Origin of the sequence: Citrobacter sp. XY323, assembly GCF_025106035.1 — a bacterium.
In the GTDB taxonomy this organism is placed as follows: domain Bacteria; phylum Pseudomonadota; class Gammaproteobacteria; order Enterobacterales; family Enterobacteriaceae; genus Citrobacter; species Citrobacter braakii.
The window spans coordinates 172805-230033 of record NZ_JANYUK010000013.1; the positions used below are offsets into that span (position 1 = coordinate 172805).

Annotated in this window: 57 protein-coding genes (2 of these 57 cut by a window edge); 32 read left to right on the top strand and 25 right to left on the bottom strand. The window is 52.3% G+C overall.

Features of this window, described 5'->3' with window-relative positions; translation table 11 throughout:
* Positions 1-1862: the 3' portion of a ribosome-associated ATPase/putative transporter RbbA gene (rbbA, locus tag N0B36_RS18230; protein WP_259688781.1), read on the top strand. 886 nt of this gene lie to the left of the window's left edge; the window shows 1862 of its 2748 coding nt (coding positions 887-2748); its start codon lies beyond the left edge, outside the window; its stop codon occupies positions 1860-1862.
* Complete coding sequence (locus N0B36_RS18235; RefSeq protein ID WP_019078107.1) at positions 1862-2986, top strand: ABC transporter permease; 1125 nt, start codon at positions 1862-1864, stop codon at positions 2984-2986. The genes rbbA and N0B36_RS18235 overlap by 1 nt, the downstream gene beginning before the upstream one ends.
* Positions 2987-3065: 79 nt before the next feature.
* Here the strand turns inward: N0B36_RS18235 and nikR are convergent, their stop codons facing one another.
* Positions 3066-3467 (bottom strand): nickel-responsive transcriptional regulator NikR, encoded by a 402-nt coding sequence (gene nikR / locus N0B36_RS18240; RefSeq protein ID WP_200046833.1) that lies wholly within the window; start codon positions 3465-3467, stop codon positions 3066-3068.
* Between the two features lie 91 nt (positions 3468-3558).
* Positions 3559-4419, bottom strand: coding sequence for a LysR family transcriptional regulator (locus N0B36_RS18250; RefSeq protein WP_101700413.1), 861 nt, complete (start codon positions 4417-4419; stop codon positions 3559-3561).
* Between the two features lie 99 nt (positions 4420-4518).
* On the opposite strand from N0B36_RS18250, the gene N0B36_RS18255 reads away from it, so the two are divergent.
* Positions 4519-5025 carry a phenolic acid decarboxylase gene (locus N0B36_RS18255; RefSeq protein WP_019078109.1) on the top strand — a complete coding sequence of 169 codons (507 nt, stop codon included), beginning with the start codon at positions 4519-4521 and terminating at the stop codon, positions 5023-5025.
* On the opposite strand, the gene acpT is transcribed toward N0B36_RS18255, so the two are convergent.
* Complete coding sequence (gene acpT / locus N0B36_RS18260; protein WP_216403864.1) at positions 5017-5607, bottom strand: 4'-phosphopantetheinyl transferase AcpT; 591 nt, start codon at positions 5605-5607, stop codon at positions 5017-5019. The genes N0B36_RS18255 and acpT overlap by 9 nt on opposite strands.
* Positions 5608-5669: 62 nt before the next feature.
* Complete coding sequence (locus tag N0B36_RS18265) at positions 5670-6719, bottom strand: AI-2E family transporter (RefSeq protein ID WP_259688782.1); 1050 nt, start codon at positions 6717-6719, stop codon at positions 5670-5672.
* Between the two features lie 133 nt (positions 6720-6852).
* Between N0B36_RS18265 and N0B36_RS18270 the strand changes: the two genes are divergently transcribed.
* On the top strand, positions 6853-8070 hold the full coding sequence (locus N0B36_RS18270; RefSeq protein WP_259688783.1) for an MFS transporter: 1218 nt from the start codon (positions 6853-6855) through the stop codon (positions 8068-8070).
* 3 nt (positions 8071-8073) lie between these two features.
* On the opposite strand, the gene N0B36_RS18275 is transcribed toward N0B36_RS18270, so the two are convergent.
* Together N0B36_RS18275 and N0B36_RS18280 are read right to left on the bottom strand one after the other, a co-directional pair.
* On the bottom strand, positions 8074-8631 hold the full coding sequence (locus N0B36_RS18275) for a DcrB family lipoprotein (RefSeq protein WP_016154847.1): 558 nt from the start codon (positions 8629-8631) through the stop codon (positions 8074-8076).
* Between the two features lie 72 nt (positions 8632-8703).
* Entirely contained in the window at positions 8704-9369 is a 666-nt protein-coding gene (locus N0B36_RS18280) for a 7-cyano-7-deazaguanine/7-aminomethyl-7-deazaguanine transporter (RefSeq protein ID WP_200046835.1), read from the bottom strand.
* Between the two features lie 168 nt (positions 9370-9537).
* On the opposite strand from N0B36_RS18280, the gene tusA reads away from it, so the two are divergent.
* The gene (gene tusA, locus N0B36_RS18285; protein ID WP_003827551.1) at positions 9538-9783 is read left to right on the top strand and encodes a sulfurtransferase TusA; all 246 of its coding nucleotides are present in this window, start codon (positions 9538-9540) and stop codon (positions 9781-9783) included.
* Between the two features lie 46 nt (positions 9784-9829).
* On the opposite strand, the gene zntA is transcribed toward tusA, so the two are convergent.
* Together zntA and N0B36_RS18295 are read right to left on the bottom strand one after the other, a co-directional pair.
* The gene (gene zntA / locus N0B36_RS18290) at positions 9830-12028 is read right to left on the bottom strand and encodes a Zn(II)/Cd(II)/Pb(II) translocating P-type ATPase ZntA (protein ID WP_259688784.1); all 2199 of its coding nucleotides are present in this window, start codon (positions 12026-12028) and stop codon (positions 9830-9832) included.
* A gap of 74 nt (positions 12029-12102) precedes the next feature.
* Entirely contained in the window at positions 12103-12729 is a 627-nt protein-coding gene (locus N0B36_RS18295; RefSeq protein ID WP_016154844.1) for a lysoplasmalogenase, read from the bottom strand.
* A 141-nt stretch (positions 12730-12870) separates the two neighbouring features.
* Here N0B36_RS18295 and N0B36_RS18300 point away from each other — a divergent pair, with 141 nt between their 5' ends.
* The gene (locus N0B36_RS18300; protein ID WP_016154843.1) at positions 12871-13245 is read left to right on the top strand and encodes a DUF2500 domain-containing protein; all 375 of its coding nucleotides are present in this window, start codon (positions 12871-12873) and stop codon (positions 13243-13245) included.
* Between the two features lie 84 nt (positions 13246-13329).
* Here N0B36_RS18300 and N0B36_RS18305 read toward each other — a convergent pair whose 3' ends face one another.
* Together N0B36_RS18305 and rsmD are read right to left on the bottom strand one after the other, a co-directional pair.
* Complete coding sequence (locus N0B36_RS18305; RefSeq protein ID WP_016154842.1) at positions 13330-13605, bottom strand: DUF1145 family protein; 276 nt, start codon at positions 13603-13605, stop codon at positions 13330-13332.
* Positions 13595-14191: a 16S rRNA (guanine(966)-N(2))-methyltransferase gene (rsmD, locus tag N0B36_RS18310; RefSeq protein WP_016157666.1), complete on the bottom strand. Its 597-nt coding sequence runs from the start codon at positions 14189-14191 to the stop codon at positions 13595-13597. The genes N0B36_RS18305 and rsmD overlap by 11 nt, the downstream gene beginning before the upstream one ends.
* Positions 14192-14467: 276 nt before the next feature.
* On the opposite strand from rsmD, the gene ftsY reads away from it, so the two are divergent.
* From ftsY to rpoH, 4 genes are all read left to right on the top strand, one after another.
* On the top strand, positions 14468-15994 hold the full coding sequence (ftsY, locus tag N0B36_RS18315) for a signal recognition particle-docking protein FtsY (RefSeq protein ID WP_019078122.1): 1527 nt from the start codon (positions 14468-14470) through the stop codon (positions 15992-15994).
* 2 nt (positions 15995-15996) lie between these two features.
* A complete protein-coding gene (gene ftsE / locus N0B36_RS18320; RefSeq protein WP_003023420.1) occupies positions 15997-16665 on the top strand; it encodes a cell division ATP-binding protein FtsE in 669 nt (222 codons plus the stop codon).
* Positions 16658-17716 carry a permease-like cell division protein FtsX gene (gene ftsX / locus N0B36_RS18325; RefSeq protein WP_016154839.1) on the top strand — a complete coding sequence of 353 codons (1059 nt, stop codon included), beginning with the start codon at positions 16658-16660 and terminating at the stop codon, positions 17714-17716. The genes ftsE and ftsX overlap by 8 nt, the downstream gene beginning before the upstream one ends.
* Positions 17717-17971: 255 nt before the next feature.
* The gene (gene rpoH, locus N0B36_RS18330) at positions 17972-18826 is read left to right on the top strand and encodes an RNA polymerase sigma factor RpoH (RefSeq protein WP_003023425.1); all 855 of its coding nucleotides are present in this window, start codon (positions 17972-17974) and stop codon (positions 18824-18826) included.
* A 235-nt stretch (positions 18827-19061) separates the two neighbouring features.
* Here the strand turns inward: rpoH and dapA are convergent, their stop codons facing one another.
* From dapA to N0B36_RS18360, 6 genes are read right to left on the bottom strand one after another with little or no spacing between them, the layout of a single operon-like run.
* Complete coding sequence (gene dapA, locus N0B36_RS18335; RefSeq protein ID WP_259688785.1) at positions 19062-19952, bottom strand: 4-hydroxy-tetrahydrodipicolinate synthase; 891 nt, start codon at positions 19950-19952, stop codon at positions 19062-19064.
* Positions 19952-20872 (bottom strand): phosphoglycerate dehydrogenase, encoded by a 921-nt coding sequence (locus tag N0B36_RS18340; RefSeq protein WP_141875787.1) that lies wholly within the window; start codon positions 20870-20872, stop codon positions 19952-19954. Before N0B36_RS18340 ends, dapA begins: the two co-directional genes overlap by 1 nt.
* A gap of 1 nt (position 20873) precedes the next feature.
* Positions 20874-21728 carry a PTS system mannose/fructose/sorbose family transporter subunit IID gene (locus tag N0B36_RS18345; protein WP_052138036.1) on the bottom strand — a complete coding sequence of 285 codons (855 nt, stop codon included), beginning with the start codon at positions 21726-21728 and terminating at the stop codon, positions 20874-20876.
* Positions 21721-22467 carry a PTS sugar transporter subunit IIC gene (locus N0B36_RS18350; RefSeq protein WP_259688786.1) on the bottom strand — a complete coding sequence of 249 codons (747 nt, stop codon included), beginning with the start codon at positions 22465-22467 and terminating at the stop codon, positions 21721-21723. Before N0B36_RS18350 ends, N0B36_RS18345 begins: the two co-directional genes overlap by 8 nt.
* 15 nt (positions 22468-22482) lie before the next feature.
* Positions 22483-22968 carry a PTS sugar transporter subunit IIB gene (locus N0B36_RS18355; RefSeq protein ID WP_049283116.1) on the bottom strand — a complete coding sequence of 162 codons (486 nt, stop codon included), beginning with the start codon at positions 22966-22968 and terminating at the stop codon, positions 22483-22485.
* Positions 22969-22971: 3 nt separating this feature from the next.
* Positions 22972-23376 (bottom strand): PTS sugar transporter subunit IIA, encoded by a 405-nt coding sequence (locus tag N0B36_RS18360; RefSeq protein ID WP_259688787.1) that lies wholly within the window; start codon positions 23374-23376, stop codon positions 22972-22974.
* Between the two features lie 528 nt (positions 23377-23904).
* On the opposite strand from N0B36_RS18360, the gene livJ reads away from it, so the two are divergent.
* Positions 23905-25008, top strand: coding sequence for a branched chain amino acid ABC transporter substrate-binding protein LivJ (livJ, locus tag N0B36_RS18365; RefSeq protein WP_101700395.1), 1104 nt, complete (start codon positions 23905-23907; stop codon positions 25006-25008).
* Positions 25009-25165: 157 nt separating this feature from the next.
* Here livJ and panM read toward each other — a convergent pair whose 3' ends face one another.
* Positions 25166-25549, bottom strand: a complete 384-nt coding sequence (panM, locus tag N0B36_RS18370; protein ID WP_016154837.1) for an aspartate 1-decarboxylase autocleavage activator PanM — start codon at positions 25547-25549, stop codon at positions 25166-25168.
* A gap of 424 nt (positions 25550-25973) precedes the next feature.
* On the opposite strand from panM, the gene livK reads away from it, so the two are divergent.
* From livK to ugpQ, 11 genes are all read left to right on the top strand, one after another.
* A complete protein-coding gene (livK, locus tag N0B36_RS18375) occupies positions 25974-27083 on the top strand; it encodes a high-affinity branched-chain amino acid ABC transporter substrate-binding protein LivK (protein WP_169329701.1) in 1110 nt (369 codons plus the stop codon).
* 61 nt (positions 27084-27144) lie between these two features.
* Complete coding sequence (gene livH, locus N0B36_RS18380) at positions 27145-28071, top strand: high-affinity branched-chain amino acid ABC transporter permease LivH (RefSeq protein WP_003023435.1); 927 nt, start codon at positions 27145-27147, stop codon at positions 28069-28071.
* A complete protein-coding gene (gene livM, locus N0B36_RS18385) occupies positions 28068-29345 on the top strand; it encodes a branched chain amino acid ABC transporter permease LivM (RefSeq protein ID WP_016157662.1) in 1278 nt (425 codons plus the stop codon). Before livH ends, livM begins: the two co-directional genes overlap by 4 nt.
* Complete coding sequence (livG, locus tag N0B36_RS18390; RefSeq protein WP_003023438.1) at positions 29342-30109, top strand: high-affinity branched-chain amino acid ABC transporter ATP-binding protein LivG; 768 nt, start codon at positions 29342-29344, stop codon at positions 30107-30109. Before livM ends, livG begins: the two co-directional genes overlap by 4 nt.
* A 17-nt stretch (positions 30110-30126) precedes the next feature.
* Complete coding sequence (gene livF / locus N0B36_RS18395; RefSeq protein WP_085951092.1) at positions 30127-30840, top strand: high-affinity branched-chain amino acid ABC transporter ATP-binding protein LivF; 714 nt, start codon at positions 30127-30129, stop codon at positions 30838-30840.
* 101 nt (positions 30841-30941) lie between these two features.
* Complete coding sequence (locus tag N0B36_RS18400) at positions 30942-31223, top strand: hypothetical protein (RefSeq protein WP_046274511.1); 282 nt, start codon at positions 30942-30944, stop codon at positions 31221-31223.
* 248 nt (positions 31224-31471) lie between these two features.
* Positions 31472-32788, top strand: coding sequence for a sn-glycerol-3-phosphate ABC transporter substrate-binding protein UgpB (ugpB, locus tag N0B36_RS18405; RefSeq protein WP_103928711.1), 1317 nt, complete (start codon positions 31472-31474; stop codon positions 32786-32788).
* Between the two features lie 112 nt (positions 32789-32900).
* On the top strand, positions 32901-33788 hold the full coding sequence (gene ugpA, locus N0B36_RS18410; protein WP_016154830.1) for a sn-glycerol-3-phosphate ABC transporter permease UgpA: 888 nt from the start codon (positions 32901-32903) through the stop codon (positions 33786-33788).
* The gene (gene ugpE, locus N0B36_RS18415; protein WP_003023450.1) at positions 33785-34630 is read left to right on the top strand and encodes a sn-glycerol-3-phosphate ABC transporter permease UgpE; all 846 of its coding nucleotides are present in this window, start codon (positions 33785-33787) and stop codon (positions 34628-34630) included. Before ugpA ends, ugpE begins: the two co-directional genes overlap by 4 nt.
* Positions 34631-34632: 2 nt before the next feature.
* Positions 34633-35703, top strand: coding sequence for a sn-glycerol-3-phosphate import ATP-binding protein UgpC (locus N0B36_RS18420; RefSeq protein ID WP_141875791.1), 1071 nt, complete (start codon positions 34633-34635; stop codon positions 35701-35703).
* Positions 35700-36443: a glycerophosphodiester phosphodiesterase gene (ugpQ, locus tag N0B36_RS18425; RefSeq protein ID WP_200108440.1), complete on the top strand. Its 744-nt coding sequence runs from the start codon at positions 35700-35702 to the stop codon at positions 36441-36443. Before N0B36_RS18420 ends, ugpQ begins: the two co-directional genes overlap by 4 nt.
* On the opposite strand, the gene N0B36_RS18430 is transcribed toward ugpQ, so the two are convergent.
* Positions 36440-36880, bottom strand: a complete 441-nt coding sequence (locus tag N0B36_RS18430; protein WP_181547171.1) for a DUF2756 family protein — start codon at positions 36878-36880, stop codon at positions 36440-36442. The two genes, ugpQ and N0B36_RS18430, sit on opposite strands and share 4 nt — an antisense overlap.
* Positions 36881-36998: 118 nt before the next feature.
* Here N0B36_RS18430 and ggt point away from each other — a divergent pair, with 118 nt between their 5' ends.
* The gene (ggt, locus tag N0B36_RS18435; protein WP_259688788.1) at positions 36999-38744 is read left to right on the top strand and encodes a gamma-glutamyltransferase; all 1746 of its coding nucleotides are present in this window, start codon (positions 36999-37001) and stop codon (positions 38742-38744) included.
* A 44-nt stretch (positions 38745-38788) separates the two neighbouring features.
* Here ggt and N0B36_RS18440 read toward each other — a convergent pair whose 3' ends face one another.
* The 6 genes from N0B36_RS18440 to yhhY form a co-directional block, all read right to left on the bottom strand.
* Positions 38789-39823, bottom strand: a complete 1035-nt coding sequence (locus tag N0B36_RS18440; RefSeq protein ID WP_259688789.1) for a phosphotriesterase — start codon at positions 39821-39823, stop codon at positions 38789-38791.
* Positions 39820-40791, bottom strand: a complete 972-nt coding sequence (locus N0B36_RS18445) for a DMT family transporter (RefSeq protein ID WP_049283110.1) — start codon at positions 40789-40791, stop codon at positions 39820-39822. The genes N0B36_RS18440 and N0B36_RS18445 overlap by 4 nt, the downstream gene beginning before the upstream one ends.
* A gap of 53 nt (positions 40792-40844) precedes the next feature.
* Entirely contained in the window at positions 40845-41606 is a 762-nt protein-coding gene (locus N0B36_RS18450) for a glutamine amidotransferase (RefSeq protein ID WP_141875793.1), read from the bottom strand.
* 15 nt (positions 41607-41621) lie between these two features.
* Entirely contained in the window at positions 41622-42836 is a 1215-nt protein-coding gene (locus tag N0B36_RS18455) for a PfkB family carbohydrate kinase (protein WP_049283108.1), read from the bottom strand.
* 324 nt (positions 42837-43160) lie between these two features.
* Positions 43161-44045, bottom strand: a complete 885-nt coding sequence (locus N0B36_RS18460; RefSeq protein ID WP_259688790.1) for a hypothetical protein — start codon at positions 44043-44045, stop codon at positions 43161-43163.
* Positions 44046-44091: 46 nt separating this feature from the next.
* Positions 44092-44580 (bottom strand): N-acetyltransferase, encoded by a 489-nt coding sequence (gene yhhY / locus N0B36_RS18465; protein ID WP_019078130.1) that lies wholly within the window; start codon positions 44578-44580, stop codon positions 44092-44094.
* Between the two features lie 457 nt (positions 44581-45037).
* Between yhhY and N0B36_RS18470 the strand changes: the two genes are divergently transcribed.
* From N0B36_RS18470 to gntU, 5 genes are all read left to right on the top strand, one after another.
* Positions 45038-46075: an oxidoreductase gene (locus N0B36_RS18470; RefSeq protein WP_259688791.1), complete on the top strand. Its 1038-nt coding sequence runs from the start codon at positions 45038-45040 to the stop codon at positions 46073-46075.
* A 123-nt stretch (positions 46076-46198) separates the two neighbouring features.
* Positions 46199-46894, top strand: a complete 696-nt coding sequence (yhhW, locus tag N0B36_RS18475) for a quercetin 2,3-dioxygenase (protein ID WP_016154822.1) — start codon at positions 46199-46201, stop codon at positions 46892-46894.
* A 223-nt stretch (positions 46895-47117) separates the two neighbouring features.
* Positions 47118-48113 carry a gluconate operon transcriptional repressor GntR gene (gene gntR / locus N0B36_RS18480; protein WP_016157654.1) on the top strand — a complete coding sequence of 332 codons (996 nt, stop codon included), beginning with the start codon at positions 47118-47120 and terminating at the stop codon, positions 48111-48113.
* Between the two features lie 141 nt (positions 48114-48254).
* Positions 48255-48785, top strand: a complete 531-nt coding sequence (gene gntK / locus N0B36_RS18485) for a gluconokinase (protein WP_003023475.1) — start codon at positions 48255-48257, stop codon at positions 48783-48785.
* The gene (gntU, locus tag N0B36_RS18490) at positions 48785-50125 is read left to right on the top strand and encodes a gluconate transporter (RefSeq protein WP_016154820.1); all 1341 of its coding nucleotides are present in this window, start codon (positions 48785-48787) and stop codon (positions 50123-50125) included. The genes gntK and gntU overlap by 1 nt, the downstream gene beginning before the upstream one ends.
* Positions 50126-50363: 238 nt before the next feature.
* Here gntU and yhgN read toward each other — a convergent pair whose 3' ends face one another.
* Complete coding sequence (gene yhgN, locus N0B36_RS18495; RefSeq protein WP_003023480.1) at positions 50364-50957, bottom strand: NAAT family transporter YhgN; 594 nt, start codon at positions 50955-50957, stop codon at positions 50364-50366.
* A gap of 191 nt (positions 50958-51148) precedes the next feature.
* Here yhgN and asd point away from each other — a divergent pair, with 191 nt between their 5' ends.
* From asd to glgC, 4 genes are all read left to right on the top strand, one after another.
* Positions 51149-52255: an aspartate-semialdehyde dehydrogenase gene (gene asd, locus N0B36_RS18500; RefSeq protein WP_016154818.1), complete on the top strand. Its 1107-nt coding sequence runs from the start codon at positions 51149-51151 to the stop codon at positions 52253-52255.
* 364 nt (positions 52256-52619) lie between these two features.
* A complete protein-coding gene (gene glgB / locus N0B36_RS18505; RefSeq protein ID WP_016154817.1) occupies positions 52620-54803 on the top strand; it encodes a 1,4-alpha-glucan branching enzyme in 2184 nt (727 codons plus the stop codon).
* Positions 54803-56779: a glycogen debranching protein GlgX gene (gene glgX / locus N0B36_RS18510; protein WP_019078135.1), complete on the top strand. Its 1977-nt coding sequence runs from the start codon at positions 54803-54805 to the stop codon at positions 56777-56779. The genes glgB and glgX overlap by 1 nt, the downstream gene beginning before the upstream one ends.
* A gap of 13 nt (positions 56780-56792) precedes the next feature.
* Positions 56793-57229, top strand: the start of a protein-coding gene (gene glgC, locus N0B36_RS18515; protein WP_016154815.1) for a glucose-1-phosphate adenylyltransferase. 859 nt of this gene lie beyond the right edge of the window; the window shows 437 of its 1296 coding nt (coding positions 1-437); its start codon is at positions 56793-56795; its stop codon lies beyond the right edge, outside the window.

The following is a 57229-nucleotide window of genomic DNA, read 5'->3' on the forward strand; positions in this document are numbered from 1 at the left end:
ACTTTCGTATTCCGCGCGGGGAAATCTTCGGTTTTCTCGGCTCCAACGGCTGCGGTAAATCCACCACCATGAAAATGCTCACCGGGCTGCTACCCGCAAGTGAAGGTGAGGCGTGGCTGTTTGGGCAAGCGGTTGACCCGAAGAATATCGATACCCGTCGCCGGGTAGGCTATATGTCGCAGGCGTTTTCGCTCTACAGCGAGCTGACCGTGCGGCAAAACCTCGAGCTACACGCGCGGTTGTTCCATATCCCCGAAGCAGAAATCCCGGGGCGGGTACAAGAAATGAGTGAGCGCTTTTCGCTGACCGAAGTCGAAGACGCGTTGCCCGGCGCGCTGCCGTTGGGGATCCGTCAACGCCTGTCGCTGGCGGTGGCGGTGATCCATCGCCCGGAGATGCTCATTCTCGATGAACCAACCTCCGGGGTCGATCCGGTGGCGAGAGACATGTTCTGGCAACTGATGGTCGATCTGTCGCGTCAGGATAAAGTGACCATTTTTATCTCCACCCATTTTATGAACGAAGCGGAGCGCTGCGACCGCATGTCGCTGATGCACGCCGGAAAAGTCCTGGCCAGCGGTACGCCGCAGGATCTGGTGAAACAGCGTGGTGCCGCCAGTCTGGAAGAGGCGTTTATCTCCTGGTTACAGGAAGCGGCAGGTCCGGTGCCGGAGGCTCAGTTACCGCCAGCCAATGTCCCGGCAGTGCATGAAAACAGTCAGCCGCCGCACCAGGGATTTAGCCTGCGGCGCTTGTTCAGCTACAGCCGCCGCGAAGCGCTGGAGCTGCGACGTGACCCGGTACGTTCAACGCTGGCGCTGATGGGCACGGTGATCCTGATGCTGATCATGGGCTACGGCATCAGCATGGATGTGGAAAACCTGCGTTTTTCGGTGCTCGATCGTGATCAGACAGTCAGCAGCCAGGCGTGGACGCTGAATCTGGCGGGATCGCGCTATTTTATCGAGCAACCGCCGCTCACCAGTTATGACGAGCTGGACAAACGGATGCGCTCGGGCGAAGTCGCGGTAGCCATAGAGATCCCGCCAAATTTTGGCCGCGATATCGCGCGTGGAACGCCGGTGAAGATTGGCGTCTGGGTCGATGGCGCAATGCCGAGCCGTGCGGAAACGGTCAGAGGCTACGTGCAGGCGATGCACCAGACCTGGCTGCAGGATGTGATGGCGCGTCAGCCAAATACCAGCGGGCAAAACGGACTGATGACCATTGAAACTCGCTATCGTTACAACCCGGATGTGAAAAGCCTGCCAGCGATTGTTCCGGCGGTGATCCCGCTGCTGTTGATGATGATCCCCTCCATGCTCAGCGCTCTGAGCGTGGTGCGTGAGAAAGAGCTGGGGTCGATTATCAACCTGTACGTGACGCCCACTACCCGCAGCGAGTTTTTACTCGGCAAACAGTTGCCTTACATCGTGCTGGGCATGCTGAACTTCCTGCTGCTGTGCGCGCTGTCGGTGTTTGTATTCGGCGTCCCGCATAAGGGGAGTTTTGTGACCCTGACGCTGGCCGCGCTGCTGTACGTCACCATTGCCACCGGGCTGGGATTGTTAATTTCCACGTTTATGAAAAGTCAGATCGCCGCCATTTTTGGTACGGCGATTATTACGCTGATCCCGGCGACGCAGTTTTCCGGGATGATCGACCCGGTCGCCTCGCTGGAAGGGCCGGGACGGTGGATTGGCGAAATTTACCCGACCAGCCATTTTCTGACCATCGCGCGCGGGACGTTCTCTAAAGCGCTGGATCTGACCGATCTCTGGCCGCTGTTTATTCCACTGGCGGTAGCCATTCCAGTGGTCATTGGTCTGAGCGTATTGCTGCTGAAAAAACAGGAGGGGTGATGCGCCGATTACGGAATATTTATAACCTCGGCATCAAAGAGTTACGCAGCCTGCTGGGTGACAAAGCGATGCTGACGCTGATCGTCTTCGCCTTCACGGTCTCGGTTTACTCTTCTGCGACCGTTCTGCCAGGGTCGCTGCACCTGGCGCCGATTGCCATTGCCGATATGGACCAGTCGCAGTTGTCGAATCGCATTGTGAACAGTTTTTATCGTCCGTGGTTTTTACCGCCGGAGATGATTACCGCCGATGAGATGGATGCCGGGCTGGATGCTGGGCGCTATACCTTCGCTGTGAACATTCCACCTGATTTTCAGCGCGATGTACTGGCTGGGCGGCAGCCGGATATTCAGGTTAACGTCGATGCCACGCGGATGAGCCAGGCCTTTACTGGCAACAGCTATATCCAGAATATCATCAGTGGCGAGGTGAACAGCTTTGTGTCGCGTTACCGCGATAACAGCGAGCTGCCGGTGGCGTTGGAAATGCGTATGCGCTTTAACCCTAATCTGGAACCCGCCCGCTTTGGCGCGGTGATGGCGATTATCAACAACATCACCATGCTGGCGATTGTGCTTACCGGGTCGGCGCTGATTCGCGAGCGTGAACATGGGACCATTGAGCACCTGCTGGTGATGCCGGTGACGCCGTTTGAAATCATGATGGCAAAAATATGGTCGATGGGGCTGGTGGTGCTGGTGGTTTCCGGTCTGTCGCTGATGCTGATGGTAAAAGGTGTGCTCGGCGTACCGATTGAAGGCTCGATACCGCTGTTTATGCTGGGAGTAGCGCTGAGCCTGTTCGCCACCACATCAATCGGCATTTTTATGGGCACGCTGGCGCGCTCCATGCCACAACTGGGGCTGCTGATGATTCTGGTACTGCTGCCGTTACAGATGCTCTCCGGCGGCTCTACACCGCGTGAAAGCATGCCGCAGGCGGTGCAGGACATTATGCTGACGATGCCGACTACCCATTTTGTTAGCCTTGCGCAGGCGATTCTTTACCGCGGCGCAGGATTTAATATTGTCTGGCCGCAGTTCCTGACGCTGCTGGCGATTGGTAGTACGTTCTTCCTGATAGCGCTGCTGCGTTTCAGAAAGACGATTGGCACGATGGCGTAAATATTATTGCCGGGTGGCGGCTGCGCCTTACCCGGCCTACAAACGGGAACGAATGTAGGCCGGGCAACATAACAGGTAATTACTCTTCTTTCGGCAGGCACTGCAGATGACCGTGGCGCACGCCGCGCTGGGAAATCACGTCATCGGCAAAATGCTGCACATCGCCCATGTCACCTTTTAGCACAGCGATTTCCAGACAGTCGTCATGGTTGATGTGCACGTGCAGTGTGGCGACTGATAAATCGTGGTGGTGATGTTGGGTGGAAACAATACGGCTCGCCAGGTCACGCTTCTCATGCTCATAAACATACGAGAGCACTGCGAATCCCTGAGTGCCGTGCTCCTGGGTAGTTTCCTGCGCCAGTGTGCCGCGCAGAATATCGCGGATCGCTTCGGAACGGTTGTTATAGCCACGGCGCTGGCTCAGGCTGTCGAGCGTTTCCAGTAAATCGTCATCGAGGGTAATGGTGACTCGTTGCATCTGCAATTAACCTTTCATGTGGCGCGTGGGCGCACAGGGAGTAAGGGGAATAGCGTATTTTGTAACACACGTCCGGCATCCGGGGAAAAGGTTAATGCTCTCGCAATAAACGCAGCAGGGTTGTTACCTGTTCATCCAGCGGCGCGAGCGTGTCTTTGACGATCAGATGCAGCGGGGTGGCACGGCGAGCGCCATGGCTTAACGGCAGCGGGCGTAATAGCCCCTGCTCAAGCTGCTGCTGAATTCGCTCCTCAGGCAACCAGCCGTAACCGACTTGATACATCACCGCCTCAATCGCGGCATCAATGGTCGAGAAGGTCCAGGCATCGCGCACCGCTTGCTGCGGGTTGTCGCGATCGGCAATGCGAATCAGCGGCCACGCGCGTAACGCGTCTTCATCCAGCGGCGCATCCAACATGCAGAGCGGGTGATCGCGGTGGGCAACGGCCACGAAGTCAATATTCATCAGCCATTCGCCGCGGCCGGTGATATCCTGGCGTCGGGTCAGGACCATCACGTCCGCATCGGCATGCGCCGCCAGTCGATCGTCACCATTCTCCAGCACTTCGGTCAAACGTACCTGCGTCTGTGGCCACGCTTGCTGAAACTGCTTGAGGATCGCGAACAGGCGTTTGCGTGGGAAGATGCTATCTACCATGAAATCCAGCCGCGTTCGCGTGCCGTTTTGCAACGTTGCTGCCCGGGTTTCCACCCATAAAAAGGCCTTCAGTAACGGTTTGACCTGGCCCAACAGTAGCTCTCCCGCAGGGGTTAATACCGCCCTGCGACCTTCCGGCGTCAGCAGCGTCACGCCAAGCCGCTCCTGCAGTAGCGCCAGATTGTAGCTCACCGAAGACTGGCTACGGTTGGTCTCTTCCGCAGCTTTCGCAAAGCTGCCCAGCTCCACGACTTTCTCCAGTAAGGCCCATTGCTCCAGCGTTGTCTTGTGCATAACTCATCTAAAAATTGAATGAATATGATGTAAACATAGCGTTATTCATCCAATTTTTGAAGCGGTAAGATCCTCGCATCAAGTAAGAGGAGAACGAATATGAGCACTTTTGATAAACATGATTTGAGCGGCTTTGTCGGCAAACATCTGGTCTATACCTACGATAATGGCTGGAATTACGAGATCTACGTGAAAAACGACACCACTCTGGATTACCGTATTCACAGCGGCATTGTGGGGAATCGTTGGGTGAAAGATCAGCGGGCGTACATTGTGCGGGTTGGCGAGAGTGTTTATAAAATTTCATGGACCGAACCGACCGGGACCGACGTCAGCCTGATCGTAAATCTGGGCGACAAACTCTTTCACGGCACCATTTTTTTCCCACGCTGGGTGATTAACAATCCGCAAAAAACGGTTTGTTTCCAGAATGATCATATTCCGCTGATGATGTCATATCGCGATGCGGGTCCGGCATATCCAACTGAGGTGATTGACGAGTTTGCGACCATCACCTTCGTGCGTGACTGTGGGGCGAATAATGACAGCGTTATTGCCTGTGCGGCCAATGAATTGCCGGAAAACTTCCCGGAAAATTTACGCTAAGGCTTCCAGACGCTGCACGGCGTCGGCGGTCAGAGTAAACGGCGTGGGGGTACACACCGCCAGGCTCAGGGTATCGAGCTGGCACTGGCTGACCGAGAGTGAGGAGGTTAGCACGGTGCTGTCGACGCTGACAATTTGCCAGGCGCTGCCGCCACGCTGTTTCACGATAGCTTCTTTACGCGTCCAGATGCGCCAGAACGCCGCCAGCTGTTGCTCCGGGTGTTCGGCCTCAACTTCGGCATGTTCCCTGAGACTGAACACCGTATTTGCCAGCGTCTGCCAGTTATCGCGCGGGCGAACGACTTCAATATCACAGCCGACTTCCCCTTCGTCGCTGAGCAGCAGGGCAATATCATCACCGCTGTGGCTGAGATTGAACCACAGCGGTGTGTCGGCGGAAAAGGCCGGTTTTCCTTGCTCGCTGTAGACGATGTCCGGTAATGGCGAAAGAGTATGGGAAAGCAGCACGCGACCAGCCAGCCAGCGCGCACGACGAGCGCCTTGCGGGGCCTGCTCACGCAGTGCGGCAGGCAGTGTGCCAGCGCTTAAAACAGAAACTTTCCCAAGAACGATCCGGTACATATCAGGGCTAACCTTTAGTAATAATGGGGTTGTTTACCATTCTATACATGCTGTTTGCAAGTTTATCCAGGTAATCGGGTTTTGGGCCTGCCGGGTCCCAGCAAAATTGCCAGTTTGCTACCGCCTGTGGTGGTTTCCATCCAGATTTTACACACGCTGGTTAACGGCACGGAGAGCAGCATACCTACCGGACCAAGCAGCCATCCCCACACCAACAGAGAGAGAAAGACGATTAGCGTCGATAATCCCAGCCGGTGCCCCATCATGCGGGGCTCGAGGATGTTGCCAATTACCATATGCACCACCAGAAACAGCGCCCCAACCAGCACGCATTCGTAAACGCCGTTGAACAGCAGCGCCTGGATCATGGGTGGAACGGCGGAAATGACCGAGCCAATGTTGGGCACGTAGTTTAGCAGGAATGCCAGCACACCCCACATCAGAGCAAACTGAATCCCCATTAGCGCCAGTCCCAGCCAGACGATGGCACCGGTCCATAAGCTGAGCAACGTTTTCAGCGCCAGATAGTGAGAAACACCTTTCAGCGCCCGATGCAGCCCCGCAATATGGATTTGTGGGTTGTTCAGCGCAAAGCGCAGCTTATAGGGAACATGACGCACCTCAAACAACATAAAGACCACCGTCATCACCAGCAGAACGACGCTGGCCATGGCACCAGAAAGACTTGTCATCAGCGTGGTTGTGAAGGTCATCAGCTTGTCGGAGTCCATACGTTGCAGCATGCGCTCCGGGGACATATGCAGATTCAGAAAAGGCACCATCTCTTGCAGATACAGAACCTTGCGCGTCAGCTCCTTATTGTATTTTGGCAGCATGGCCATGAATTCAGTAATGGATGACGCCAGAACGCCGATTAACGCCGTAAGAACGATCAGCATCACCACCACGACTAACGTTATCGCGACCGGCCGACGTACACCCCGGCGAATAAACCAGATGACCAGCGGATTCAATACAATGGCAAAAAAAAGGGCCAGCAGAAGCTGTACGATGATATCCGCCGCGGCATGAATACCCGCGAGGATCACCACCAGAGCGGCCAGTTTGAGCAGAATGTGCAAACCCGTTTTATCGGGCTGGGTGGTTGTCATGTCGTCTTCCTGTTTGCGTTTTTGCATTAAGTGTAGCGGCTGGCTTGCGACTGATATTCCGAAACTGACTACTGATTTCTGCCCGGCAACATGGTAGAAATGAAACACTGTTGTGAAAACGTGGTGATCCTCCATGCCCGAACCCGTCGCTGAACCGACGCTTAGCGGTTTACGCCTTAATCTGCGTATTGTCTCTGTGGTGATGTTTAACTTCGCCAGCTACCTGACCATTGGTCTGCCGCTCGCTGTATTGCCAGGCTATGTCCATGATGTGATGGGATTTAGTGCTTTTTGGGCAGGGCTGGTCATCAGCCTGCAATATTTCGCTACGCTGCTGAGCCGTCCACATGCCGGTCGCTATGCCGACCTGCTGGGGCCAAAGAAGATTGTGGTATTCGGACTGTGTGGCTGTTTTTTAAGTGGTCTGGGCTACTTCCTGGCGGGCTTCACGAATGGCTGGCCGCTGGCCAGCCTGCTGCTGTTATGCCTGGGGCGCGTGATTCTAGGGATCGGGCAAAGCTTTGCCGGGACTGGCTCTACGCTGTGGGGGGTTGGGGTCGTTGGTTCAATGCACATCGGACGGGTGATTTCGTGGAACGGCATCGTGACCTATGGCGCGATGGCGATAGGCGCTCCGCTGGGTGTACTGTTTTATGCCTGGGGTGGCTTACAGGGACTGGCGCTGACCGTGATGGGCGTGGCGCTGCTGGCAATGCTGCTGGCGCTCCCTCGTCCGGCGGTAAAGGCCAGCAAAGGCAAACCGTTGCCGTTTCGCGCGGTGCTTGGGCGTGTCTGGTTGTACGGCATGGCGCTGGCCCTGGCCTCAGCCGGATTTGGCGTGATCGCCACTTTCATTACCCTGTTTTATGATGCCAAAGGCTGGGACGGTGCCGCTTTCGCGCTGACGCTTTTTAGCTGCACGTTTGTGGGGACCCGCCTGTTATTCCCAAATGGTATCAACCGGTTAGGTGGACTAAATGTGGCGATGATCTGCTTTAGCGTCGAGATTGTTGGGCTGCTGCTGGTGGGGATGGCTTCCATGCCGTGGATGGCGAAAAGCGGCGTCCTGCTGGCCGGTGCAGGGTTCTCGCTGGTGTTCCCGGCGCTGGGCGTGGTGGCGGTAAAAGCCGTCCCGCAGCAAAATCAGGGCGCTGCGCTGGCGACGTATACGGTGTTTATGGATTTATCACTGGGAGTTACGGGGCCGCTGGCCGGGCTGGTCATGACCTGGGCGGGCGTGCCGGTTATCTATCTGGCGACGGCAGGGCTGGTGGCGGTGGCGTTATTGCTGACCTGGCGATTAAAAAAACGGCCTCAGGTGGTGTCACCGGAGGCCGAGTCATCGTCTTAACCGTTACTGGATAACCAGCGTGTTAATGATGTTTTCTGCGGTAGTCTGCGCTTTTTGCTGATCGTCAGCAGGCAGCGTGATTTGCAGAGTCAGCAGTTGGTTATCGACTTTACCCAACACCACGGAAGAGTAAGCGGTCTGGCCTTTGGCCGAGATGATGCTGTCTAACTGCTGCAGCGTGTGGCCTTTCAGCTCAATAGATTTATTGGTGACGACCTGCAACTGCGGGTCGCGGCTACGCTGCTGATCTTCCAGGCGTTTTGCCAGCACAGCCAGGTCTTCGTTGGTATTGTCGCCAACAATCACAATCACCGCTTTCTGGCCGGTTGCGTCAGAATAAACGTGCATATTGTTCGCCTGGGTGCCCAGTTTGCCGCTCTGATCGGTCATATCCGCTGGCAGGGAAAAACTGAGTTTACCGTCCAACAGGCTGACCGGTTGTCCGGTGGCGCTACTTTCTGCGGCAGCACCCTCTGCAGGCGCTTTTGTATCGCTATTATCACAGGCCGCAAGCCCCATAACCAGCAGGCCAATACCGACATATTTAACCAGATTGCGCATTGACTTCTTCCTTTCGATAAACGGCCATAACGGCTCATTCGTCCATCTTATCACAACTCGGAAAATGAACCTTTAACTCGTCTGCAATGCAGAGATTTCGGATTTATCTGCCAGCCTTTTCAGTAACATATTCAGCAGCACGCCGTACATCGGCAGGAAGAAAATAATGCTGATCAGCACTTTGAAGCAGTAGTCAACCAGCGCGATTTCCATCCAGTGCTCGGCCATAAAGGCATCCGGGCTGCGCCAGAAAGCGATAAAGAAGAAGGCTAACGTATCGCTGATGTTGCCAAACAGCGTGGAAGCCGTTGGCGCCAGCCACCAGCGACGGTTCTGACGCAGGCGGTTAAAGACATGCACATCCAGAATTTGACCCAGCGCGTAAGCCATAAAGCTGGCGGCGGCGATACGGGCGACAAACAGATTAAAGTGCAGCAGTGCGCCGAATCCCTGCCACGATCCCATATAGAACAGTGATGAAACGACATAGGAGATCAGCAGCGCGGGGATCATTACCGCAAAGATGATACGTCGTGCCAACGGTGCGCCAAAAATACGCACGGTCAGATCGGTCGCGAGGAAAATAAACGGAAAGCTGAAAGCGCCCCATGTGGTATGGAAACCCAAAATGGAGATCGGTAGCTGCACCAGATAGTTGCTGGAGGTGATCACCAGCAGATGAAATAGCGATAGCCAAAACAACGCTTTTACGCGTTGAGATTGTGTAAACGGAGTCATATTGTGACCTTTTTGTTGGATGGGGTGAGGGAACCCAATAAAAAACCGTCGCATGATACTGCTTTAAGAGCACATTGCAATGGTTGTTTTTCACGCAATCGTTAACCTGATTGGCTTACGCCACAACAGAGCGTAAAATAACGCCGTTTTTGAATGAACGAGACTACGATGAGCGATCTGTTTACCTCTCCCGACCATACTCTTGATGCCCAGGGGCTGCGCTGCCCGGAACCCGTAATGATGGTGCGTAAAACCGTGCGCGGCATGCAAGCGGGTGAAACGCTGCTGATTGTCGCCGACGATCCGGCGACAACCCGTGACATTCCTGGCTTCTGTACCTTTATGGAGCATGAGCTGGTGGCAAAAGAGACCGACTCTCTGCCGTACCGCTATCTGGTGCGCAAAGGCCAGTAATCTTAGCCGGATGGCGCTAATGCAACAGCCGTCCGGCACAGACTCATTATCCTTTACGTAGTAACCGCAGCGCGTTAGCGGTCACCAGTACCGTCGCCCCCGTATCTGCCAGCACCGCCAGCCACAGTCCGGTTATCCCGAGCAGCGTGGTGACGAGGAAAATCCCCTTCAGGCCTAGCGCAATCGCAATGTTCTGGCGAATATTGGCGTGGGTGGCGCGGGCTAACTGAATCATTTGCACCAGACCACGCAGGCGGTTGTGGGTCAGGGCGGCATCGGCGGTTTCCAGCGCGACATCGGTCCCGCTTCCCATCGCAATGCCAATGGTGGCTGCTTTCATTGCCGGAGCGTCGTTGATGCCGTCGCCGACCATCGCCAGCGGCGACTGTTGGTTAAGATGGGTAACGGCCTGTACTTTATCTTCCGGTAATAGACCCGCTTTGAATTCGAGACCCAATTCACTGGCAATAGCTGCCGCCGCTCGCGGGTTATCACCCGTCAGGATCACCCCTTTCACGCCAATCTGATTAAGCTCGCTGATGGCGCTACGGGCGTCGTCGCGCAGCGTGTCCTGTAGGGCCAGCACGCCGAGAACGGCATCGTTACGCAGCACCAGCACCACCGTTTGACCCGCGCTTTCCAGCTCGCTTATCTGCCCGGCAAAAGCATCGGCAGGCTGCTTACCGGCGGCGCAAATCAGCACGCGTTCGCCGTTGACCAGTGCTTCAATGCCAGAGCCAACCAGCGCCCGCTGATCTTTTGCGACAGGGATAGTCAGTTCGCGCGTTTGGGCTTCCCGAACAATCGCCTGCGCCAGCGGGTGCGTCGCGCCTTGCTCTACTGCCGCCGCCAGCGCCAGCAGTTCTGCCTCGCCAATACCGCTTGCCGGGTGAATCGCCGTGACGCGCGGTTTACCGACGGTCAGGGTGCCGGTTTTATCAAACGCGACCTGCGTTACCCTACCCAACTGCTCCAGCGCGGCCCCGCCTTTGATTAACGCGCCACGACGTGCCGCGGCGGCAAGGCCAGAGGTAATGGCTGCGGGTGTGGAAATCACCAGCGCACATGGGCAGCCAATCAGCAGCAGCGTCAGCCCTTTATAAATCCACTCCTGCCAGGATGCGGCAAACAGCAGCGGTGGTACAAGGGTGACCAACAACGCAACCGCCATAATGGCTGGGGTGTAAATCCGGCTGAAACGGTCAATAAAGCGCTCAATGGGGGCGCGGCGTTCTTCCGCTTCTTCAATCAATTTCAGAATACGGTCAATGGCGCTGGCACCCGGTTCGGAGAGTACTTCCAGCGTTACCAGACGGTCCACGCTGGTGGCGCCCGCCGGGACTTTCTCGCCGGTGGCGCGCTCAACCGGTATCGATTCGCCGGTCAGGGCGCTTTCATCAAAGCTGGCAAACCCGGAGACCAGCTTGCCATCGGCAGGTAAACGCCCACCCGCGGCAACCTCGATAACATCGCCTGGCTGGAGAGTATTGATAGCAACCTCTTCGCGCTCGCCGTTACGCAGGCGCGTGGCGGTTTCCGGCTTGAGCGCCATCAGTGCGCTGACCCCTTTACGGGCGCGGCTGGCGGCCCATCCTTCCAGGCGTTCGCCAATTAAAAACAGCAGCAGCACCATGGCGGCTTCTGCCGTCGCGCCGATAAACAGTGCGCCAATGGCGGCCACGCTCATCAACGTTTCAATGGCAAAGTAGCTGCCGGTTTTCATCAGACGCAGGGCCTGACGGGCAATGGGATACAGACCTACCAGAGTGGTGGCGATAAATGCTATCTGGCCAAAGGGGTGATTGAACTGCTCCAGCCCCCAGCTAATCGCCATCATAATAATCAGCGAAATCAGCGGCAGGTTCTCTTTAAACCGCGACTCGGGGGCGGCGTCTGGCGCTTGCTCATCGCGCAGGGTATAGCCTGCCTTTTGCACTGCGCTTTCAACTTGCAGGCGGATATCGGAACCCGCGTCGACTACCAGTTTTTCGGTGGCAAACAGAACCTGGACCTGGTTGACGCCGTTGACCTGGCGGACCGCATTCTCCACTTTTCGGGCGCAGGCTGCACAGTCCATGCCTGCCACTTTCCAGGAGTAGCGGGTACCCATTACGGTACCGGATACGGGTGGTGGGGTGGAGCAACTTCCTTCGCAGCAGCAGTCGTCAGCCCTTTGTGGCGCAGGCGCTAGCTTGAAAGAAGAAAATTGTGGGGCTTTTTTGCCACTGGAATCGGGTGTCGACATGGCATCCTCCGGTTGATAATCATTTCATATTAACCGGAGGATACACTCTGGAGTCGACTCCAGAGTCAAGCGTTTTAAAGATACAACGAACGAACAATCAGGAAATGTCCGGCGAAGTAGCAGGCGGCAGCAATTGCGTTATCGGCGCGAAAGCGGCGACGGTAATGGCTACCCAGCCAGACAATGTTGCCGATGAACAGGAGTGATGCGCCCATAAAGGCCGACAGCGCCGGAGCGGTCGGGCGGAAAAACCACAGCTCACCAGCCATCCAGACCATCATCAGCGTGATACCAATAAAGGTACAGATAGCGATGCGTAGCTCTTCAAGTCGCGTCCAGATCACGGCAATCAGCAACGCCCCCAGCACCACCAGCACCAACGGCAAAGGCCAGAAGAACGACAGCGTCATTTGGCTGGCGAAGTAAATGGTATACAGCAGATGCGACAGGAAGAATGCCCCCACGGCATACAAAAGGCGTTGGCGCGGTAACAGCGTCAGCGCATCGCCCAGCAGCGAGGCAAGCAGGCCAGCCAGCACCAGATAGCTGACAGCATTAAACATTGGCGCCTGCCAGGCCAGCAGCGCCAGCAGGAGTAAGGTTAGGGGTTTAAAGACCCAGCGTTGCCAGGCGGGCCCACGATAGGAAGCATCCACGAACAACCATGCGGAAAGGCAGACAGCGATAAACGACCAAAGCATCTTAGTTCCTTGAATTCGTTATTTTTTCGTAAGCGGGGTGCTCACGGCTCTACTGTTCAGTGTAGAGGTCGACCCTGCCAGATGACAACACCATAACAGGCAATGTATGCTTATTTCCGCATTTTCTGATGGGTTAATAATATGAGCAAACCACCACTTTTTTTCATTGTTATCATTGTATTAATCGTTGTTGCTGCGTCGTTTCGCTTCGTTCAGCAGCGGCGTGAAAAAGCCGATAATGATACTGCGCCGTTAGTGCAAAAGCAGGTGGTGGTGAGTAACAAACGGGAAAAACCGCTTAACGATCGGCGATCCCGCCAGCAGGAAGTGAGCCCGGCGGGGACCAGCATGCGCTATGAAGTCAGTTTTAAGCCACAAAGTGGCGGCTTCGAGCAGACGTTTCGTCTGGATGCCCAGCAGTACCATGCGTTAACGGTCGGGGATAAGGGAACGCTGAGTTATAAAGGTTCGCGTTTTGTTGATTTTACAGTGAACGCTAAGGTTTCATCTGACTGATGCCGGATTGCGGCTTACGCTTTGTCCGGCCTGGAGATTTTGTCGCCCCGGCCTGCTAAGCGCCGCCGGGCGAAAAGATCACAGTTACTTTTTCAACTGATCTTTAATCTTCTTCTGCCAAACCAGTAACTCAAAGACGCCGAACAGAAAAATACGGATTTTCTCTCCGCGGGTCATCTGCGGGCCATCTTTAGGCATGGTGCTTTTTAACAGCGCCAGTTGCATGCCATGCATCAGCACCATAAAAATCAGTGCGACGTTAACGAAGATGTTAAGCGGGCGTGGAAAGGGTTGGAAAATATTGAGTAGTAAAAATGCCCAGACGCACAACATCAGCAGGCGTCCCAGGTTAATCAGCATCGTGTTCTCCTCGTGCTTCACGTTGGTAAAGGCGATAGGCGACCTGTCCGGCGACTTTTTCGCGGTACAGCGACCAGTTCACCGGAACCGGCGGCAAACCGTTTTCTACTTCGCTTTCAACGTAAATATACGCTTCATTTGCCAGCCAGCCATGAGTTTCCAGAAGAGTTAATGTTTCTTCCAGTAATCCTTTGCGAAACGGCGGGTCAACAAACACCACGTTATGCGGCGTACCCGTCTGGGCCAAAAATGTCAGGGTATTGGTGTTGACGACCCGGGCATGGGGAGCTTTCAGCGTGGCGAGATTGTTTTGTAGCTGCTGTGATACCGCGCGATCCATTTCCAGAAGCGTCGCATTTGCCGCATAGCGAGAGAGGGCTTCCAGCCCCAGCGCGCCGCTGCCGGCGAAGCAGTCCAGGCAGTGAGCATCGACCATTACCGGGGCCAGCCAGTTAAATAAGGTTTCGCGTACGCGGTCGGTGGTTGGGCGCAGACCGGGACTATCCGGAACCGGGAGTTTACGGCCACGCCATTGACCACCAATAATGCGGATCTGGCCGCTACCAGAGTGATTCGGTTTTTTCATTTCAATTATTGCTCAATCCGCTGCTGACGTGTCATTCCAGGCGGTGATGTGAGTTAAGTTAACCCGTCGCCTTTCAAGTTACCTCTTCGTTGGCTGCACTTTCTCACCCAAATCACTTACTAAAAGTAAGCTCATCGGGATTCGTGCGCTTGCCGCCTTGACGTAACTCGAAATTCATCGGGTATAAGTGATAGACTATTTCATCATTTTTTTAGCTGCTATGTACATAGCGTTGACGCTGTGCCATGAAGCAACAGCGGGGGAGTGTAGTCGCAAATGGCGAAAGAGAAAAAACGTGGCTTTTTTTCCTGGCTGGGCTTTGGTCAAAAAGAGCAGGCACCGGAAAACGAGACAGAATTAAAAAACGAAGAACAACAACCGGTTGCTGAAGAAACTACCGTCGTTGACGAACAGCCGCGCGCCGAGGAAACCCGTAGCGAGGCGGAAACGGAAGCTTTTGCAGCTGAAGTTGTTGAAGTGACTGAACAGGTTGCGGAAATCGAAAAACTGCAGCCGGAAGCAGAACCTGTTGCCGAACAATCGCAGCCGGAGATTGAGCTGGTTGCTGAACCTGCAGCTGAACCCGTTGTGGAAACGCCAGCAGCGACGGTTATCGAACGCGAAGAATTGCCGCTGCCGGAAGAGGTGAAAACCGAAGAGGTTTCTGCCGAAGAGTGGCAGGCCGAAGCGGAAACCGTGGAAATCGTTGAGGCGGTTGAAGAGGAAGCCGAAAACGAACCGCACCTGACTGATGAAGAGCTGGAAGCGCAGGCGCTGGCGGCTGAGGCAGCTGAAGAAGCCGTGATGGTGGTGCCGGTAGAAGAACCTGCCGTAGAAGCACCGACAGAAGAAGAGGGAGTCCAGGAGCAGGAAAAACCAACGAAAGAAGGTTTCTTTGCGCGTCTGAAACGCAGCCTCCTGAAAACAAAAGAAAACCTTGGTTCCGGATTTATCAGTCTGTTCCGTGGTAAAAAGATCGACGATGATCTGTTTGAAGAGCTGGAAGAGCAACTGCTGATCGCCGACGTGGGCGTAGAAACGACCCGCAAGATTATTGCGAATCTGACGGAAGGTGCCAGCCGTAAGCAGCTCAAAGACGCGGAAGCGCTGTACGGCCTGCTGAAAGAAGAGATGGGCGAGATTCTGGCGAAGGTGGAAGAACCGCTGAATGTTGATGGCAAGACGCCGTTTGTTATCTTAATGGTTGGCGTCAACGGCGTGGGTAAAACCACCACTATCGGAAAGCTGGCGCGTCAGTTTGAGCAGCAGGGTAAATCGGTGATGCTGGCGGCGGGCGATACCTTCCGTGCGGCGGCGGTAGAGCAGCTGCAGGTCTGGGGTCAGCGTAACAACATCCCGGTGATTGCTCAGCATACCGGCGCGGATTCCGCGTCCGTCATCTTTGATGCCATCCAGGCAGCGAAGGCGCGTAATGTAGATGTGCTGATCGCTGATACCGCAGGGCGTTTGCAGAACAAATCGCACCTGATGGAAGAATTGAAAAAAATCGTTCGCGTCATGAAGAAGCTCGACGAAGATGCGCCGCATGAAGTTATGCTGACTATCGACGCCAGCACCGGGCAGAATGCGATAAGCCAGGCCAAACTGTTCCATGAAGCGGTGGGCTTAACCGGTATCACCCTGACTAAGCTGGACGGTACGGCGAAAGGCGGGGTCATCTTCTCGGTTGCCGATCAGTTTGGCATCCCTATCCGCTATATCGGTGTGGGCGAACGTATCGAGGATTTACGTCCGTTTAAAGCGGACGATTTTATAGAGGCACTTTTTGCCCGAGAGGATTAACAATGATTCGCTTTGAACATGTCAGCAAGGCCTATCTCGGTGGGAGACAAGCGCTGCAGGGAGTTACCTTCCATATGCAGCCTGGCGAGATGGCATTTCTGACCGGCCACTCCGGCGCGGGGAAAAGTACCCTGCTGAAGCTGATTTGTGGAATTGAACGGCCCAGCGCCGGGAAAATCTACTTCAGCGGGCATGACATCAGCCGTTTGAAAAACCGTGAAGTGCCGTTTCTGCGTCGTCAGATTGGCATGATTTTTCAGGATCACCACCTGTTGATGGACAGAACCGTGTTTGACAACGTGGCAATCCCGCTGATCATCGCGGGCGCCAGCGGGGACGATATTCGTCGTCGCGTGTCAGCGGCGCTGGATAAGGTCGGACTGTTGGACAAAGCGAAAAACTTCCCTATTCAGCTCTCCGGCGGTGAACAACAGCGCGTGGGCATCGCCCGTGCGGTAGTGAATAAACCTGCGGTATTGCTGGCGGATGAACCAACAGGGAACCTGGATGACGCGTTGTCGGAAGGGATCCTTCGCCTGTTTGAAGAGTTTAACCGCGTCGGGGTCACGGTATTAATGGCCACGCACGATATTGGCCTGATCTCCCGTCGCTCCTATCGCCAAATGGTTCTGAGCGATGGACATCTGCATGGAGGCCTGGCCCATGAATAGACGTGACGCTATTAATCAAATCAAACAGTTCGGTGGCCGACTGGATCGCTTCCGTAAATCGGGCGGCGCGCCGGGAGATGGCGGTCGTAACGCACCAAAGCGGGCGAAAGCCGCGCCAAAGCCGAACTCGCGTAAAACCAATGTCTTTAACGAGCAGGTACGCTACGCGTTCCAGGGCGCGTTACAGGACCTGAAAAGCAAGCCGCTGGCGACGTTCCTGACGGTGATGGTTATTGCCATCTCCCTGACGCTGCCAAGCGTATGCTACATGGTTTATAAGAACGTCGACCATGCGGCAAGCCAGTATTATCCTTCTCCGCAGATCACCGTTTACCTGCAAAAAACGCTGGATGATGATGCAGCGGCGCGGGTGGTTGGTCAGTTGCAGGCCGAGCAGGGCGTGGAGAAAGTGAATTATCTTTCCCGCGATGACGCGCTGGGCGAATTCCGTAACTGGTCCGGCTTTGGCGGCGCGCTGGATATGCTGGAAGAGAACCCGCTACCGGCCGTGGCGGTGGTTATCCCGAAACTGGACTTCCAGGGCACGGAGTCGCTGAACACGCTGCGCGACCGTATCGCACAAATCAACGGTATTGATGAAGTGCGCATGGATGACAGCTGGTTTGCCCGTCTGGCTGCGCTGACTGGCCTTGTCGGACGCGTCTCCGCGATGATTGGCGTGCTGATGGTAGCGGCGGTCTTCCTCGTCATCGGTAACAGTGTGCGCCTGAGTATTTTTGCGCGTCGCGATACCATTAACGTGCAGAAACTGATTGGCGCGACGGATGGGTTTATCCTGCGTCCGTTCCTCTACGGCGGTGCGCTGCTCGGTTTTTCCGGCGCATTTCTTTCACTAATTTTGTCAGAAATTTTGGTGATGCGCCTGTCGTCAGCGGTTACTGAGGTGGCGCAGGTTTTTGGAACTAAGTTTGATATCAACGGCTTATCATTCGACGAATGCCTGTTATTGCTGCTGGTGTGCTCGATGATTGGCTGGGTGGCAGCCTGGCTTGCCACGGTTCAACATTTACGCCACTTTACCCCCGATTAAAAAATCTCTGGTATAATCTTTCCCTGCACTGAGTAGTTCGCTCTGCAGGGAAAGAGTCCCTGTTATCTCTTCCCGGCGTATTCATTGTGATGTCACATTTTGTGCGTAATCTATACACATTACGACATGGAACTTGTGGATAAAATCACTGTCTGATAAAAGATTGAATGATATTCTCGTTGCTCATAAGCTCTGGCATGGTTGTTGCTATTAGTTTTAGCCAACGCGTCAGATGAAAAGATTGAGAGGATTTGAATGACCAAAGAAATGCAAAATTTAGCTTTAGCCCCTGTTGGTAACCTGGAATCTTACATCCGGGCTGCGAACGCGTGGCCGATGTTGTCGGCTGACGAGGAGCGGGCACTGGCTGAAAAGCTGCATTACCAGGGCGATCTGGAAGCAGCTAAAACGCTGATCCTGTCTCACCTGCGCTTTGTTGTTCATGTTGCTCGTAATTATGCGGGCTATGGCCTGCCGCAGGCGGATCTGATTCAGGAAGGCAATATCGGCCTGATGAAAGCCGTGCGCCGTTTCAACCCAGAAGTGGGTGTGCGCCTGGTTTCTTTCGCCGTGCACTGGATCAAAGCAGAGATCCACGAATACGTTCTGCGTAACTGGCGTATCGTAAAAGTCGCGACCACCAAAGCGCAGCGTAAGCTGTTCTTTAACCTGCGTAAAACCAAGCAGCGTCTGGGCTGGTTCAATCAGGACGAAGTTGAAATGGTTGCTCGTGAGCTGGGTGTTTCCAGCAAAGACGTGCGCGAAATGGAATCCCGTATGGCGGCGCAGGACATGACGTTTGACATGTCTTCAGACGACGAGTCTGACAGCCAGCCGATGGCACCGGTTCTGTATCTGCAGGATAAATCATCTAACTTTGCCGACGGCATTGAAGAAGATAACTGGGAAGATCAGGCCGCGAATAAACTGACCCACGCAATGGAGGGTCTGGACGAGCGTAGCCAGGACATCATTCGCGCCCGTTGGCTGGACGAAGACAACAAGTCGACGTTGCAAGAACTGGCCGATCGCTACGGCGTCTCTGCTGAACGTGTTCGTCAGCTTGAAAAGAACGCCATGAAAAAACTGCGTGCGGCGATCGAAGCGTAATCACGCCGTTTAACGCATTGCCCCTATAACCCCTGGATGCCCATTCGGGGGTTTTTTATGTCTGATTGATACTCCAAACTGCTATCACGCTTTCCTCTGCCAGGTTTGCTTTTGCCTCTCTGGTGTTGTGGGGGAGCCGAAGTGATTGATGCCCCTGCGCCTGACAAGGTGACATGTTTGCCCGGTTTCTGGGCAAACATGTCACCTTAATGCAGCCGAATACTGTCGGTATAACTTATTGTGGCAGGAGATTATAGGCTGCCAGCATCTCTTTGATATCCTGAGTGATGATTTCATTCGGCATATGTATTGGTCTTCTGGTAATGCCTGCGGTGATCCCCATTAAGTTAAGAGCCTCTTTCATTACTGCAGGTGCGGTCATTTTCTTAATGTTCATACGCAGCGCATCGATCTTATTACGCTCTTCCTGTGCTTGATCCAACTGCCCCGCGATAAAGTAGTTATACAAATCTACTTCAATCTTCGGTAAAACATTTGATGTGGCTGCGACGCTGGCAACTGAACCTTCTTTAAATGCATCAAGCATCAGCGAATCTGAACCGTTCAATACTTTAAAATTTTTGTGTTTTGAAATCTCATGGTACTGTTTTTGTACTTCAAATTTTCCACTGCTATCTTTGATTGCCACGATATTATCGATATCAGCCAGGCGATTCGCTGTTTCGTATTCAATACTTAGGCCCGTTTGCCCTGGGAGATTGTATAGAATAATAGGTGCTGCTGTGCTGGCCGCAATATCATAGTAATGTTTATATAAATCTTCCTGATTAGGCACCAGATAGTAGGGGGTTACAACTGAAATGTAATCTGCGCCAGCATCAACAAGTCGTTGAGTCAGAGCAATAGTTTGCTGTGTGCTACAGCAACCGGCACCGGCGCAAATAGTTACGTCATTACCCACTTCATCAACAACTGCTTTGGTGAGTTCTACTTTTTCATCATCTGATAACAGATGAAATTCACCGTTGGTGCCACAAATAAATAATCCATGAACACCATTATTGACTAACCAGCGAGCCATCTTTCTTGCTGCCGGGATATCCATTTTTTCCGTTTCATCAAATGGTGTCACCATCGCAGTAATAATTCCCTTAAGTTCTTTCATTATCTTTTCTCCAGTTCGTTGGTAACATTTTTAATCGAGATTTGAATTGTGTTAAGATCTGCTTCCTGAGTAAACGAAGCCGCATGTGGCGTGATCGAGTAATTCATGAGTTGTTTTGTTTCTTCTTTTCGTTCTTTAAGTTCAATATCTTCACTAGCAAAAGAAATTTTATGAGTAATTAAAGCATTGTATAAACTATCTTCATCAATCAAACCGCCTCGTGCAGTATTTATTAATATTGCGGAAGGTTTCATTTTTTCGAATGCGTGCTGATCAATCATGTGCCTGGTGCTATCTAGTAAAGGCAAATGAAGCGAGATAACATCACTGAGCTGATACACCTCATCTAACTCTTTAAAGTTTATATACGGAAAAACCTGACTCTGATTGATATAAGGGTCGTATGCAATGATCTCCATACCCATAGCGTTAGCGATGTGGGCTACATGTTTGCCAATAGCACCAAGGCCAATCAGCCCTAATGTCTTTTTATGTAACTCAGTACCCACCAATCTTACATCATTACTACATTTAGCCTGTTGTTCGATTTCAACATACTTTCTGGCACTGGATAGCATCATTAGAATAGCCATTTCTGCTACCGATACAGAATTGGCGTTGAGTGCTTTATGCACCACAATATTTCTGCTGTTCGCATACTCAACGTTTATATTATCTAAACCAACACCATATTTTGAGATTACTTTTAGTTTTTTCGCACAATCTATAACGTCTTGATCTAAAGGGTCGTTGCCTGTAATAATAGCATCGGCATCTTTAATTTTTACCATCAACTCTTCTTTACTAAAACGTCCGCCGCTCGTATTACATTCGACGATATAACCTGCTGCCTGTAATTCATCCAGATATTTTTGCCCCTTACTAAGAAAGGGCCTTGGCGTTATAAGTATTTTTTTCATATTACAATAAACCGAAGAATGAAAAAATAAGGCTTAAAGAGAGGATTGCTACCAGTATTCTTAGGAAATGCGGTCCACACTTCTGGATGTATATATAAATACCGAGAACCGCAACCAGGGGGAGTAAGTTAGGCACAATTTTGTCTAACATGTCCTGCAGGACAATAGTATTCCCCCCACCAGTAGTAATATGTAGCGGTGTCTTAATCTTTACATAAGTGGCAGAAAGCGCCCCCATCATCAACAGGCCGAACATACCTGCGCCTTCAATAATTTTATGGATACTGCCAGAGTGGAGTATCTCTAAAATTGACTCTTTCCCCTTTTTATAGCCAATATTAAGTGCAAATCGGCTAGCGAAGAACATATAAACAACTTGATAGATCAATGGCAGTAATGCGGCTAATACGTACCCTTGCAATACAAAAGGAATACATACCCCAATAACAATAGGTCGCAATGTGCCAAAATCTAACGTATCCCCGATACCTGAGACTGGACCCATTAACCCCGTTTTTAAACTGGTCACTAATTGGGTTGTGGCTGTTCGCTGTTCTTCAGGTTCCTGGGATGCTTTTTCTTCTAGTGCGATAGTGATGCCGTTTACCACTGAGCCCCAGTTAGCTTGTGTGTTAAACATCGTCAAATGGCGCTGTAACGCTTTTGAAAGATCCCTCTTATTCGGGTATAGCTTAGCTAAAATCCCTGTCATTGAATTACAAAAGGCTAGAGCCTGTAACCGTTCAAAATTTAATGATGTTTCCGAGAAAGCATGCCATTTTAACCAGACAATCTGCACATCTCTATTCGTAATTGGTGAGCTTTCGGCTTCCTTTAAGTCGATATTATTAGCCATTTTGTGTTCCTTTCGCAGTTTTTGATTGCATGTATAAGAGAACAGCACATAAACCAAAAATGGATATCCCTATGGTGTTTAACCCTGAATATGTGACCAAGAAGAAACCAATGATGAATAACGGGATGTATTGTTTTTTCCCGATCACAATGATAGTGATAGCAAAACCTAATGCTGGAAGAATATTACCAGCGATAGCTAAGCCGTTGGTGGTCCAGGAGGGTAACAGTTTGATAAATGAGGAAATAGCATCTGGGCCATACAAACAGGCAACGAAAACAGGAACGAAGCGCATAGGGAAGGCCAACAGAATAGGATAGATAGTTGCTACCCGCTGAATCCCTTTGATATCTGCTTTTTCGGCATAGCGATCGGCCATATGAACAAATGTGGTATTAACCGTTTTACGAACGTTTTCGAGAACAACCCCTAATAAACCTATTGGGATTGCCAACGAAATCGCTATTTCAGGTTTTATCCCCGCAGTAAGAGCAATAGGTATAGCGATGCAGGAGGCCAATCCCTCATCTGCTGGCGGGTTCCCACCAGGAGCAATACTTCCTATATAGATCATCTGTAATGTCGCACCGACTGATAATGCAGTCGGCATATCATCAAAGATAATTCCCATAATGGGGGCAATAGATAACGGCATGCGCATGATTGAAAAGCCATACCATACCTTCGCTTGTGATATCCAATAAACTAAACCAATCAATATTGCTGTAGAAACGCCCATAAGTTCCTCTCCTTTTTAAGGTAACTTATTCTTTATTTTTTGCAGACTGGCTGGTTCTTCTTCTGGGATAGTCTGGAAATATACTTTAATATTCCTGTCTTCTATGACTTGTAGTTTTTCTGCATCTTCTTTATTTATTGATATCTGATTAAAGACGATTTTTCTACCAGGGATGTTTTCTATGCCGCCTACTTGCAACTCTTCAAGTTCTAATCCGCCCTGAATAGTCTTTAATGCTGAATCAATAGATTTGAAAAGGATTAAAAGTTTGCCAGTATAAAAATTTTTCTCATTCCAGCGGGTTGTCGTTTCCTCAATGGATGTCATGATTACTTCGATGCCGCTGGGGGCCGCCATTTTATAAACTTCGGCTAAAAAAGGATCATTATATAATTCGTCATCAATAACTATTATTTTATCGGCGTTGCTCCTTTTCAGCCATTTGGTGATAACCTGTCCATGAATTAGGCGATAATCAATGCGGGCATGTACTATACTCATACTCTATTGTCCTTTATTAAATTGATAACTTTGAACCATATCTTTACCGGCATCATGAATACATTGAACATATTCTTCGATGGTGATTTCTTTATCGGAGTCTTGTAACATATTCGCTTCAAGCAGCATGGCAAGGTTTACGCCGCTAATACAATGAATAGGGTATTCTCTGGAGAGAACCGTCGCTACATTTGATGGTGTTCCACCATATATATCGGTAAGAATAACGGTTTTAATATTGGGTCTGAGTATTTTCCTTGTTTGCTCCATTAACGTTTCTGGTGACATCCCGATGATCAGAGAAATAGCCGTTGTATTTTTCGTTTTGCCAACAATCATTTCACTACTGTTTAATAACTCTTTACCTGCGTCACCATGTGTTAATATGATGATATCATAGAGATTCAATGGTTATCTTCCTTATATATATAATCCATATGTTTGATTTATATTTTGTATGTAACAGATTCCATTCTTGAGAGTGGTTTCTGTTCTTTGAATATATATTGTTTTATGGATTTTTAAACGTTACCAAGATCACATATTGAATGTATTGACTAATATGGCTATTTCTAGCGGATGCATATAACGCATAACAAAATAATATAATATTTGGTTTTTATAATTAATACTGTCATTTATATATATTCAACAATGCATCTTAATTAAAATTATATTTTATATCGATGATATAAGGTCATATTATGGAGATGAATTGATATTTATAGTTTTGTCACCTATATGTTATGTCATCGCAAAAATTCACGTTTCAAATCCATAAAAATGGGGTATGTTTTAGCAGAGTATGCTGAAAATGCACGGTCAGCATGCCTAAATATCAATGTCTTATACTTGGTGTGACGCCAATATCAGAATAATGTGCTAAATAACAACATCACAACAAATGCAACAACCATAACAATGAGGAACCTCAGGATGAAAATGAAGGGTAAAGCGTTACTGGCAGGATGTATTGCACTCGCATTCAGCAACATGGCATTAGCAGAAGATATTAAAATTGCTGTTGTGGGGGCGATGTCTGGCCCGGTAGCGCAGTATGGCGATCAGGAATTTACCGGCGCAGAGCAGGCAATTGCGGATATCAATGCCAAGGGCGGCGTGAAAGGTGACAAACTGGTCATGGTGAAATATGACGATGCCTGTGACCCGAAACAAGCGGTAGCGGTTGCGAACAAAGTGGTCAACGACGGGATTAAATATGTAATCGGTCACCTGTGCTCTTCTTCCACTCAGCCTGCGTCAGACATCTATGAAGACGAAGGCATTCTGATGATCACTCCAGCGGCAACGGCGCCGGAGCTGACTGCGCGCGGCTATAGCCTGGTGATGCGTACCACTGGTCTGGATTCCGATCAGGGCCCAACGGCCGCCAAATATATCGTTGAAAAAGTGAAGCCGCAGCGCATCGCGATTATTCATGATAAGCAGCAGTACGGTGAAGGCCTGGCCCGCGCGGTGCAGGATGGCCTGAAAAAGGGTAACGCCAACGTGGTGTTCTTTGACGGGATCACCGCCGGGGAAAAAGATTTTTCTACGCTGGTAGCGCGTTTGAAGAAAGAGAACATCGATTTCGTTTACTACGGCGGTTACCACCCGGAAATGGGGCAAATCCTGCGCCAGGCACGCGCCGCGGGTCTGAAAACCCAGTTTATGGGGCCAGAAGGTGTAGCGAACGTGTCGCTGTCTAACATCGCCGGTGAATCAGCAGAAGGCTTACTGGTAACGAAACCGAAGAACTACGACCAGGTTCCAGCGAACAAACCCATCGTAGATGCTATCAAAGCCAAGAAACAGGATCCGAGTGGTGCATTCGTATGGACCACCTACGCCGCGCTGCAATCTTTGCAGGCCGGTCTGAACCAGTCTGACGATCCGGCTGAAATTGCCAAGTATCTGAAAGCAAACTCGGTGGAAACTGTGATGGGGCCGCTGTCATGGGATGCGAAGGGCGACCTGAAAGGCTTCGAATTCGGCGTGTTTGACTGGCATGCAAACGGGACGGCGACAGACGCCAAGTGATTTTCCCGGCGCCTTTCGTGCCGCAGGTGTGTTGGCTGCGTTATTCAACCCCGGTCACTTACTTATGTAAGCTCCGGGGATTTTATAACTTGCCGCCTGCCTGCAACACAAAATTCTTGGGAAAATACTCGTAATACAATTGGTTGGGGGCGGTTTTCTACCGTTTCTCCCAGCCATTCTCCTGGGCCGTAAACCCTAACACCTGCATAAATGCGGCCATCACGCTGCGGTCTTCAACGCCGACGTCGGCCATCCACCACGAACTCACGTCAGGGTTTTCCCGGATCACTTCTTCGATCAAATACTGCCCGACGCCGCGACGGCGGGTGATATCGCGCACGCGCAATGAATCCAGTGCGCCTTGTGTGCCGCTCAGGGTTACTCGCACGGCGCCTAACAGACGCTCGTTAAAGCGTGCGGCGTAGATCCGGTGCGTTTCATCTACGCTTAATGATGAGGCGGAATATTCCGGCCAGATTTTGCCCAGATCAATCAGGTCCTGGTCGCTAAAGTTATCTAAACGAACGATGGTCAGCTTCATTAACAGCATGTCCAAATCACAAAAGATGGAATCAGTGTACCGAAATAATTCGCCCGGATGCTTTCTCTTTTTAATGCGATTAACCAGGTTAATAGTTTTGTAACAACGACAATGACAGATTGAAACAGTAGAGATTGAAAAACAGGCAGGATAATACCCTGGAATGCAGCATTTTATTCCGCTCTTTGTGCCGTTATTTTATGCTGACAAATGCACTTTTTTTTGTTTATCTATAGTGAAAAGCAGAATATTATCTTTTCTTAATCGACTGAAAAATAGAGATTTTAGCCGTAATTTGCTTAAAAAACTGCGCTAAACCATTAACGAGACTGGTAAAAATAGTACAGTTCAAAAAAAGCACAGTCTGCTTTTTAACCACATAAATACAAAATATATACATCATCACGAATGGGGATTCAGGAAAATGAAACGGAATGCGAAAACAATCATCGCAGGGGTGATAGCACTGGCAATGTCACACGCGGTCATGGCGGAGGATATCAAGGTCGCTGTTGTCGGGGCGATGTCAGGTCCGGTCGCGCAGTGGGGTGATATGGAATTTAATGGCGCACGTCAGGCCATTAAAGATATCAATGCCAAAGGCGGGGTCAAAGGCGACAAACTGGTTGCCGTCGAATATGACGACGCCTGCGATCCGAAACAGGCCGTTGCGGTAGCGAACAAAATCGTCAATGACGGCATTCAGTACGTTATTGGTCATCTGTGCTCATCTTCCACGCAGCCCGCATCAGATATCTATGAAGACGAAGGCATTCTGATGATTTCCCCGGGCGCGACCAACCCGGAACTTACCCAGCGCGGTTACGCACACATTATGCGTACAGCGGGCCTGGACTCCTCTCAGGGGCCGACCGCCGCGAAATACATTCTGGAGAAGGTGAAGCCGCAACGCATCGCCATCATTCACGATAAACAGCAATACGGTGAAGGCCTGGCGCGTTCAGTGCAGGAGAGCCTGAAAGCGGGCAAAGCCAATATCGTCTTCTTTGACGGGATCACTGCCGGGGAAAAAGATTTTTCTGCGCTGATCGCCCGCCTGAAAAAAGAAAATATCGATTTTGTTTATTACGGCGGCTACTACCCGGAAATGGGACAAATGCTGCGCCAGGCTCGCTCCGTCGGGCTGAATACCCAGTTTATGGGACCTGAGGGCGTGGGCAATGCGTCGCTGTCTAATATTGCCGGTGATGCCGCTGAAGGCATGCTGGTGACCATGCCAAAACGCTATGACCAGGATCCTGCGAATAAAGCTATCGTCGATGCGCTCAAAGCTGACAAGAAAGATCCAACCGGGCCGTACGTGTGGATCACTTATGCCGCCGTCCAGTCATTGGCGACAGCAATGGATCGCAGCGGTAGTAAAGAGCCGTTGGGGCTGGTGAAAGATCTGAAAGCACACGGGGCTGACACCGTGATTGGGCCGCTGAAATGGGACGAAAAAGGCGATTTGAAGGGATTTGAGTTTGGTGTCTTCCAGTGGCACGCGGACGGATCATCGACCGTCGCGAAGTAATAGCTGAAGACGAGTTATCCCACCGCCCGTGCAAAACGGGCGGGTTAAGAAAGGTTACCTTATGTCCGAGCAGTTCCTCTATTTCTTGCAGCAGATGTTTAACGGCGTCACGCTGGGAAGCACCTACGCGCTGATCGCTATCGGTTACACGATGGTGTACGGCATTATCGGCATGATCAACTTCGCCCACGGCGAGGTGTATATGATCGGCAGCTATGTCTCCTTTATGATCATCGCTGCGCTAATGATGATGGGTATTGATTCCAGCTGGCTACTGGTCGCGGCGGGCTTTGTCGGCGCGATTGTGATTGCCAGCGCCTACGGCTGGAGCATTGAACGCGTAGCGTATCGGCCCGTGCGCAGCTCTAAGCGCCTGATCGCGCTGATTTCCGCTATCGGGATGTCCATCTTCCTGCAAAACTACGTCAGCCTGACGGAAGGTTCGCGCGATGTGGCGCTGCCCAGCCTGTTTAACGGCCAGTGGACCGTCGGCAGTAGCGAAAACTTCTCTGCTTCCATCACCACTATGCAGCTGGTTATCTGGATTGTAACCTTCCTGGCGATGCTGGCGCTGACGCTGTTTATCCGTTACTCCCGTATGGGCCGTGCCTGCCGTGCCTGCGCGGAAGACCTGAAAATGGCCAGCCTGCTCGGCATAAATACCGATCGTGTGATTGCGCTGACCTTTGTGATTGGCGCGGCAATGGCGGCGGTAGCGGGCGTACTGCTCGGCCAGTTCTACGGCGTAATTAACCCCTATATCGGCTTTATGGCCGGGATGAAAGCCTTTACCGCGGCGGTACTGGGCGGCATCGGCAGCATTCCTGGGGCGATGATCGGCGGTCTGATTCTGGGGGTCGCGGAAGCGCTCTCCTCTGCTTATCTGAGTACCGAATACAAAGACGTGGTTTCATTCGCGCTGCTGATTCTGGTGCTGCTGGTGATGCCGACCGGTATTCTGGGTCGCCCGGAGGTAGAGAAAGTATGAAACCGATGCATTTTGCAATGGCGCTGCTCTCTGCCGCTATGTTCTTCATCCTGGCGGGCGTCTTTATGGGCGTCCAGTTGGAGCTTGACGGCACCAAACTGGTGGTGGATAGCGCCGCGGATATCCGCTGGCAGTGGGTGTTTATCGGCACTGGCGTGGTCTTTCTCTTCCAACTGTTGCGTCCAGCTTTCCAGAAGGGCCTGAAGAGCGTCTCCGGACCGAAGTTTATTCTGCCGGCGATTGATGGCTCCACCGTTAAACAGAAGCTATTCCTGGTCGCGCTGCTGGTGATTGCCGTGGCGTGGCCGTTTATGGTGTCGCGCGGTACGGTTGATATTGCCACGCTGACGATGATTTATATCATCCTCGGCCTCGGCTTAAACGTGGTGGTAGGGCTTTCCGGTCTGCTGGTGCTGGGTTACGGCGGCTTCTATGCCATCGGTGCTTACACCTTCGCGCTGCTGAACCACTATTACGGACTCGGCTTCTGGACCTGTCTGCCGCTGGCGGGGCTGGTTTCCGCTGCTGCGGGCTTTATGCTCGGCTTCCCGGTACTGCGCCTGCGCGGTGACTATCTGGCGATTGTGACTTTAGGCTTCGGCGAAATCGTCCGTATCCTGCTGCTCAACAACACCGAAGTGACCGGTGGTCCGAACGGTATCAGCCAGATCCCGAAACCGACCTTTTTCGGTCTGGAGTTCAGCCGTACTGCCCGTGAAGGTGGCTGGGATACCTTCAGCAACTTCTTTAACGTGAAGTACGATCCCTCTGACCGCGTGATTTTCCTTTATCTGGTGGCGCTGCTGCTGGTGGTCTTCTCGCTGTTTGTCATCAACCGTCTGCTGCGTATGCCGTTGGGTCGTGCGTGGGAAGCGCTGCGCGAAGATGAAATTGCCTGTCGCTCGCTGGGCTTAAACCCTACGCGTATCAAGCTGACCGCTTTTACCATCAGCGCCGCGTTTGCCGGTTTTGCCGGTACGTTGTTTGCCGCTCGTCAGGGTTTTGTCAGCCCGGAATCCTTCACCTTTGCCGAGTCGGCCTTTGTGCTGGCGATTGTAGTACTGGGCGGAATGGGCTCACAGTTTGCAGTGATCCTCGCGGCCATCCTGCTGGTGGTGTCACGCGAGCTGATGCGTGATTTCAATGAATACAGCATGTTAATGCTGGGTGGTTTAATGGTACTGATGATGATCTGGCGTCCGCAAGGCTTGTTGCCGATGACCCGTCCGCAGTTGAAGCTGAAAAACGGGGAAGCAAAAGGAGAGCAGGCATGAGTCAGCCATTATTATCCGTCAACGGCCTGATGATGCGCTTCGGCGGTCTGCTGGCGGTAAACAACGTTGAACTGGAGCTGAGACCACAGGAGATCGTCTCGTTAATCGGGCCAAACGGCGCGGGAAAAACCACGGTCTTTAACTGCCTGACCGGTTTTTATAAGCCGACGGGTGGGACGATTAAGCTGCGCGACCAGCATCTGGAAGGGCTGCCGGGTCAGCAAATTGCGCGGATGGGTGTGGTGCGTACTTTCCAGCACGTGCGTCTGTTTCGCGAGATGACGGTGATTGAAAACCTGCTGGTGGCGCAACATCAGCAGCTGAAAACCGGCGTCTTCTCCGGCCTGTTGAAAACCCCGTCGTTCCGTCGCGCGCAGAGTGAAGCGTTGGATCGCGCCGCCACCTGGCTGGAGCGTATTGGTTTGCTGGAGCACGCCAACCGTCAGGCCAGTAACCTGGCCTACGGCGACCAGCGCCGTCTGGAGATTGCACGTTGCATGGTGACCCAGCCGGAAATCCTGATGCTCGACGAACCCGCCGCAGGCCTCAACCCGAAAGAGACCAAAGAGCTGGACGAGCTGATTGCTGAACTGCGTAACCATCACAACACCACCATTTTGTTGATTGAGCACGACATGAAGCTGGTGATGGGTATTTCCGACCGTATTTACGTGGTGAATCAGGGCACGCCGCTGGCGAACGGGACGCCGGAACAGATTCGTAACAACCCGGATGTGATCCGCGCCTATTTAGGTGAAGCATAATGGTGGTGACGCATAATATGGAAAAAGTCATGTTGTCCTTTGACAAAGTCAGCGCCCACTACGGCAAGATACAGGCGCTGCACGACGTCAGCTTGTATATCAATCAGGGTGAAATCGTGACGCTTATCGGCGCCAACGGTGCGGGAAAAACCACGCTGCTTGGTACGCTGTGCGGCGATCCGCGAGCGACAAGTGGGCGAATTGTCTTTGATGGTAAAGACATTACCGACTGGCAGACGGCGAAAATCATGCGCGAAGCGGTAGCGATTGTTCCGGAAGGGCGTCGCGTGTTTTCCCGCATGACGGTGGAAGAGAACCTGGCGATGGGCGGCTTCTTTGCCGAAAAGGACCAGTTTCAGGAACGCATCAAGTGGGTGTATGACTTGTTTCCCCGCCTGCATGAACGTCGAATTCAGCGTGCGGGCACGATGTCCGGCGGTGAACAGCAGATGCTGGCGATAGGCCGTGCGCTGATGAGTCAGCCGCGGCTGCTGCTGCTTGATGAGCCGTCGCTGGGTCTGGCGCCGATTATCATCCAGCAGATCTTCAACACCATCGAACAACTGCGCGAGCAGGGGATGACAATCTTCCTCGTCGAACAGAACGCTAACCAGGCGCTGAAGCTCGCCGATCGCGGCTACGTGCTGGAAAACGGTCATGTGGTGCTTGAAGACACCGGTGATGCGTTACTGGCTAATGAAGCAGTGCGCAGCGCGTATCTGGGCGGTTAACATTCTCTGAATGGACAAGGGGGCCTGATATGGCCCCTTTTTATTGCTCTATGTTATTATTGAGAATAGTTATCAATAATAAAAGTGAACATGGAGAAAGGATGATACGTTCCGGTATCTGCATGATGATTGGCGGTTTGTTTTGGACGCTTTCATCAAATACCCTGGCCTTAACACCGCCAGCGTTCGACCCGCGCGACCCTTCAATCTGGGAAGAGAAACCGGACAACTCGTTAGCCCAGTCCAGCTCGCCCTGTGAAGTGTTCACCACCTCTGTCTGCCCGGGCTGGGAAGATGAGAAATCGGATATTCAGCGCGAACGAGAGCGGCGGGAACAGCAGCGTTTACAGAATGAATATGAACGACGCTGGCGTAAAGATTAATGTTCCTTGCTGGCTGCAACAGATAACGTCATCCTGGCCGGGTAAGACATAGCGTTACCCGGCTTTGTTGTGCACCACCCCGCATTTTCCTGTCACTACGCTTTCACCGCCTTGCCATCTGTTTGTCGCCTTACTATCTTTTTTTTGTAATAAAAAAGTTATTTTTCTGTCATTCGAGCATGTCATGTTACCCCCGCGAGCATAAAACGCGTGATATCGCGCATCCGGCACAACAAGAGAGATAACCGATGATATCGTTACGACATACAGCTTTAGGACTGGCACTTAGCCTGGCGTTTGCAGGTCAGGCTCTGGCCGTCACCACTATCCCGTTCTGGCACTCAATGGAAGGTGAACTGGGTAAAGAAGTTGATTCACTGGCGCAACGTTTTAATGCCGCCAATCCCGACTACAAAATTGTTCCGCAGTACAAAGGCAACTACGAGCAGAGCCTGAGCGCAGGTATTGCGGCTTTCCGTACCGGAAACGCACCTGCGCTACTGCAGGTTTATGAAGTGGGCACGGCAACGATGATGGCCTCGAAAGCCATTAAACCGGTCTATGAAGTATTCAAAGAGGCTGGTATTAACTTCGATGAGTCTCAGTTCGTGCCGACGGTTTCCGGTTATTACACCGACTCTAAAAGCGGACACTTACTCTCCCAGCCGTTTAACAGCTCCACGCCGGTGCTGTACTACAACAAAGATGCCTTCAAAAAAGCCGGTTTAGACCCTGAGCAGCCGCCAAAAACCTGGCAGGATCTGGCGGAATACACCGCGAAGCTGAAAGCAGCAGGCATGAAGTGCGGCTACGCCAGCGGCTGGCAGGGATGGATTCAGATTGAAAACTTCAGCGCCTGGAATGGTCTGCCGGTGGCCACCAAAAACAATGGCTTTGACGGTACTGACGCGGTGCTGGAATTCAATAAACCGGAACAGGTGAAACATATCGCCCTGCTGGAAGAGTTGAACAAAAAAGGGGATTTCAGCTACTTCGGGCGTAAAGACGAGTCTACCGAGAAGTTCTATAACGGGGATTGTGCCATTACCACCGCCTCTTCCGGTTCTCTGGCTGACATCCGCCACTACGCCAAATTCAACTATGGCGTCGGCATGATGCCGTACGATGCTGATGTGAAGGGCGCGCCGCAGAACGCGATTATCGGGGGAGCCAGCCTGTGGGTGATGCAGGGTAAAGACAAAGCAACCTACGAAGGCGTGGCGCAGTTCCTCAACTTCCTGGCGAAGCCTGAAGTTGCTGCCGAATGGCACCAGAAGACCGGCTACCTGCCCATTACCACCGCCGCGTACGACTTGACCCGCGAGCAGGGCTTCTATGATAAGAATCCTGGGGCTGATATCGCCACCCGCCAGATGCTGAACAAGCCACCGTTGCCGTTCACCAAAGGGTTGCGTCTGGGCAACATGCCGCAGATCCGCACCATCGTAGATGAAGAACTGGAAAGCGTCTGGACCGGGAAGAAAACCCCGCAGCAGGCGCTGGATGCTGCCGTTGAGCGTGGCAATCAGTTACTGCGCCGCTTTGAGCAATCGACTAAATCGTAATGTGAAATGCCGGGTGGCGGCTGCGACTTACCCGGCCTACAAATGCGTGTAGTTTGTAGGCCGGATACGGTGTTTGCACCGCAATCTGGCACCTTCCAGGAAAAGAACCTACATGTCTTCATCCCGTCCGGTGTTCCGCTCGCGCTGGCTTCCCTATTTGCTGGTGGCCCCGCAGTTGGTTATCACCGTTATTTTCTTTATCTGGCCCGCCGGTGAAGCGCTGTGGTACTCACTACAATCCGTTGATCCGTTTGGTCTTTCTAGCCAGTTTGTCGGACTGGAAAACTTTATCGCGCTGTTTCATGACCCGTACTACCTTGATTCATTCTGGACCACCATTAAGTTCAGTACATTAGTCACGGTAAGCGGTTTGCTGGTGTCGTTATTTTTTGCGGCGCTGGTGAATTACGTGGTGCGCGGCAGCCGTTTTTACCAGACGCTGATGCTGTTGCCTTACGCCGTCGCGCCCGCCGTCGCCGCCGTATTGTGGATCTTCCTGTTTAACCCAGGGCGCGGGCTGATTACCCATTTTCTCGGTGAGTTTGGCTATGACTGGAACCATGCGCAAAACAGCGGTCAGGCGATGTTTCTGGTGGTGTTTGCGTCGGTCTGGAAGCAGATTAGTTACAACTTTCTGTTCTTCTTTGCCGCACTACAGTCTATTCCGCGGTCGCTGATTGAAGCCGCCGCGATTGATGGTGCGGGACCGGTTCGCCGCTTCTTTAAGCTGGCGCTGCCGCTGATTGCACCGGTCAGCTTCTTTCTGCTGGTGGTGAATCTGGTTTATGCCTTCTTTGATACCTTTCCGGTGATCGATGCCGCTACGGCGGGTGGGCCGGTACAGGCGACCACTACGTTGATTTATAAGATCTATCGCGAAGGCTTTGTCGGGCTGGATCTCTCCGCCTCGGCCGCCCAATCGGTAGTGCTGATGTTCCTGGTCATTATTTTGACGGTGGTGCAGTTCCGCTATGTGGAAAGTAAGGTACGTTACCAATGATTGAGAATCGTCGTGGGCTGACAATATTCAGCCATGCCATGTTGATTATGGGGATCATGGTGATCCTGTTTCCGCTGTACGTCGCGTTTGTTGCGGCGACGCTGGATAACAAAGCAGTCTTTGAAACGCCGATGACGCTGGTTCCCGGCACACAGCTGCTGGAAAACATGAAATACATCTGGGTCAACGGCGTGGGCGTTAACAGCGCGCCGTTCTGGCTGATGATGCTCAACAGTTTCATCATGGCGTTCAGTATTACGGTAGGGAAAATCACCGTCTCTATGCTCTCCGCATTCGCCATCGTTTGGTTCCGCTTTCCACTGCGTAACCTGTTCTTCTGGATGATTTTTATCACGCTGATGCTGCCGGTCGAGGTGCGTATTTTCCCGACGGTGGAAGTGATCGCCAACCTGAAAATGCTCGACAGCTATGCGGGTCTGACGCTGCCGTTAATGGCATCGGCGACTGCGACGTTCCTGTTCCGGCAGTTTTTTATGACCCTGCCGGATGAACTGGTTGAGGCGGCGCGTATTGACGGCGCGTCACCGATGCGTTTTTTCCGCGATATTGTACTACCGCTGTCAAAAACCAATCTGGCGGCGCTGTTTGTGATCACCTTTATCTACGGCTGGAACCAGTATTTGTGGCCGTTGTTAATTATTACCGATGTCAATTTGGGCACTGCGGTGGCAGGTATCAAAGGCATGATTGCTACTGGTGAAGGCACCACGCAGTGGAATCAGGTAATGGCAGCCATGCTGCTGACGCTCATCCCTCCGGTAATCATCGTGTTAGCCATGCAGCGTGCCTTCGTACGTGGCCTGGTCGATAGTGAGAAATAAAAATGGCTGGTTTAAAACTACAGGCAGTAACCAAAAGCTGGGACGGCAAAACCCAGGTGATTAAACCGCTGACGCTGGATGTCGCGGACGGAGAATTTATCGTGATGGTTGGCCCATCCGGCTGCGGTAAGTCAACGCTGCTACGGATGGTGGCCGGGCTTGAACGGGTGAGCGGCGGCGATATCTGGATTAATAATAAACGCGTCACCGAAATGGAGCCTAAGGATCGCGGCATTGCGATGGTCTTTCAGAACTACGCGCTCTACCCACATATGAGCGTGGAAGAAAATATGGCCTGGGGGCTGAAAATCCGTGGGATGGGCAAGGAGCATATTGCCGAACGGGTGAAAGAGGCGGCGCGAATTCTCGAGCTGGGTGAACTGCTCAAGCGTCGTCCGCGCGAGCTTTCTGGCGGTCAGCGCCAGCGTGTGGCGATGGGGCGGGCGATTGTCCGTGACCCAGCGGTATTCCTGTTTGATGAGCCGCTGTCTAACCTCGATGCCAAGCTGCGCGTACAGATGCGTCTGGAGTTACAACATCTGCATCGCCGACTGAAAACCACCTCACTGTATGTGACGCACGATCAGGTAGAAGCGATGACCCTCGCCCAGCGGGTGATGGTGATGAACAAAGGCATTGCCGAGCAGATCGGCACGCCGGTTGAGGTATATGAAAAGCCTGCCAGCCGCTTTGTGGCGAGTTTTATCGGCAGCCCGGCGATGAATCTGCTGGACGGGCGCATCAGCGCCTCGGGCACCCATTTTGAGCTGGATGACGGCATGACGTTGCCCCTCGGCAGAAGCGCGAGGGAGTCTGGTGGGCGTAACATGACGTTGGGTATCCGCCCGGAGCATATTGCGCTAAGCTCGCAGGCCGAAGGCGGCGTGCCGTTGGTCGTCGACACGCTGGAAATGCTGGGAGCGGATAACCTGGCACACGGACGTTGGGGTGAGCAAAAGCTGGTGGTGCGACTGGCGCATCAGCATCGCCCGACGGCAGGCAGCACGCTGTGGCTGCATCTGCCGGAAAATCATCTGCATCTTTTTGATGGCGAAACAGGACAACGCGTATGAGTAACTGGCCTTACCCCCATATCGTCGCCCATCGCGGCGGCGGTAAGCTGGCACCGGAAAACACCCTGGCGGCGATCGACATGGGGGCGCGATACGGGCATACCATGATTGAGTTTGACGCTAAATTGTCGAAAGACGGTGAGATCTTCTTGCTGCATGACGACAACCTGGAACGCACCAGCAATGGTTGGGGTGTGGCAGGCGAGCTGAATTGGCAGGATTTATTGCGCGTGGACGCCGGCGGCTGGTTTAGCGGTGAGTTTAAAGGTGAACCGCTACCGCTGCTCTCGCAAGTGGCCGAGCGCTGCCGTCAGCACAGTATGATGGCGAATATTGAAATTAAACCCACCACCGGCACCGGAACGTTAACCGGCAAAGCCGTAGCGCTGGCCGCTCGGGAACTGTGGGCGGGAATGACACCACCGCTGTTGTCATCCTTTGAAATTGACGCGCTTGAAGCGGCGCAGCAGGCGGCGCCTGAACTGCCGAGAGGCTTACTGCTTGATGAGTGGCGCGAGGACTGGCGTGAGCTGACAACGCGGCTGGGCTGCGTCTCTATTCATCTTAACCACAAGCTGCTGGATGAAGCGCGCGTGGATGCGCTGCGCGACGCAGGACTGCGTATTCTGGTGTATACCGTCAACCGACCCCAGCGCGCGGCGGAACTGCTACGCTGGGGAGTGGACTGCATCTGTACCGATGCCATTGATACGATTGGTCCGGATTTCCAGCCCTGTTAAGGCCCAATTGTTTTTAACGGAACGTTAGGCTGCGGCGTGCTGGAGGGCTTCAGCATGTCGCCGTTCTTTTTCTCCGACAGCATATGTTGCTTATTCAGCGAGCTGTCCGGGTTACGGGGTCCACTTAACATCCCACCGTTGCTGTTGGGCAGCATTTGCTGCTGGCTGGAATTAAACTCGCCAGGCTGAGACTGAAGGACGCGCTGGGAGTTGGTATTGATTTGGTTTTCCATATGCTGTTGTTGCATACGCGTCTGCGTTTGCAACTGCTGATTGAGCATCCCTTTCTGCTGAATCTGCTGCGATTGCATTTGGGTTTGCATACGCTGCTGGCTCGGGATCTGATAACCGGGTTGATTCGGGTTATTCATGGTGTTGATGGGCTGTGCAAAGCCTGCAAACGGCAACAGCATGGCTAAAAGTAAGAGTCGTTTCATCGCTTTTCTCCTCTCGGGGATCTCTTAAGTTTACTCCTTTCTCGCCGTTACGATGATTATTTCAGAGTTATGCACCAGGCTTAGTGGGGGCTGACCCCCATACATCTGGAGAATAACGATGATAAAACCGACGTTTTTACGCCGGGTAGCCATTGCTGCTCTGCTCTCAGGAAGTTGTTTTAGCGTTGCTGCCGCTCCGGCTGCACCGCCGCCGGTATCATACGGTGTTGAGGAGGATGTGTTCCATCCCGTGCGCGCGCAGCAGGGGATGGTGGCCTCCGTGGATGCGCTTGCCACCCAAGTGGGGGTGGATATTCTTAAACAGGGTGGGAATGCCGTCGATGCCGCCGTGGCCGTTGGCTACGCGCTGGCGGTGACGCATCCCCAGGCGGGCAATCTGGGCGGTGGCGGTTTTATGCTGCTGCGTACCAAAGACGGTAACACCACGGCGATTGATTTTCGCGAAATGGCCCCTGCTGGCGCGACCCGCGACATGTTCCTTGATGAGCAGGGCAACGCCGATGCGAAAAAGTCGCTGACGTCGCATCTGGCATCCGGTACGCCGGGTACCGTCGCGGGTTTCTCGCTGGCGCTGGAGAAATACGGCACGATGCCGCTGAACAAAGTGGTACGTCCGGCGATGAAGCTGGCGGAAGAGGGTTTTGTGGTTAATGACGCACTGGCCGACGATCTGAAAACCTATGGCAGTGAAGTGCTCCCTAATCACGAGAACAGCAAAGCCATTTTCTGGAAAGACGGCGAGCCACTGAAAAAAGGCGATAAGCTGGTGCAAAAGAACCTGGCGAAAAGCCTGGAAACGATTGCCGAAAGCGGCCCGGATGCGTTTTATAAAGGGGCTATTGCCGATCAGATCGCCGGGGAAATGCAGAAGAACGGCGGGCTGATGACCAAAGAGGACTTAGCCAGCTATAAAGCCGTGGAGCGTACGCCGATTAGCGGTGACTATCGCGGGTATCAGGTCTTCTCCATGCCGCCGCCCTCCTCTGGCGGTATTCACATCGTGCAGATCCTCAATATTCTTGAAAACTTTGATATGAAGAAATACGGATTTGGCAGCGCCGACGCCATGCAGGTCATGGCTGAAGCGGAGAAGTATGCCTACGCTGACCGCTCGGAGTATCTGGGCGATCCCGATTTTGTGAAAGTGCCGTGGCAGGCATTGACCAACAAAGCCTATGCTAAAACGCTTGCCGATCAGATTGATATCAACAAGGCTAAGCCTTCCAGCCAGATTAAACCTGGCAAGCTCGCTCCGTATGAAAGCAATCAGACCACTCACTTCTCGGTGGTGGATAAAGACGGCAATGCCGTGGCGGTGACCTATACCCTGAATACCACCTTCGGGACCGGTATTGTGGCGGGTAACACTGGCATTCTGCTCAATAATGAAATGGACGACTTCTCTGCCAAGCCGGGCGTACCGAACGTATACGGTCTGGTAGGCGGCGATGCCAACGCGGTCGGACCGAAGAAGCGTCCGCTGTCATCTATGTCGCCGACTATCGTGGTAAAAGATGGGAAAACCTGGCTGGTTACCGGCAGCCCAGGCGGGAGTCGAATTATCACTACTGTGCTGCAAATGGTGGTCAACAGCATTGATTTCGGGATGAACGTCGCCGAAGCGACCAACGCACCGCGCTTCCATCATCAGTGGTTGCCTGATGAGCTTCGTATTGAGAAGGGCTTCAGCCCGGATACAATCAAACTGCTGGAGCAAAAAGGACAGAAAGTGGCGCTGAAAGAAGCGATGGGCAGCACGCAGAGCATTATGGTTGGACCGGATGGCGCACTGTATGGCGCGTCCGACCCGCGTTCCGTGGATGATTTAACGGCGGGTTACTGATTGTTGATTAATAGCCCGGCATCAGGCGCCGGGCTATATGTTAGTTACGCCGTGAGTAACCGCGCCGGATTATCAATACAGAGCTTGCGAAGAGTATCGTTATCTACGCCACGGGCAGCCAGATAGGCGAGGAAAACATTTGGGACAAATCCCCAACCATTCCCCCCATTTTTTGCCCACATCTGTTTGAGAAAAACATCATGGCTTAATACGATCTGGTCGGCGTAACCCAGTTCAATCAGATTTGCTACCGCATCTGCGGTGTCCTGAACACCTGGGGCGATACCTTCTTTGGGGAAAGTAATGTCCAGACCAATCATGTCAAATTCAAGCCATACGCCGCGGTCAAGCATTTTACGTTGATAGGCAACATCCTTTCCTGAAGGGTCTGAGTGCGCCAGCGAAACTTTTGCCGGAGAGACGTTCATCTCTTCAAGGACAATATCCAGTACCTCATCACCCAGCCGCAGCCATCCTGGCATATGGATATTCATTGCCGTATGGGGATTATTACGTTGTGCCAGAGACGCCGCGCGCAGGCTGTTGCGCTCAGCTTGGGTAAAAGCGGGTGATACGCCAATTTCACCGATCATACCGGCGCGAATATCCGTCTCGCCAATCCCCTGATTCAGTTCCTTATCAATAAGTGAGGCTAATAACTCGACAGGTTTGTGGATCCTGGCGCTTTCAAACTTTTCCAGATAAGGTCCTGAAGAAGCAACGATATTCAAACCAGTTTTTAATGCCACTTCCCGCAATGAAGTGGCGTCCCGACCAATAGATTCAGAACCCGTCGCGTCGACAATCGTCCTGCCTCCCAGTGACATGAAGTTATTGATTTCAAAGATGACATCATCAATCTCTTTTCTGTCCATGTTATCGGCGCAGCAGTACGGGTCGTGTTTCAGTCCCCACTGCAGGTCAGCACTGACTTTCTTTCCCACCAACTGCTGTGAAAAAGCATACTGTGGCTCGTCAACAACGGATGACAAATCGTTAAACAGGTGCTCATGCGGTAGCGTCAGACCCATTTCTGAGTGTGCCACTAGGCCCGTTACGGTTTGCAGGAAGCCTTTCATCCTGACACCTCCATTTTTTTCGCCATTTTGGATGCTCTGTATTCGGGGATGGTGGTAACAATTGCACCTACTAACGCGAATAATGTACCGATGATGGTGACCAGATAGACCGTATTGCCTAATGATGGGATTAACTCATCAATCAACACCGATCCCAGTAACTGACCCGCGGTAGAAGCGACACCCAGCATTAATAGTCCTAAGCCTCTGACCAGAATCGCCATCAGCCCGATGGACAGCAGACCCAGCGGGCCACCGAGATACATCCACCACGTATCGGGTAACTGGACGGTGACATGCCCTAATGCGACACGTATCGCCAGCGCAGCACCCAGGACACAAAAGCCGACGATGAAGTTCCAGGTAATGGAAACCAGCATGGATCCCGTTGCCTCGGCGACTTTGGCATTCCCCGCAGGCTGCCAGCCAGCGAGTAATCCTGCCAAAAATGGAAGGATAGCCAGCAGGATAAACGAGGTTGAGTGCCACTGTGGCGACACGACAAAAATCGTGGCAATAACAGCGAACAATGCGCCAGTAACGCGCCATGGCGTGAAATATTTCTTCTCATCCACACCGACGCCAAAACGGTCGCACAGCAGGCCGGAAAGGAGCAGGGCGGAAATTAATGCAGTTTGAAAAGTGGCAACGCCTAACGCGCTGGCTGATGCGCCTTCAGAAAATACGACCATCGCCCCGCATAACCCGGCAAACCAATTCCACAAGGGGATTTTCCGCTTTTTAATCAGCGTAGGGATCGACGCGAATTGATGGCGTGTTTCTTTACGCGCAATAATAATAAAAAACATGACGACCAGACCGCTGGCGAAAGAGATTACTGCGCAAGCATTACCATCCTGCAACCAGTGTCCCAATTGCCCATTAACGGCAGACTGCATTGGGGAAAGCATACCGGCTAAGATGGTTGCAAGCATCAGTAAGGGGGTTGAGTACTTATTCTTGTTCATACATCAATCCTTATATTTTATAAAAGGAGTAACTTTCGTTACTCCATTGTTTTTTATTTTCTGGCGATGAATTGAAGCGTGTTAACCCACAGGTCGGTATAAAACGGCCAGGACATGAATTGCTGAGTTCCCCAGTGCGGCGAACAGTCACTCATAAAACAGGCGGTTTTACCCTGTTGGTATTTACCGAACACTAACAGTGGGTCATTATTTATTGTTAATACGACATCAGCATCTTCTCTGGCGACAACCTGGTTATATCCAAGAAATATCGGGTAGTCTGAGAATCTGTCTACAACAGGATGTTCAGGCGAGACAGCCTCAGCGTAGATACCCTCTGGTTTTTCTACTCGGTCATCGCCGTCAAGCATAATAACTGGCAAGACCTCGGCAAGAATGGTGTTCTTGTAATTGGCCTTTGCCTCAATACCCATAAATGACAGATAGCCGCCAATCATAAGCAGACCACCACCATTTTTGACGTACTCTTTAATTGATTCCAGAGCATTTGGCTTTATTTTGAGCTGATAGAATGTCTCGTTTTGCAACAGGAATGTATTGCTGCCGATATCGCTAATGACAATGGCATCATAACGGTTTAGTTCATCAATGCTTTCTGGAAATGCGATTTGTACGGTGTGAGCAGGCATGTAATCAATTTCCACACCACCTTTCTTTAAGCATTCCAGTAACCATGTAGCGCCTTCTTCATATTTACTGGAGGTAAAGCTGTCATAACCTTTTGAATGAATCATGTGAATATGCCAGGATTCTCCAATAAAGAGCACCTTTAGTTTTTTCTGCGTATTGTTCATAGTCTGCTCCTTGATTTAGTGAGTTGAGATAGTTTGTTTGTAATGTGAACTCTGAATGCGATGTAGAACGGATTCGTTTTCTGGCATGTCAGAGGCATTGGGTGTTTCAACAGCAAGCGAGGCGAATGCGCTGGCGTAGCATAATGCGGATGCCAGTGATTTTCCTTTAGCAAGGCCAGATGCGAGTGCGCCATTGAAGGCGTCGCCAGCTCCTGCGGTGTTTTTTACAACTGCCGGGAATGCCGGAGAATAGATGAATTGCGTTCCGTCATAAGCGAGAGATCCTTTGCTACCTAAAGTAATAATGGTATTTTTTACACCTTTCTGATGAATAATCTTCGCTGCACATTTGGCTGACTCAATATCATTGACGGACATATTTGCCAGGAGACCAGCTTCGGTTTCATTTGGCGTAATATAATCAATGTCATCAATGATGGTATTGACCATTTCATTGTATGGCGCTGGATTGATAATTACCGGTATGTCATTTTTTTGTGCGAGACGAATTGTTTGCTGAAGCGCCTCGTAATTTGTCTCCAGTTGTACAAGAACAATATCTGAATGAATAATGGCTTCTTTTTGTATGGTGATTTCATCAGGTGAAATTGTCATATTAGCACCGGGATAGATAGCGATGACGTTATCCCCGGTATCTCCATTCACCATGATGGTAGCTGTACCAGTTTGTGTTTCTTTGGTCTGGTAGATTACACTTTTATGGATTTTTGATGAGTTTATAAAATTAATGGCGTAATCACTAAAATGGTCTGACCCTACTTTAGTAATAAAATGCACATCAGAATCGGCATAGCTTGCCGCTAATGCTTGATTACATCCTTTACCGCCTGGCGAAAAAATAAATTTATCGGCAAGTAATGATTCTCCTGTCGAGGGTAGTCTCGGTAGGTAACTGATAATATCAACATTGAACGAGCCAATAACACATACATTATTTTTCATGGCAGAGAGACCTTTTTTTATTTTCTGCGCTGACTCATATTTTTCCAGCACATAAGCAATTTCGTTTTTTGCAACGTTATCAAGAGAATCAAGGGTAATAAATGCACCACCATGACAGCGAGTGAGATATCCCTGTCCGGCAAGTTCATTGAGATCTGAGCGAATGGTTTCTTTTGTTACCTTGAGACTTTTCGCCAGATTTGAAACTTTTACAACTCCCGAAATACTGATTTCTTTCAATATTCTATGATGGCGTTCAAATTTCATTTTTTACCTCACCGTGGTTAAGTTAGTCCCAGGAGAAGCATATTGTTGTGATTGTCACCATAAAGTGATGGCAGAAACCAAAAAAAAACAAAAATGTAATATTAATATTATTAACGTTACGAAAAATAGCGATGAAGATAAAAAGGTGAATAACCATATAATTCAGGTGGTTGTTAGGCCTGAACATGACGGCGGGGGAAACGATGGACTGCAATCAAAAACTCTATGCCAGGGCCGGATAGCGCTTCCGCTCCTGAATTTAACGGCGAGATATAAAGGATAATGGCCTACAGCGTTCGGAACGATGTCGGCCTTATTGGTTGGTTATGGCGCATATCGCTGCAGCGATTCAGACCAGCGGAATATTTGGCTGCTTTTATCCTGCAGGTTTACTCTCTCTAAATCATAAAACCCGTGCGTTTTTGCCGAACGCATTTTGAGGATATATTTACTTTCGCTGATGTCGCGCTGTCTTGTACCGTCTTTATTCCACTCTCCGGCGATGTCCGTATATTGATAAACAAGGTCGGAATACACGTTGATTATCCTGTTGTCTTTGATCGCATAGAGCTCCAGCACTTCATAAAATGCGCCGCCGCCCGAATACGCCTCAGAGTATCCACCGCGCACCCCAAACGCCAGCGTATCGGGTGCGATCCGGTACGGTGCCAGATCCAGTTTTGTATAATAGGCCAGCGGTCTGACGGACTCATCATCGCTCTCTTTTTCGGCGGTTTTATTCCACTCAGAGAGTTGGTTTAATGGTTTTTCCGAGCGTGCAATCGGCGTTAGCTGTTGGTTCTGCCAGGAAAAAACGCCGAGATATAATTTATTGGCGTGCCCGTTGCTGTAGTTTTCCGGACAGTTGTTATCCGCGTATTTCTTTGCCTGCCCGGCGTCGGCCGGATTGTCGGCGAAACAGGCGACACCGATATATTTGCCGTCTTTGCCCCAGGCTTTGGCACCCGTGAGGATCAGGTTGTCAGGATCTTCATTCGGCGCAACCCAGGCAATCCACGCGTTCTCAGATAATCCCTGTGGAAGCTCGCCAAATCCTTTGGCAGGGGTTGCTCCCGCCATTTGCTCAGCAAAAATCTGTTTACCTTCCGGGTGTTGAATAGCGCTGGGCACGGAATCGAGATTTTGTACGGTAGTGGCGAAAGCAGGGGAGAGTGCTGCCAGCAACACCAGGAGAAGGTACTTTTTCACTCTTGCGTCCTTTCAATAAGAAGGGTGATAAGACTCGCCCTTAATTTTATTTCACGCGCGCCATAAAGTAGGCATCAACGTATTCACCGTTGCGCAGGCCGTATTTCTTACCTGTGCCTTCGATTTCAAAGCCGTATTTCTTATACACCGCCACGGCCGGCTCATTATCAACAAATACCGTTAGCTCAATACGCTCGACGCGCAGCCAGTTGTCGCACATGTCGATCATCGTGCGAATCAACGCGCTGGCAACGCCGCGATTGTGCCACCGTGCATCCACGCAGATACCAAAATCAGCCACGTGGCTGCGGCGCGGGCGTTGCGCGACCTCAATACAGAGATGCCCCACGACGATATCGTCAATGCAGGCAACCAGTTGTTTGACCCCGGCTTGCTCGGTTAGCCTCGCTTGCCACATCTCGAGGGAAGGATGAGGAACCTGTAGCGTGTTGTGGTACACCTCCGGCTGGGCGTGGATCTGACGAATTGCGTCGTAATCTTTCGGTTCAGCGTGGCGTATCACTATCTCACTCATTCCTTATCTCCAGCAGGGTTAATTGTGTATTTACACTCGCTGAGAAAGAAAATTCCGTCAACTGCATTTTTTTGCAAAAAGAAGTAGACAAGTGCGAATGAGAATGATTATTATTGCTCTGCGTTCAGGGGAACCCCTACGGAGAACCTGAAAGCACGACATTGCTCACATTGCTTCCAGTATTACTTTAGCCAGCTTTTGCTGGCTTTTTTTTTTGAGGTTTTGTGTCTGCCTGGCTTACTTGCCATTTCGTCCCCGGGAAGTGCTCGTGCTCCTCACGTACATTTAGTACGCTCCGGGCCCTGCGCGCTTGCCGTGAACAAACTGCCTGCGACGCCGACGGCCGATCCTGTCGCCCTGTGGTGCAGTTCAAGCGCCATCCGGCAAAGAATCCAACATTCAGTCTCCAGCCGCTTTGCGCTATGGTGTAGACAATCACCTTCGAAAGGATCGTCTCATGACCTTACACTGCGCATTTATTGGTTTTGGTAAAAGCACCACTCGCTACCATTTGCCGTACGTCCTCAACCGCAAAGATAGCTGGCATGTCGCGCACATTTTTCGCCGCCACGCCAAGCCGGAAGAGCAGGCGCCACAATATTCACATATTCACTTCACCAGTGACCTTGACGAGATCTTAAACGATCCGCAGGTGAAGCTGGTGATCGTCTGTACCCATGCTGACAGCCATTTTGAATACGCCAAACGCGCGCTGGAAGCGGGTAAAAACGTGCTGGTTGAGAAACCCTTCACGCCGACGCTTGCGCAAGCAAAAGCACTGTTCGAACTGGCGCAAAGCAAAGGGCTGACCGTTACGCCATATCAGAACCGTCGTTTTGATTCCTGCTTCCTCACCGCTAAAAAAGCGATTGAGAGCGGCAAGCTCGGTGAAATTGTTGAGGTTGAAAGCCATTTCGATTACTACCGCCCCGTGGCGGAAACCAAGCCGGGACTGCCGCAGGACGGCGCATTCTATGGTCTGGGCGTACACACCATGGATCAGATTATCTCGCTGTTCGGTCGTCCCGATTGCGTGGCCTATGACATCCGCAGCCTGCGCAACAAAGCGAATCCGGACGATACCTTTGAAGCGCAGCTGTTCTACGGCTCTCTGAAAGGCATTGTTAAAACCAGTCACTTGGTGAAAATCGACTATCCGAAGTTTATCGTTCACGGTACCAAAGGCTCGTTTGTGAAGTACGGCATCGACCAGCAGGAAACCAGCCTGAAGGCCAATATCATGCCTGGTGAGCCAGGTTTCGCTGCTGACGATTCCATTGGGATGCTGGAGTACGTTAACGATGACGGCCTGACGGTAAAAGAAGAGGTGCAGCCGGAAGTGGGGGACTATGGTCGCGTCTATGATGCGCTTTACCAGACGCTGACAGCCGGTACGCCTAATTACGTCAAGGAATCTGAAGTTCTTACCAACCTGGAACTCCTCGAACGCGCCTTTGAACAGGCTTCTCCGGCGACGATAACTCTCGCCAAATAGCTTGCGCAGACTCCTCTGGGCTTGTTCATTTTTTTTGAACAGAGGAGTCAATTTTCACCCTCTATGATCCCCGGCGGATTGAGTCCACACTTACTCCATCGAAAACATCTGGGGGTGAACACAATGATCTACTTACGCAAAGCTAATGACCGTGGCCACGCTAATCATGGCTGGCTCGATTCCTGGCATACCTTCTCTTTTGCCAACTACTATGACCCAAACTTTATGGGGTTCTCGGCACTGCGCGTGATTAACGATGACGTGATCGACGCAGGTCAGGGCTTTGGTACTCATCCCCATAAAGACATGGAAATCCTGACTTACGTGCTGGAAGGCGCGGTGGAACATCAGGACAGCATGGGGAACAAAGAACAGGTTCCGGCCGGTGAGTTCCAGATAATGAGCGCCGGGACGGGGATCCGTCACTCGGAGTACAACCCGAGCAATACTGAGAAGCTGCATCTGTATCAGATTTGGATCATGCCGCAGGAAAACGGTATTACCCCACGCTATGAGCAGCGCCGTTTTGATGCCGCTCAGGGTAAACAACTGGTGCTGTCGCCGGATGCCCGTGATGGCTCGCTGAAAGTGTACCAGGATATGGAGCTTTACCGTTGGGCACTGATCAAAGATGAGCAGTCGGTGCATCAGATTGCCGCTGAACGCCGCGTCTGGATCCAGGTAGTAAAAGGTAACGTGACAATTAACGGGACCAAAGCGACCACCAGCGATGGTCTGGCAATCTGGGATGAGCAGGCCATTTCTATTCATGCCGACAGCGACAGCGAAGTGTTGTTGTTTGATCTGCCGCCAGTATAAAAATACACGGCATGCTTAAAGCCGCATCTGTGTTGGCTTTCCTCGCTCACCCCGGTCGCGTACTTAATGTACGCTCCCGGGGATTTACTGCGTCGCCACCTTGATGCAACTCGAATGATTTTGTGTATTTCTCACAATAAAAAACTCCTTTTTTTCTCTGCGAAGGTTCACGCACGTCCGTGGTAAACTGGGGGAATCTATCCCTTTTTAACGCTTCAGGACGATGAAAAAGAAAAGACCCGTACTTCAGGATGTAGCCGACCGCGTGGGCGTGACCAAAATGACGGTCAGCCGCTTTTTGCGTAACCCGGAGCAGGTCTCCGTGGCGCTGCGGGGCAAAATTGCCGCTGCACTTGATGAGCTGGGTTATATTCCCAATCGCGCTCCTGATATCCTTTCTAACGCTACCAGCCGCGCTATCGGCGTGCTGTTACCGTCTCTCACTAACCAGGTTTTTGCTGAAGTGCTACGCGGCATTGAGGCTGTCACTGACGCTCATGGTTATCAAACCATGCTGGCGCACTACGGCTATAAGCCTGAGATGGAACAAGAGCGTCTGGAATCGATGCTGTCGTGGAATATTGATGGCCTGATCCTCACCGAACGTAGCCATACGCCCCGTACGCTGAAAATGATTGAGGTTGCCGGTATCCCGGTGGTTGAGCTGATGGACAGCCAGTCCCCGTGTCTTGATATTGCCGTGGGATTCGACAACTTCGAAGCCGCGCGTCAGATGACAGCCGCTATCATCGCCCGCGGGCACCGTCATGTTGCCTATCTTGGCGCACGCCTTGATGAACGTACTATCATCAAACAGAGAGGCTACGAGCAGGCAATGCGCGATGCCGACCTGGTGCCGTACAGCGTGATGGTGGAGCAGTCCTCTTCCTACTCCTCCGGTATTGAACTTATCCGTCAGGCGCGGCGTGAATACCCGCAGCTCGATGGTGTCTTTTGTACCAACGATGACCTGGCGGTAGGGGCGGCCTTCGAATGCCAGCGTTTAGGGCTGAAAATCCCTGATGACATGGCGATTGCCGGATTCCACGGTCACGACATCGGGCAGGTGATGGAGCCGCGTCTGGCGAGCGTGCTCACGCCGCGTGAACGCATGGGCAGCATTGGCGCAGAACGTCTGCTGGCGCGCATCCGCGGTGAAGCCGTCACACCTAAAATGTTAGATTTAGGTTTCACCTTGTCACCGGGCGGATCTATTTAAGCCAACAAGTTTGAAGTAGCTCACACTTATACACTTCGAGCACGAATGGATATTGCTTCTCTATTTATCCGGCTGGACAATGTTACCGATAACAGTTACCCGTAACAATTTCCTGATTCTTGTACCAGTGGGGGCAACGCTTTGAGCACGACTAATCATGATCACCACGTTTACGTTCTGATGGGCGTATCGGGCAGCGGTAAATCTGCTGTCGCCAGCGAAGTGGCGCATCAACTGCAGGCCGCGTTTCTTGATGGCGATTTTCTCCATCCGCGCAGCAACATCATGAAAATGGCTTCCGGTGAGCCACTCAACGATGACGACCGCAAACCGTGGTTACAGGCGTTGAATGACGCCGCCTTTGCGATGCAGCGTACCAACAAGGTTTCGCTGATCGTCTGTTCCGCCCTGAAAAAAGTCTACCGCGACCAGCTACGCGACGGTAACCCGAACCTCTCTTTCATCTATCTGAAAGGGGATTTTGACGTTATCGAAAGCCGCCTGAAAGCGCGTAAAGGCCACTTCTTCAAAACGCAGATGCTGGTAACCCAGTTTGAAGCGCTGGAAGAACCGGGTGCGAATGAAAACGATGTACTGGTGGTCGATATCGATCAACCACTGGACGGTGTGGTCGCCAGCACCATTGAGGTTATTAACCAGGGCAGTAAGTAGTGAGTACATTAACGCTTGTTTTAACAGCAGTAGGGTCCGTTTTATTACTGCTGTTTTTAGTGATGAAGGCGCGTATGCACGCCTTCGTTGCTTTGATGGTGGTATCCATTGGTGCAGGTCTCTTTTCCGGTATGCCGCTCGATAAAATCGCGGCGACCATGGAAAAAGGAATGGGAGGCACGCTCGGTTTCCTGGCGATTGTTGTGGCGCTGGGGGCGATGTTCGGCAAGATTTTGCATGAGACCGGAGCTGTCGATCAGATTGCCGTCAAAATGCTGAAATCCTTCGGTCACAGCCGCGCACATTATGCGATTGGCCTGGCCGGTCTGATTTGCGCGCTGCCGCTATTCTTTGAGGTGGCGATTGTGCTGCTGATTAGCGTGGCATTCTCAATGGCGCGCCATACGGGGACAAACCTGGTTAAGCTTGTGATCCCGCTGTTTGCGGGCGTAGCGGCTGCTGCGGCATTTCTGCTGCCTGGGCCTGCGCCGATGCTGCTGGCCTCTCAGATGCACGCCGACTTTGGCTGGATGATCCTGATTGGCCTGTGTGCCGCGATTCCGGGCATGATTATCGCCGGGCCGCTGTGGGGGAATTTCATCAGCCGTTACGTCGAGCTGCACGTACCGGAAGATATTTCCGAGCCGCATCTGGGCGAAGGCAAAATGCCATCCTTTGGCTTCAGCTTATCGCTTATCCTGCTGCCGCTGGTTCTGGTGGGGCTGAAAACCATCGCCGCACGCTTTGTTCCGGTCGGTTCTACAACCTATGAATGGTTCGAGTTTATCGGTCACCCGTTTACCGCGATTCTGGTTGCCTGTCTGGTGGCGATTTACGGTCTGGCGGTGCGCCAGGGCATGCCAAAAGACCGCGTGATGGAGATCTGTGGTCATGCGCTGCAGCCGGCGGGGATTATTCTGCTGGTGATTGGTGCGGGCGGTGTGTTCAAACAGGTTCTGGTTGATTCTGGCGTCGGTCCGGCGCTGGGCGAAGCGTTAACCGGTATGGGCTTGCCGATTGCCATCACCTGCTTCGTGCTGGCGGCGGCGGTGCGTATCATTCAGGGTTCCGCGACTGTGGCCTGCTTAACGGCGGTCGGTCTGGTGATGCCGGTGATTGAGCAACTGAACTACTCCGGTGCCCAGATGGCGGCACTGTCTATCTGTATCGCGGGCGGCTCTATCGTGGTCAGCCACGTTAACGACGCCGGTTTCTGGTTATTCGGTAAATTTACCGGTGCGACCGAAGCGCAAACGCTGAAGACCTGGACGATGATGGAAACCATCCTCGGCACGGTCGGTGCGATTGTCGGTATGATTGCCTTTCAGCTGTTGAGCTGATGGCATTACCCGGCGGCGCTTGCGCTTACCGGGCCTGGAAACGAGCACACATCCACACCGTAGGCCGGGTAAGCGCAAGGATGCGCGGCGATTTTCCTGCCGGAGAGCCTGGATTGTTAAGGGGGCTGCGTAGCCCCCTTAACACGTTCACTGGTGACGAGATCTCAGAGAAGTAATTAGCATGACGTGAACGGAACTGTTCTCCGGGTAACATGCTATCTGAGCCAAAAAGGAGAGATTACCCCTTCATCCACATCCTTACGCCGTCGAGGAACATCTGGGTAGCCATCATCACCAGAATCAGCCCCATCAGGCGCTCCAGTGCGTTCACCCCTTTCTCGCCCAGCAGGCGTAAAAACAGCGAAGACTGCAGCAAAATCACAAAAGTACCACCCCAGGCGATCAGCAGCGCAATCACCAGATGCCCCATCTGGTTCGGATACTGATGTGATAACAGCATTAATGAAGCCAGGATTGTCGGACCGGCTACCAACGGGATCGCCAGTGGCACGATAAACGGCTCTTCGCCTGCCGGAAGCCCGGTGCTATTCCCGGTGGCGCTGGGAAAAATCATCTTAATGGCGATCAGGAACAAAATGATGCCCCCGGAGATCGAAACGGTTTCCGCGCGCAGGTTAAGAAATGCCAGTATTTTCTCGCCAGCAAACAGGAATATCAGCATCACCAACAGCGCAATGAACAGCTCGCGAATCATAATCGCGCGGCGGCGTTTTGGTTCGGTATGTTTCAATACGGACATGAAAATGGGCAGATTTCCGAGCGGATCCATAATAAGGATCAATAAAACTGCCGCTGAAATGATTTCATTCATAACTCAAATTCCCTGATAATTACTGCGGACTTTCTGCTTGCTTGCGCAGCGGGATAAGTCGCATTACTGATGGCTTCGCTATCATTGATTAATTTCACTTGCGACTTTGGCTGCTTTTTGTATGGTGAAGGATAGGCCAGTAGGATACTGGTTAGCATACACAGCACACATCTCTGCAGGAAAAAAACGCTATGAAAAATGTTGGTTTTATCGGCTGGCGCGGTATGGTCGGCTCTGTTCTCATGCAACGCATGGTTGAGGAGCGTGACTTCGACGCCATTCGCCCTGTTTTCTTTTCTACTTCCCAGCTCGGGCAGGCGGCACCGACATTCGGTGGAACCACGACCGGCACGCTTCAGGACGCTTTTGATCTGGATGCGCTGAAGGCGCTCGATATCATCGTGACCTGTCAGGGCGGCGATTATACCAACGAAATCTATCCAAAGCTTCGTGAAAGCGGTTGGCAGGGTTACTGGATTGACGCGGCCTCTTCGCTGCGTATGAAAGACGATGCCATCATCATTCTCGATCCGGTTAACCAGGATGTCATCACTGACGGCCTGAACAAAGGTATTAAGACCTTTGTCGGCGGTAACTGTACCGTTAGCCTGATGCTGATGTCCCTCGGTGGCCTGTTTGCCAATGACCTGGTTGACTGGGTTTCTGTGGCGACCTATCAGGCGGCCTCCGGCGGCGGCGCGCGCCATATGCGCGAACTGCTGTCCCAGATGGGTCATCTGTATGGCCATGTGGCCGATGAACTGGCAACCCCTTCCTCTGCTATTCTCGATATCGAACGTAAAGTGACGACCCTGTCCCGCAGCGGTGAACTGCCGGTTGATAACTTTGGCGTACCGTTGGCCGGTAGCCTGATTCCGTGGATCGACAAACAACTTGATAACGGTCAGAGCCGCGAAGAGTGGAAGGGACAGGCTGAAACCAACAAAATTCTTAACACCTCTTCCGTGATCCCGGTTGATGGTCTGTGCGTGCGCGTCGGTGCGCTGCGCTGCCACAGCCAGGCGTTCACCATTAAACTGAAAAAAGATGTGTCTATTCCGACCGTGGAAGAACTGCTGGCAGCGCACAATCCGTGGGCCAAAGTCGTGCCAAACGATCGGGATATCACCATGCGTGAGTTAACCCCGGCGGCCGTTACCGGCACGCTGACCACGCCAGTAGGCCGTCTGCGTAAGCTGAATATGGGACCGGAGTTCCTGTCAGCCTTTACCGTGGGCGACCAGTTGCTGTGGGGTGCTGCAGAGCCATTGCGCCGTATGCTGCGTCAGTTGGCGTAATGTGGGACGGCCTGATGACGCCATGTTTATCAGGCCTACAAACGACGCGAACCACCTGGCCGGATCAGTCAATACGGCTCTCCGGCAGAGTGATTGCGTGTTTTAACAATGGGTGCTGAGTCACCCATTTTTTTGCGTAATACAGGAGTAAGCGCAGATGTTTCATTTTTTACCAGGAGTAAGATAAAGCATTGGCTATTCTTTAAGGGTGACTTAGTACCGGAGGTATTAAGTTGTTGCCTGAAGGTGGGACGACGCAGAGAGGATGCACAATTGTGCTGCGCCGTTCAGGTCAAAAAAAGTGTCACTACCTGATGTCGAAGATCAGTTGGAAGGCGTGACACCATAAAACAGGATGACAACCATGTCCGTTCGTATCGATAGAGACGTGATTAATGCGCTAATTGCAGGCCATTTTGCGGATCCTTTTTCCGTACTCGGTATGCACCAAACTGACGCTGGACTTGAAGTCCGCGCCCTATTACCTGACGCCACCGAAGTGTGGGTGATCGAACCCAAAACCGGACGCAAAGTCGGCAAGCTGGACTGCCTCGACTCTCGCGGTTTTTTCTGTGCTGTACTTCCCCGCCGTAAAAATTTCTTTCGCTATCAGTTAGCTGTTGTCTGGCATGGACAGGAGAATCTGATTGATGACCCTTATCGTTTTGGCCCGCTGATCCAGGATATGGATGCCTGGCTGTTATCTGAAGGTACGCACCTGCGACCTTACGAAACGCTGGGCGCGCATGCGGATACCATGGATGGCGTAACCGGTACACGCTTCTCCGTCTGGGCGCCTAACGCTCAACGCGTGTCAGTGGTTGGGCAGTTCAACTACTGGGATGGACGTCGCCACCCGATGCGCCTGCGCAAAGAAAGCGGTATCTGGGAGCTGTTTATCCCCGGCGCGCAGCATGGTCAACTGTATAAATACGAGATGATCGATGCGAACGGTAAGCTGCGAATCAAAGCGGACCCTTACGCCTTCGAAGCGCAAATGCGCCCGGAAACCGCGTCGCTTATCTGCGGTCTGCCGGAAAAAGTGGTGCAAAGCGAGGAGCGAAAAAAAGCCAACCAGTTTGATGCGCCGATCTCTATCTATGAAGTGCACCTGGGCTCATGGCGTCGTCATACCGATAACAACTTCTGGCTGAGCTACCGCGAACTGGCGGATCAACTGGTGCCTTACGTCAAGTGGATGGGCTTTACCCATCTCGAACTGTTGCCGATTAATGAGCATCCGTTCGACGGTAGCTGGGGCTACCAACCTACCGGTATGTATGCGCCGACCCGTCGTTTCGGGACGCGTGATGATTTCCGCTATTTTGTGAATGCCGCGCATCAGGCCGGACTGAACGTCATTCTCGACTGGGTGCCGGGCCATTTCCCGTCGGACGACTTTGGTCTGGCAGAATTTGATGGCACCAATCTGTATGAGCACAGCGACCCGCGCGAAGGGTATCACCAGGACTGGAACACGCTGATCTACAACTACGGTCGCCGTGAAGTCAGTAACTATCTGGTGGGCAATGCCCTGTACTGGATTGAACGTTTTGGTATTGATGCGCTGCGTGTAGATGCCGTGGCGTCGATGATTTATCGCGACTACAGCCGTAAAGAAGGGGAGTGGGTCCCGAACGAATTTGGCGGTCGTGAAAACCTCGAAGCCATTGAGTTTTTACGTAATACCAACCGTATTCTTGGCGAGCAGGTGCCGGGGGCCGTGAGCATGGCGGAAGAGTCCACCGACTTTGCCGGCGTTTCAAGGCCACAGGATATGGGCGGTTTAGGGTTCTGGTATAAGTGGAACCTCGGCTGGATGCACGACACGCTGGACTACATGAAGTTGGATCCGGTTCATCGTCAGTTCCATCACGATAAGCTGACTTTCGGCATGCTGTACAACTACACCGAAAACTTTGTCCTGCCGCTGTCGCACGATGAAGTGGTACACGGTAAAAAATCAATTCTCGATCGCATGCCGGGGGACGCATGGCAGAAGTTTGCCAACCTGCGCGCCTACTACGGCTGGATGTGGGCCTTCCCAGGCAAGAAACTGCTGTTTATGGGCAACGAGTTTGCTCAGGGGCGTGAGTGGAATCACGACGCTAGCCTCGACTGGCATTTGCTGGAAGGCGGCGATAACTGGCACCACGGCGTACAACGTTTGGTGCGCGATCTGAACCTTACCTATCGTCATCACAAAGCGCTGCACGAGCTTGATTTTGACGCCTATGGCTTCGAGTGGCTGGTGGTGGATGACAAAGAACGTTCGGTGCTGGCTTTCGTTCGTCGTGACAAAGTCGGTAATGAAATCATCGTTATCAGCAACTTTACGCCAGTGCCTCGCCACGGCTATCGCTTCGGTATCAATCAGCCGGGCAAATGGCGCGAGATCCTCAATACCGATTCGATGCATTATCACGGTAGCAATACCGGTAACGGCGGCGCGGTGCACAGCGATGAAATCGCCAGTCATGGTCGTCAGCACTCACTGAGCCTGACGTTGCCACCGCTGGCAACGATCTGGCTGGTGCGGGAGGGATAATGACGCAACTGGCAACCGGCAACGCCACCCCCCATGGTGCAACGTATGACGGCCATGGCGTCAATTTCACCCTCTTTTCGGCCCACGCTGAACGCGTTGAATTATGCGTATTCGATGAGCAAGGCTGCGAACTCCGCTACGACCTGCCGGGGCGTAGCGGCGATGTCTGGCACGGCTATCTGGCCAACGCCCGTCCCGGTCTACGCTATGGCTATCGCGTACATGGTCCGTGGCAACCGCAGCAGGGCCACCGGTTTAATCCGGCGAAACTGCTGCTTGACCCTTGCGCGCGTCGGGTGGATGGCGAGTTAAAAGATAACCCACTGCTGCACGGTGGGCTGAATGAACCGGATCATCATGATAATGCCGCCATCGCGCTGAAGGGCGTGGTGGTGTCCGACCATTATGACTGGGAGGATGATGCCCCGCCGCGCACGCCGTGGGGCAATACCGTAATTTACGAAGCGCATGTCAAAGGGCTGACATATTTGCATCCTGACCTGCCGGAAGAAATTCGCGGGACCTACAAAGCGCTGGGTCATCCGGTGATGATCGACTATTTCAAGCGCCTCGGCATTACCGCACTGGAGCTGTTACCGGTGGCGCATTTCGCCAGCGAACCGCGGCTTCAGCGACTGGGCCTGTCAAACTACTGGGGCTACAACCCGGTGGCGATGTATGCGCTGCATCCGGCCTATGCCAGCTCGCCGGAGAGTGCGCTTGATGAGTTTCGCGACGCGGTAAAAGCGCTGCATAAAGCGGGTATTGAGGTCATTCTCGACATCGTTTTAAACCACAGCGCCGAGCTGGATCTCGAAGGACCTGTCTTCTCGCTGCGCGGAATTGATAACCGTAGCTATTATTGGATCAGAGATGATGGCGATTACTACAACTGGACCGGTTGTGGGAACACCATCAATCTGAGCCATCCTGGCGTTGTGGAATACGCATGCGAGTGTCTGCGCTACTGGGTTGAAACCTGCCATGTGGATGGTTTTCGTTTTGATTTGGCTTCCGTCATGGGGCGTACGCCTGAGTTTCGTCAGGATGCTCCGCTGTTTACCGCGATCCAAAACTGTCCGCTGCTCTCACGCGCCAAGCTGATTGCGGAACCGTGGGATATTGGTGAAGGCGGGTATCAGGTGGGGAATTTCCCCCCGCCGTTTGCCGAGTGGAATGACCATTTCCGCGATGCGACGCGACGTTTTTGGCTCCAGCGTAATCTTTCGTTGGGCGAGTTTGCCGGACGTTTTGCCGCATCCAGCGACGTGTTTAAACGCCCGGGCCGCAATCCCAGCGCCACGGTCAATCTGGTGACCGCGCATGACGGTTTTACGCTACGCGACTGCGTTTGCTTCACAAATAAGCACAATGAAGCGAATGGTGAGGAAAATCGCGACGGCACTAGCAATAACTACAGCGACAATCATGGTAAAGAAGGATTAGGTGGCTCGCTGGACCTGATTGAGCGGCGTCGCGACAGCATTCATGCGCTGTTAACCACGCTGTTGCTCTCCCAGGGAACGCCGATGCTGCTGGCGGGTGATGAGCATGGTCATAGCCAGCACGGTAATAATAACGCTTACTGCCAGGATAACGCCTTAACCTGGCTGGACTGGCAGCAGGCAAACAGTGGGCTAACCACATTTACCGCCGCGTTGATTCATCTGCGCCGGCAAATACCTGCATTAACAGGCGATTGCTGGTGGGAAGAGGGCGATGGCAATGTTCGTTGGCTGAATAAGTACGCACAACCCTTAAGTGCGGATGAGTGGCATAACGGCCCGAGGCAGATGCAAATCCTGCTTTCAGATCGTTTCCTGATTGCAATAAACGCCACGCTTGAGGTGACAGATATCGTTTTACCTGAAGGGGAATGGCACGCCATTCCCCCATTTGCCGGAGAGGATAATCCGGTGCTTACGGCGGTCTGGCAGGGACCTGCGCACGGACTGTGTGTGTTCCAGAGAAGATAAAAAGGAGTTAGTCATGGTAAGTTTAGAGAAGAACGATCGTGTAATGTTGGCGCGCCAGCTGCCATTAAAATCTGTTGCCCTGATCCTGGCCGGTGGCCGCGGTACTCGCCTGAAAGATTTAACCAATAAGCGTGCCAAGCCTGCCGTGCACTTTGGCGGTAAGTTCCGCATTATCGATTTTGCCTTATCCAACTGTCTTAATTCCGGGATCCGCCGTATCGGCGTGATCACTCAGTACCAGTCACACACGCTGGTGCAGCATATTCAGCGCGGCTGGTCGTTCTTTAGCGAAGAGATGAACGAGTTCGTCGATCTGCTGCCTGCCCAGCAGAGGATGCAGGGTGAAAACTGGTATCGCGGTACGGCGGATGCGGTGACCCAAAACCTGGACATCATTCGACGCTATAAAGCGGAATATGTGGTGATCCTCGCGGGCGATCATATTTATAA

Bases quoted from the DNA above. Each gene is read 5' to 3' on its own strand.
- N0B36_RS18430 (WP_181547171.1), bottom strand. From the start codon at position 36,880: ATGAAACGACTCTTACTTTTAGCCATGCTGTTGCCGTTTGCAGGCTTT.
- glgX (WP_019078135.1), top strand. From the start codon at position 54,803: ATGACGCAACTGGCAACCGGCAACGCCACCCCCCATGGTGCAACGTAT.
- nikR (WP_200046833.1), bottom strand. From the start codon at position 3,467: ATGCAACGAGTCACCATTACCCTCGATGACGATTTACTGGAAACGCTC.
- ugpB (WP_103928711.1), top strand. From the start codon at position 31,472: ATGATATCGTTACGACATACAGCTTTAGGACTGGCACTTAGCCTGGCG.
- livJ (WP_101700395.1), top strand. From the start codon at position 23,905: ATGAAAATGAAGGGTAAAGCGTTACTGGCAGGATGTATTGCACTCGCA.
- N0B36_RS18280 (WP_200046835.1), bottom strand. From the start codon at position 9,369: ATGACTCCGTTTACACAATCTCAACGCGTAAAAGCGTTGTTTTGGCTA.
- N0B36_RS18440 (WP_259688789.1), bottom strand. From the start codon at position 39,823: ATGAAAGGCTTCCTGCAAACCGTAACGGGCCTAGTGGCACACTCAGAA.
- N0B36_RS18470 (WP_259688791.1), top strand. From the start codon at position 45,038: ATGACCTTACACTGCGCATTTATTGGTTTTGGTAAAAGCACCACTCGC.
- N0B36_RS18255 (WP_019078109.1), top strand. From the start codon at position 4,519: ATGAGCACTTTTGATAAACATGATTTGAGCGGCTTTGTCGGCAAACAT.
- N0B36_RS18445 (WP_049283110.1), bottom strand. From the start codon at position 40,791: ATGAACAAGAATAAGTACTCAACCCCCTTACTGATGCTTGCAACCATC.
- tusA (WP_003827551.1), top strand. From the start codon at position 9,538: ATGAGCGATCTGTTTACCTCTCCCGACCATACTCTTGATGCCCAGGGG.
- ftsY (WP_019078122.1), top strand. From the start codon at position 14,468: ATGGCGAAAGAGAAAAAACGTGGCTTTTTTTCCTGGCTGGGCTTTGGT.
- N0B36_RS18340 (WP_141875787.1), bottom strand. From the start codon at position 20,872: ATGAAAAAAATACTTATAACGCCAAGGCCCTTTCTTAGTAAGGGGCAA.
- livM (WP_016157662.1), top strand. From the start codon at position 28,068: ATGAAACCGATGCATTTTGCAATGGCGCTGCTCTCTGCCGCTATGTTC.
- ggt (WP_259688788.1), top strand. From the start codon at position 36,999: ATGATAAAACCGACGTTTTTACGCCGGGTAGCCATTGCTGCTCTGCTC.
- N0B36_RS18455 (WP_049283108.1), bottom strand. From the start codon at position 42,836: ATGAAATTTGAACGCCATCATAGAATATTGAAAGAAATCAGTATTTCG.
- N0B36_RS18300 (WP_016154843.1), top strand. From the start codon at position 12,871: ATGAGCAAACCACCACTTTTTTTCATTGTTATCATTGTATTAATCGTT.
- glgB (WP_016154817.1), top strand. From the start codon at position 52,620: ATGTCCGTTCGTATCGATAGAGACGTGATTAATGCGCTAATTGCAGGC.
- ugpA (WP_016154830.1), top strand. From the start codon at position 32,901: ATGTCTTCATCCCGTCCGGTGTTCCGCTCGCGCTGGCTTCCCTATTTG.
- N0B36_RS18270 (WP_259688783.1), top strand. From the start codon at position 6,853: ATGCCCGAACCCGTCGCTGAACCGACGCTTAGCGGTTTACGCCTTAAT.
- ugpE (WP_003023450.1), top strand. From the start codon at position 33,785: ATGATTGAGAATCGTCGTGGGCTGACAATATTCAGCCATGCCATGTTG.
- ftsX (WP_016154839.1), top strand. From the start codon at position 16,658: ATGAATAGACGTGACGCTATTAATCAAATCAAACAGTTCGGTGGCCGA.
- livK (WP_169329701.1), top strand. From the start codon at position 25,974: ATGAAACGGAATGCGAAAACAATCATCGCAGGGGTGATAGCACTGGCA.
- yhhW (WP_016154822.1), top strand. From the start codon at position 46,199: ATGATCTACTTACGCAAAGCTAATGACCGTGGCCACGCTAATCATGGC.
- N0B36_RS18450 (WP_141875793.1), bottom strand. From the start codon at position 41,606: ATGAACAATACGCAGAAAAAACTAAAGGTGCTCTTTATTGGAGAATCC.
- N0B36_RS18250 (WP_101700413.1), bottom strand. From the start codon at position 4,419: ATGCACAAGACAACGCTGGAGCAATGGGCCTTACTGGAGAAAGTCGTG.
- N0B36_RS18295 (WP_016154844.1), bottom strand. From the start codon at position 12,729: ATGCTTTGGTCGTTTATCGCTGTCTGCCTTTCCGCATGGTTGTTCGTG.
- N0B36_RS18420 (WP_141875791.1), top strand. From the start codon at position 34,633: ATGGCTGGTTTAAAACTACAGGCAGTAACCAAAAGCTGGGACGGCAAA.
- gntR (WP_016157654.1), top strand. From the start codon at position 47,118: ATGAAAAAGAAAAGACCCGTACTTCAGGATGTAGCCGACCGCGTGGGC.
- N0B36_RS18275 (WP_016154847.1), bottom strand. From the start codon at position 8,631: ATGCGCAATCTGGTTAAATATGTCGGTATTGGCCTGCTGGTTATGGGG.
- ftsE (WP_003023420.1), top strand. From the start codon at position 15,997: ATGATTCGCTTTGAACATGTCAGCAAGGCCTATCTCGGTGGGAGACAA.
- rpoH (WP_003023425.1), top strand. From the start codon at position 17,972: ATGACCAAAGAAATGCAAAATTTAGCTTTAGCCCCTGTTGGTAACCTG.
- yhgN (WP_003023480.1), bottom strand. From the start codon at position 50,957: ATGAATGAAATCATTTCAGCGGCAGTTTTATTGATCCTTATTATGGAT.
- yhhY (WP_019078130.1), bottom strand. From the start codon at position 44,580: ATGAGTGAGATAGTGATACGCCACGCTGAACCGAAAGATTACGACGCA.
- rsmD (WP_016157666.1), bottom strand. From the start codon at position 14,191: ATGAAAAAACCGAATCACTCTGGTAGCGGCCAGATCCGCATTATTGGT.
- N0B36_RS18355 (WP_049283116.1), bottom strand. From the start codon at position 22,968: ATGAGTATAGTACATGCCCGCATTGATTATCGCCTAATTCATGGACAG.
- ugpQ (WP_200108440.1), top strand. From the start codon at position 35,700: ATGAGTAACTGGCCTTACCCCCATATCGTCGCCCATCGCGGCGGCGGT.
- panM (WP_016154837.1), bottom strand. From the start codon at position 25,549: ATGAAGCTGACCATCGTTCGTTTAGATAACTTTAGCGACCAGGACCTG.
- N0B36_RS18400 (WP_046274511.1), top strand. From the start codon at position 30,942: ATGATACGTTCCGGTATCTGCATGATGATTGGCGGTTTGTTTTGGACG.
- livG (WP_003023438.1), top strand. From the start codon at position 29,342: ATGAGTCAGCCATTATTATCCGTCAACGGCCTGATGATGCGCTTCGGC.
- N0B36_RS18350 (WP_259688786.1), bottom strand. From the start codon at position 22,467: ATGGGCGTTTCTACAGCAATATTGATTGGTTTAGTTTATTGGATATCA.
- zntA (WP_259688784.1), bottom strand. From the start codon at position 12,028: ATGTCGACACCCGATTCCAGTGGCAAAAAAGCCCCACAATTTTCTTCT.
- livF (WP_085951092.1), top strand. From the start codon at position 30,127: ATGGAAAAAGTCATGTTGTCCTTTGACAAAGTCAGCGCCCACTACGGC.
- N0B36_RS18345 (WP_052138036.1), bottom strand. From the start codon at position 21,728: ATGGCTAATAATATCGACTTAAAGGAAGCCGAAAGCTCACCAATTACG.
- N0B36_RS18235 (WP_019078107.1), top strand. From the start codon at position 1,862: ATGCGCCGATTACGGAATATTTATAACCTCGGCATCAAAGAGTTACGC.
- asd (WP_016154818.1), top strand. From the start codon at position 51,149: ATGAAAAATGTTGGTTTTATCGGCTGGCGCGGTATGGTCGGCTCTGTT.
- dapA (WP_259688785.1), bottom strand. From the start codon at position 19,952: ATGAAAGAACTTAAGGGAATTATTACTGCGATGGTGACACCATTTGAT.
- N0B36_RS18265 (WP_259688782.1), bottom strand. From the start codon at position 6,719: ATGACAACCACCCAGCCCGATAAAACGGGTTTGCACATTCTGCTCAAA.
- livH (WP_003023435.1), top strand. From the start codon at position 27,145: ATGTCCGAGCAGTTCCTCTATTTCTTGCAGCAGATGTTTAACGGCGTC.
- N0B36_RS18305 (WP_016154842.1), bottom strand. From the start codon at position 13,605: ATGCTGATTAACCTGGGACGCCTGCTGATGTTGTGCGTCTGGGCATTT.
- acpT (WP_216403864.1), bottom strand. From the start codon at position 5,607: ATGTACCGGATCGTTCTTGGGAAAGTTTCTGTTTTAAGCGCTGGCACA.